The organism is Lentzea sp. NPDC042327, assembly GCF_040647275.1.
In the GTDB taxonomy this organism is placed as follows: Bacteria; Actinomycetota; Actinomycetes; order Mycobacteriales; family Pseudonocardiaceae; genus Lentzea.
The window spans coordinates 316,052-370,942 of sequence record NZ_JBEZBX010000006.1; the positions used below are offsets into that span (position 1 = coordinate 316,052).

General features: G+C 70.4%; 60 protein-coding genes and 1 riboswitch (2 of these 61 only partly in view). Of the genes, 26 read left to right on the forward strand and 34 right to left on the reverse strand.

Annotated elements, in window-relative coordinates:
- Positions 1-212 carry the 5' end (the start) of a TetR family transcriptional regulator gene (locus AB0A63_RS18310; protein ID WP_360392285.1) on the reverse strand. 370 nt of this gene lie to the left of the window's left edge, so 212 of the gene's 582 nt are visible here — the first part of the coding sequence; its start codon is at positions 210-212; its stop codon lies beyond the left edge, outside the window.
- A gap of 261 nt (positions 213-473) precedes the next feature.
- Between AB0A63_RS18310 and AB0A63_RS18315 the strand changes: the two genes are divergently transcribed.
- Entirely contained in the window at positions 474-821 is a 348-nt protein-coding gene (locus AB0A63_RS18315; protein WP_360392288.1) for a nuclear transport factor 2 family protein, read from the forward strand.
- Positions 822-1,005: 184 nt separating this feature from the next.
- Here the strand turns inward: AB0A63_RS18315 and AB0A63_RS18320 are convergent, their stop codons facing one another.
- Positions 1,006-3,000 (reverse strand): intein-containing Rv2578c family radical SAM protein, encoded by a 1,995-nt coding sequence (locus AB0A63_RS18320; protein ID WP_360392290.1) that lies wholly within the window; start codon positions 2,998-3,000, stop codon positions 1,006-1,008.
- A gap of 26 nt (positions 3,001-3,026) precedes the next feature.
- Here AB0A63_RS18320 and pnuC point away from each other — a divergent pair, with 26 nt between their 5' ends.
- From pnuC to AB0A63_RS18335, 3 genes are read left to right on the forward strand one after another with little or no spacing between them, the layout of a single operon-like run.
- A complete protein-coding gene (gene pnuC, locus AB0A63_RS18325) occupies positions 3,027-3,596 on the forward strand; it encodes a nicotinamide riboside transporter PnuC (protein ID WP_360392293.1) in 570 nt (189 codons plus the stop codon).
- The gene (locus AB0A63_RS18330) at positions 3,593-4,654 is read left to right on the forward strand and encodes an AAA family ATPase (RefSeq protein ID WP_360392295.1); all 1,062 of its coding nucleotides are present in this window, start codon (positions 3,593-3,595) and stop codon (positions 4,652-4,654) included. Before pnuC ends, AB0A63_RS18330 begins: the two co-directional genes overlap by 4 nt.
- 28 nt (positions 4,655-4,682) lie before the next feature.
- Complete coding sequence (locus AB0A63_RS18335) at positions 4,683-6,035, forward strand: YibE/F family protein (RefSeq protein WP_360392298.1); 1,353 nt, start codon at positions 4,683-4,685, stop codon at positions 6,033-6,035.
- On the opposite strand, the gene AB0A63_RS18340 is transcribed toward AB0A63_RS18335, so the two are convergent.
- Positions 5,956-6,309 (reverse strand): DUF1304 domain-containing protein, encoded by a 354-nt coding sequence (locus tag AB0A63_RS18340; protein WP_360392301.1) that lies wholly within the window; start codon positions 6,307-6,309, stop codon positions 5,956-5,958. The two genes, AB0A63_RS18335 and AB0A63_RS18340, sit on opposite strands and share 80 nt — an antisense overlap.
- A gap of 45 nt (positions 6,310-6,354) precedes the next feature.
- Here AB0A63_RS18340 and AB0A63_RS18345 point away from each other — a divergent pair, with 45 nt between their 5' ends.
- Complete coding sequence (locus AB0A63_RS18345) at positions 6,355-7,191, forward strand: fused MFS/spermidine synthase (RefSeq protein ID WP_360392303.1); 837 nt, start codon at positions 6,355-6,357, stop codon at positions 7,189-7,191.
- Positions 7,192-7,342: 151 nt separating this feature from the next.
- On the opposite strand, the gene AB0A63_RS18350 is transcribed toward AB0A63_RS18345, so the two are convergent.
- From AB0A63_RS18350 to AB0A63_RS18360, 3 genes are read right to left on the reverse strand one after another with little or no spacing between them, the layout of a single operon-like run.
- Positions 7,343-7,972, reverse strand: coding sequence for a hypothetical protein (locus AB0A63_RS18350; protein WP_360392305.1), 630 nt, complete (start codon positions 7,970-7,972; stop codon positions 7,343-7,345).
- Complete coding sequence (gene hisS / locus AB0A63_RS18355; protein WP_360392684.1) at positions 7,969-9,225, reverse strand: histidine--tRNA ligase; 1,257 nt, start codon at positions 9,223-9,225, stop codon at positions 7,969-7,971. Before hisS ends, AB0A63_RS18350 begins: the two co-directional genes overlap by 4 nt.
- Positions 9,222-9,917: an MBL fold metallo-hydrolase gene (locus tag AB0A63_RS18360; RefSeq protein ID WP_360392307.1), complete on the reverse strand. Its 696-nt coding sequence runs from the start codon at positions 9,915-9,917 to the stop codon at positions 9,222-9,224. The genes hisS and AB0A63_RS18360 overlap by 4 nt, the downstream gene beginning before the upstream one ends.
- A gap of 114 nt (positions 9,918-10,031) precedes the next feature.
- Here AB0A63_RS18360 and AB0A63_RS18365 point away from each other — a divergent pair, with 114 nt between their 5' ends.
- Positions 10,032-10,886 carry a peptidylprolyl isomerase gene (locus tag AB0A63_RS18365; protein WP_360392310.1) on the forward strand — a complete coding sequence of 285 codons (855 nt, stop codon included), beginning with the start codon at positions 10,032-10,034 and terminating at the stop codon, positions 10,884-10,886.
- 154 nt (positions 10,887-11,040) lie between these two features.
- Here AB0A63_RS18365 and AB0A63_RS18370 read toward each other — a convergent pair whose 3' ends face one another.
- Complete coding sequence (locus tag AB0A63_RS18370) at positions 11,041-13,332, reverse strand: bifunctional (p)ppGpp synthetase/guanosine-3',5'-bis(diphosphate) 3'-pyrophosphohydrolase (RefSeq protein ID WP_360392313.1); 2,292 nt, start codon at positions 13,330-13,332, stop codon at positions 11,041-11,043.
- A gap of 116 nt (positions 13,333-13,448) precedes the next feature.
- A complete protein-coding gene (locus AB0A63_RS18375; RefSeq protein WP_360392316.1) occupies positions 13,449-13,874 on the reverse strand; it encodes a Scr1 family TA system antitoxin-like transcriptional regulator in 426 nt (141 codons plus the stop codon).
- Between the two features lie 173 nt (positions 13,875-14,047).
- Between AB0A63_RS18375 and AB0A63_RS18380 the strand changes: the two genes are divergently transcribed.
- Complete coding sequence (locus AB0A63_RS18380; RefSeq protein ID WP_360392319.1) at positions 14,048-14,338, forward strand: hypothetical protein; 291 nt, start codon at positions 14,048-14,050, stop codon at positions 14,336-14,338.
- Between the two features lie 58 nt (positions 14,339-14,396).
- Here the strand turns inward: AB0A63_RS18380 and AB0A63_RS18385 are convergent, their stop codons facing one another.
- The 7 genes from AB0A63_RS18385 to ruvC all read right to left on the reverse strand — a co-directional run bounded on the left by AB0A63_RS18385 (position 14,397) and on the right by ruvC (position 21,329).
- Positions 14,397-14,915 carry an adenine phosphoribosyltransferase gene (locus AB0A63_RS18385; RefSeq protein ID WP_360392321.1) on the reverse strand — a complete coding sequence of 173 codons (519 nt, stop codon included), beginning with the start codon at positions 14,913-14,915 and terminating at the stop codon, positions 14,397-14,399.
- Entirely contained in the window at positions 14,912-16,078 is a 1,167-nt protein-coding gene (secF, locus tag AB0A63_RS18390; RefSeq protein WP_360392323.1) for a protein translocase subunit SecF, read from the reverse strand. Before secF ends, AB0A63_RS18385 begins: the two co-directional genes overlap by 4 nt.
- 1 nt (position 16,079) lies before the next feature.
- Entirely contained in the window at positions 16,080-17,867 is a 1,788-nt protein-coding gene (gene secD, locus AB0A63_RS18395; protein ID WP_360392326.1) for a protein translocase subunit SecD, read from the reverse strand.
- 297 nt (positions 17,868-18,164) lie between these two features.
- The gene (gene yajC, locus AB0A63_RS18400; RefSeq protein WP_360392687.1) at positions 18,165-18,548 is read right to left on the reverse strand and encodes a preprotein translocase subunit YajC; all 384 of its coding nucleotides are present in this window, start codon (positions 18,546-18,548) and stop codon (positions 18,165-18,167) included.
- A gap of 93 nt (positions 18,549-18,641) precedes the next feature.
- Positions 18,642-19,655, reverse strand: a complete 1,014-nt coding sequence (ruvB, locus tag AB0A63_RS18405) for a Holliday junction branch migration DNA helicase RuvB (RefSeq protein ID WP_360392329.1) — start codon at positions 19,653-19,655, stop codon at positions 18,642-18,644.
- On the reverse strand, positions 19,652-20,236 hold the full coding sequence (gene ruvA / locus AB0A63_RS18410) for a Holliday junction branch migration protein RuvA (protein ID WP_360392332.1): 585 nt from the start codon (positions 20,234-20,236) through the stop codon (positions 19,652-19,654). Before ruvA ends, ruvB begins: the two co-directional genes overlap by 4 nt.
- 523 nt (positions 20,237-20,759) lie before the next feature.
- Positions 20,760-21,329, reverse strand: coding sequence for a crossover junction endodeoxyribonuclease RuvC (gene ruvC, locus AB0A63_RS18415; protein ID WP_360392335.1), 570 nt, complete (start codon positions 21,327-21,329; stop codon positions 20,760-20,762).
- A 175-nt stretch (positions 21,330-21,504) separates the two neighbouring features.
- Between ruvC and AB0A63_RS18420 the strand changes: the two genes are divergently transcribed.
- Genes AB0A63_RS18420 through AB0A63_RS18430 form a run of 3 tightly spaced genes read left to right on the forward strand, consistent with a single transcriptional unit; the run spans position 21,505 to position 24,234 of the window.
- Positions 21,505-22,992 (forward strand): GGDEF domain-containing protein, encoded by a 1,488-nt coding sequence (locus AB0A63_RS18420; protein WP_360392337.1) that lies wholly within the window; start codon positions 21,505-21,507, stop codon positions 22,990-22,992.
- The gene (locus AB0A63_RS18425; protein ID WP_360392340.1) at positions 22,989-23,420 is read left to right on the forward strand and encodes a cupin domain-containing protein; all 432 of its coding nucleotides are present in this window, start codon (positions 22,989-22,991) and stop codon (positions 23,418-23,420) included. Before AB0A63_RS18420 ends, AB0A63_RS18425 begins: the two co-directional genes overlap by 4 nt.
- A gap of 10 nt (positions 23,421-23,430) precedes the next feature.
- A complete protein-coding gene (locus tag AB0A63_RS18430; RefSeq protein WP_360392343.1) occupies positions 23,431-24,234 on the forward strand; it encodes an alpha/beta fold hydrolase in 804 nt (267 codons plus the stop codon).
- A 22-nt stretch (positions 24,235-24,256) separates the two neighbouring features.
- Here the strand turns inward: AB0A63_RS18430 and AB0A63_RS18435 are convergent, their stop codons facing one another.
- Complete coding sequence (locus AB0A63_RS18435; protein ID WP_360392690.1) at positions 24,257-24,940, reverse strand: SDR family NAD(P)-dependent oxidoreductase; 684 nt, start codon at positions 24,938-24,940, stop codon at positions 24,257-24,259.
- 50 nt (positions 24,941-24,990) lie between these two features.
- Here AB0A63_RS18435 and AB0A63_RS18440 point away from each other — a divergent pair, with 50 nt between their 5' ends.
- Positions 24,991-26,025: a serine hydrolase gene (locus tag AB0A63_RS18440; RefSeq protein ID WP_360392345.1), complete on the forward strand. Its 1,035-nt coding sequence runs from the start codon at positions 24,991-24,993 to the stop codon at positions 26,023-26,025.
- 214 nt (positions 26,026-26,239) lie between these two features.
- Here AB0A63_RS18440 and AB0A63_RS18445 read toward each other — a convergent pair whose 3' ends face one another.
- From AB0A63_RS18445 to AB0A63_RS18455, 3 genes are read right to left on the reverse strand one after another with little or no spacing between them, the layout of a single operon-like run.
- Positions 26,240-27,046, reverse strand: a complete 807-nt coding sequence (locus tag AB0A63_RS18445; RefSeq protein ID WP_360392348.1) for a sugar phosphate isomerase/epimerase — start codon at positions 27,044-27,046, stop codon at positions 26,240-26,242.
- On the reverse strand, positions 27,028-28,047 hold the full coding sequence (locus AB0A63_RS18450; RefSeq protein ID WP_360392351.1) for a dihydrodipicolinate synthase family protein: 1,020 nt from the start codon (positions 28,045-28,047) through the stop codon (positions 27,028-27,030). The genes AB0A63_RS18445 and AB0A63_RS18450 overlap by 19 nt, the downstream gene beginning before the upstream one ends.
- Positions 28,040-29,182: a Gfo/Idh/MocA family oxidoreductase gene (locus tag AB0A63_RS18455; RefSeq protein WP_360392354.1), complete on the reverse strand. Its 1,143-nt coding sequence runs from the start codon at positions 29,180-29,182 to the stop codon at positions 28,040-28,042. The genes AB0A63_RS18450 and AB0A63_RS18455 overlap by 8 nt, the downstream gene beginning before the upstream one ends.
- Positions 29,183-29,304: 122 nt before the next feature.
- Between AB0A63_RS18455 and AB0A63_RS18460 the strand changes: the two genes are divergently transcribed.
- From AB0A63_RS18460 to AB0A63_RS18470, 3 genes are all read left to right on the forward strand, one after another.
- Positions 29,305-30,327, forward strand: a complete 1,023-nt coding sequence (locus AB0A63_RS18460) for a LacI family DNA-binding transcriptional regulator (RefSeq protein ID WP_360392357.1) — start codon at positions 29,305-29,307, stop codon at positions 30,325-30,327.
- A gap of 108 nt (positions 30,328-30,435) precedes the next feature.
- Positions 30,436-31,743 carry a hemolysin family protein gene (locus AB0A63_RS18465; RefSeq protein ID WP_360392359.1) on the forward strand — a complete coding sequence of 436 codons (1,308 nt, stop codon included), beginning with the start codon at positions 30,436-30,438 and terminating at the stop codon, positions 31,741-31,743.
- Positions 31,740-32,765: a hemolysin family protein gene (locus tag AB0A63_RS18470; protein ID WP_360392362.1), complete on the forward strand. Its 1,026-nt coding sequence runs from the start codon at positions 31,740-31,742 to the stop codon at positions 32,763-32,765. Before AB0A63_RS18465 ends, AB0A63_RS18470 begins: the two co-directional genes overlap by 4 nt.
- Positions 32,766-33,128: 363 nt before the next feature.
- Here AB0A63_RS18470 and AB0A63_RS18475 read toward each other — a convergent pair whose 3' ends face one another.
- Positions 33,129-33,473, reverse strand: coding sequence for a cupin domain-containing protein (locus tag AB0A63_RS18475; RefSeq protein ID WP_360392365.1), 345 nt, complete (start codon positions 33,471-33,473; stop codon positions 33,129-33,131).
- On the reverse strand, positions 33,473-34,249 hold the full coding sequence (locus AB0A63_RS18480) for a carbon-nitrogen hydrolase family protein (RefSeq protein ID WP_360392368.1): 777 nt from the start codon (positions 34,247-34,249) through the stop codon (positions 33,473-33,475). Before AB0A63_RS18480 ends, AB0A63_RS18475 begins: the two co-directional genes overlap by 1 nt.
- A gap of 25 nt (positions 34,250-34,274) precedes the next feature.
- Between AB0A63_RS18480 and AB0A63_RS18485 the strand changes: the two genes are divergently transcribed.
- Positions 34,275-34,910, forward strand: coding sequence for a GntR family transcriptional regulator (locus AB0A63_RS18485; RefSeq protein ID WP_360392371.1), 636 nt, complete (start codon positions 34,275-34,277; stop codon positions 34,908-34,910).
- Here the strand turns inward: AB0A63_RS18485 and AB0A63_RS18490 are convergent.
- Positions 34,871-36,202, reverse strand: a complete 1,332-nt coding sequence (locus AB0A63_RS18490) for an MFS transporter (protein ID WP_360392374.1) — start codon at positions 36,200-36,202, stop codon at positions 34,871-34,873. The genes AB0A63_RS18485 and AB0A63_RS18490 overlap by 40 nt on opposite strands.
- A gap of 46 nt (positions 36,203-36,248) precedes the next feature.
- On the opposite strand from AB0A63_RS18490, the gene AB0A63_RS18495 reads away from it, so the two are divergent.
- Both AB0A63_RS18495 and AB0A63_RS18500 read left to right on the forward strand, forming a co-directional pair.
- A complete protein-coding gene (locus AB0A63_RS18495; RefSeq protein WP_360392376.1) occupies positions 36,249-36,929 on the forward strand; it encodes a DUF2848 domain-containing protein in 681 nt (226 codons plus the stop codon).
- 96 nt (positions 36,930-37,025) lie between these two features.
- On the forward strand, positions 37,026-37,616 hold the full coding sequence (locus tag AB0A63_RS18500; RefSeq protein WP_360392378.1) for a dihydrofolate reductase family protein: 591 nt from the start codon (positions 37,026-37,028) through the stop codon (positions 37,614-37,616).
- An 82-nt stretch (positions 37,617-37,698) separates the two neighbouring features.
- On the opposite strand, the gene AB0A63_RS18505 is transcribed toward AB0A63_RS18500, so the two are convergent.
- Positions 37,699-38,355: an SDR family oxidoreductase gene (locus AB0A63_RS18505; protein ID WP_360392381.1), complete on the reverse strand. Its 657-nt coding sequence runs from the start codon at positions 38,353-38,355 to the stop codon at positions 37,699-37,701.
- Between the two features lie 79 nt (positions 38,356-38,434).
- On the opposite strand from AB0A63_RS18505, the gene AB0A63_RS18510 reads away from it, so the two are divergent.
- Both AB0A63_RS18510 and AB0A63_RS18515 read left to right on the forward strand, forming a co-directional pair.
- On the forward strand, positions 38,435-38,881 hold the full coding sequence (locus tag AB0A63_RS18510) for a helix-turn-helix domain-containing protein (RefSeq protein ID WP_360392383.1): 447 nt from the start codon (positions 38,435-38,437) through the stop codon (positions 38,879-38,881).
- 57 nt (positions 38,882-38,938) lie between these two features.
- Positions 38,939-39,184: a hypothetical protein gene (locus AB0A63_RS18515; RefSeq protein ID WP_360392385.1), complete on the forward strand. Its 246-nt coding sequence runs from the start codon at positions 38,939-38,941 to the stop codon at positions 39,182-39,184.
- Here the strand turns inward: AB0A63_RS18515 and AB0A63_RS18520 are convergent.
- Positions 39,181-39,621 carry a DUF1801 domain-containing protein gene (locus AB0A63_RS18520; RefSeq protein ID WP_360392388.1) on the reverse strand — a complete coding sequence of 147 codons (441 nt, stop codon included), beginning with the start codon at positions 39,619-39,621 and terminating at the stop codon, positions 39,181-39,183. The genes AB0A63_RS18515 and AB0A63_RS18520 overlap by 4 nt on opposite strands.
- A 76-nt stretch (positions 39,622-39,697) precedes the next feature.
- Here AB0A63_RS18520 and AB0A63_RS18525 point away from each other — a divergent pair, with 76 nt between their 5' ends.
- Positions 39,698-40,513 carry a 3-methyladenine DNA glycosylase gene (locus tag AB0A63_RS18525; RefSeq protein ID WP_360392693.1) on the forward strand — a complete coding sequence of 272 codons (816 nt, stop codon included), beginning with the start codon at positions 39,698-39,700 and terminating at the stop codon, positions 40,511-40,513.
- Between the two features lie 65 nt (positions 40,514-40,578).
- On the forward strand, positions 40,579-42,285 hold the full coding sequence (locus tag AB0A63_RS18530; protein WP_360392391.1) for a substrate-binding domain-containing protein: 1,707 nt from the start codon (positions 40,579-40,581) through the stop codon (positions 42,283-42,285).
- Positions 42,286-43,005: 720 nt separating this feature from the next.
- Here the strand turns inward: AB0A63_RS18530 and AB0A63_RS18535 are convergent.
- A complete protein-coding gene (locus AB0A63_RS18535) occupies positions 43,006-43,707 on the reverse strand; it encodes an SDR family NAD(P)-dependent oxidoreductase (RefSeq protein WP_360392393.1) in 702 nt (233 codons plus the stop codon).
- A 107-nt stretch (positions 43,708-43,814) separates the two neighbouring features.
- On the opposite strand from AB0A63_RS18535, the gene AB0A63_RS18540 reads away from it, so the two are divergent.
- Positions 43,815-44,381, forward strand: a complete 567-nt coding sequence (locus tag AB0A63_RS18540; protein ID WP_360392395.1) for a helix-turn-helix domain-containing protein — start codon at positions 43,815-43,817, stop codon at positions 44,379-44,381.
- Between the two features lie 39 nt (positions 44,382-44,420).
- Here the strand turns inward: AB0A63_RS18540 and AB0A63_RS18545 are convergent, their stop codons facing one another.
- The gene (locus tag AB0A63_RS18545; protein ID WP_360392398.1) at positions 44,421-45,233 is read right to left on the reverse strand and encodes an aldo/keto reductase; all 813 of its coding nucleotides are present in this window, start codon (positions 45,231-45,233) and stop codon (positions 44,421-44,423) included.
- Positions 45,221-46,192 (reverse strand): YafY family protein, encoded by a 972-nt coding sequence (locus AB0A63_RS18550; RefSeq protein ID WP_360392401.1) that lies wholly within the window; start codon positions 46,190-46,192, stop codon positions 45,221-45,223. Before AB0A63_RS18550 ends, AB0A63_RS18545 begins: the two co-directional genes overlap by 13 nt.
- A gap of 49 nt (positions 46,193-46,241) precedes the next feature.
- Between AB0A63_RS18550 and AB0A63_RS18555 the strand changes: the two genes are divergently transcribed.
- From AB0A63_RS18555 to AB0A63_RS18570, 4 genes are read left to right on the forward strand one after another with little or no spacing between them, the layout of a single operon-like run.
- Positions 46,242-46,619 (forward strand): DUF3224 domain-containing protein, encoded by a 378-nt coding sequence (locus AB0A63_RS18555; RefSeq protein WP_360392403.1) that lies wholly within the window; start codon positions 46,242-46,244, stop codon positions 46,617-46,619.
- Positions 46,620-46,623: 4 nt separating this feature from the next.
- Positions 46,624-47,283, forward strand: a complete 660-nt coding sequence (locus tag AB0A63_RS18560) for a maleylpyruvate isomerase family mycothiol-dependent enzyme (protein WP_360392406.1) — start codon at positions 46,624-46,626, stop codon at positions 47,281-47,283.
- A 9-nt stretch (positions 47,284-47,292) separates the two neighbouring features.
- A complete protein-coding gene (locus tag AB0A63_RS18565) occupies positions 47,293-47,898 on the forward strand; it encodes a class I SAM-dependent methyltransferase (protein WP_360392409.1) in 606 nt (201 codons plus the stop codon).
- Between the two features lie 12 nt (positions 47,899-47,910).
- The gene (locus AB0A63_RS18570; RefSeq protein ID WP_360392411.1) at positions 47,911-48,093 is read left to right on the forward strand and encodes a hypothetical protein; all 183 of its coding nucleotides are present in this window, start codon (positions 47,911-47,913) and stop codon (positions 48,091-48,093) included.
- A gap of 45 nt (positions 48,094-48,138) precedes the next feature.
- On the opposite strand, the gene gcvP is transcribed toward AB0A63_RS18570, so the two are convergent.
- The 7 genes from gcvP to AB0A63_RS18605 all read right to left on the reverse strand — a co-directional run.
- Positions 48,139-51,030 carry an aminomethyl-transferring glycine dehydrogenase gene (gcvP, locus tag AB0A63_RS18575; protein WP_360392414.1) on the reverse strand — a complete coding sequence of 964 codons (2,892 nt, stop codon included), beginning with the start codon at positions 51,028-51,030 and terminating at the stop codon, positions 48,139-48,141.
- Between the two features lie 150 nt (positions 51,031-51,180).
- A riboswitch (glycine riboswitch) is annotated at positions 51,181-51,276 on the reverse strand.
- A 98-nt stretch (positions 51,277-51,374) separates the two neighbouring features.
- Positions 51,375-51,941 (reverse strand): MerR family transcriptional regulator, encoded by a 567-nt coding sequence (locus AB0A63_RS18580; RefSeq protein WP_360392417.1) that lies wholly within the window; start codon positions 51,939-51,941, stop codon positions 51,375-51,377.
- Between the two features lie 306 nt (positions 51,942-52,247).
- Entirely contained in the window at positions 52,248-52,721 is a 474-nt protein-coding gene (locus tag AB0A63_RS18585) for a bifunctional nuclease family protein (RefSeq protein WP_030468959.1), read from the reverse strand.
- Positions 52,722-53,145: 424 nt separating this feature from the next.
- Positions 53,146-53,604, reverse strand: coding sequence for a glycogen accumulation regulator GarA (gene garA / locus AB0A63_RS18590; RefSeq protein ID WP_360392419.1), 459 nt, complete (start codon positions 53,602-53,604; stop codon positions 53,146-53,148).
- Between the two features lie 113 nt (positions 53,605-53,717).
- Complete coding sequence (gcvH, locus tag AB0A63_RS18595) at positions 53,718-54,101, reverse strand: glycine cleavage system protein GcvH (RefSeq protein WP_360392422.1); 384 nt, start codon at positions 54,099-54,101, stop codon at positions 53,718-53,720.
- Positions 54,102-54,143: 42 nt separating this feature from the next.
- A complete protein-coding gene (locus tag AB0A63_RS18600) occupies positions 54,144-54,725 on the reverse strand; it encodes a CDP-alcohol phosphatidyltransferase family protein (RefSeq protein ID WP_360392425.1) in 582 nt (193 codons plus the stop codon).
- Positions 54,726-54,846: 121 nt separating this feature from the next.
- Positions 54,847-54,891 carry the end of a hypothetical protein gene (locus AB0A63_RS18605; protein ID WP_360392427.1) on the reverse strand. The gene runs 159 nt beyond the window's last position, so only the last 45 of its 204 coding nucleotides appear in the window; the start codon falls outside the window, past its right edge — the gene reads right to left on this strand; it ends in the stop codon at positions 54,847-54,849.

Here is a 54,891-nt window from a genome sequence, read left to right on the forward strand (position 1 = left end):
TCCGCGCCCACGTGCTCGACCGCCGCCGCCACCAGCTCGCCGCGGGTGCGGAAGTGGTGCAGCTGGGCGCCGCGGGACACGCCGGCGCGTTCGGCGACCACCGTGGTCGTGGTGCCGGACCAGCCGTGCTCGACCAGGCACTCGACGGTGGCCTCCATCAGCTTCCGCTTGGTCTCGCGGGTGCGGTCGGCTTGCCGCTGCCTCGTCTCCACGGGTCCGAGTGTTCCGGGCCACAAACAAACAGTCAAGCCTGCTTGTAAATGTCCTCACCCCACCTCCGTTCTTCCACAACTGCCGCCCCCACCCGCGTTTCCTCCTTGCGGGGGAGGGCGGGGAGCAGATCCGGACATGAAGAAGACGGGCGCAGGCGTGAATCCGGACAAGCTTCACCCGTCGGAGTGACGAGACCACACATGAGCAGCGGAAATGCGAGGCGTTCGACGAACGCGGAAACAGTCCGTACAATGTACGGTATGTCGTACGAAGAGGTGCAGGACTGGTTCACGCGGTGGGACGCGCTCGCCGTCGCGGGTGAGGTCGAGAAGATGGCCGACATGGCCCTGTTCCCCATCAACACGGTCACCGACGGGTCCGCGGTGACGTGGGACCGCGAGCGGTTCATCCAGGAGATGGGCGCGCAGGTCGGGGGCGGTGAGGTGCAGATGGAGTCGACCAGGACGCCGCACTTCATCAACGACAACCTGGTGTTCGTGATCACCGACGGCACGATCAACGGGGCCGTGGTGCGGTACGGCGACCTGCTGGTGAAGGTCGGCGACGAGTGGAAGTTCCAGACCATGGTCCAGGGCGGGTGGGCCTAGCCACCGGCCGGAGCAACGGTCGGGGGAACGGCGTGGCGGGCGACATCGGCGCCCGCCACGCAGTACATCTGCGGGAACCTTGGGGCGTCCGAACGGTCGAGCCGGCCTGAGCCGGAGCGAGGAGAGGACCACCCTGGGGAAGAGGGTGCGTCCACAAAGCTGTCAAACAGAGGTCAAAACAGGATCAGAGCAGGGTGAGCTGGTCCTGGTCCACGCGCGGCACCGGCACACCCACCGGCAGGCTGCCGTCGGGCCACACGCCGTCGTCGTCACCGGGCACCCCGGTGACGGCGTCCGCGGCACGACCGCGGGGCGCCAGGCCGTGCTTCTCGATCAACGGCGTCACGCGCGCGGTCAGCCGCCTGCGGTAGCCGCGGTCCACATAGGACCCGTTGCCGTACAGGTGCCGGTACGTCTCGATCAGGTCCGGGTGTTCGCGCCGCAACCAGGCCGCGAACCACTCGCGAGCGCCCGGACGCAGGTGCAGCGGCAGCACGGTCACGCCGGTGGCGCCGGCGTCGGCGATCTGCTCCAGCAGGAAGTCCAGCTGTTCCACCGAGTCCGTCAGCTCCGGCAGCACCGGGGCCACGAACACACCGCACGGCAGCCCGGCCTCCCGCACCTTGCGCACGAGGTCGAGGCGCGCGGCCGGCGTCGGCGTGCCGGGTTCGAGGGACCGGTGCAGGTCGCGGTCCAGCAACGCGAGCGACACGCCGATGCCGACCGGCACCACCTCCGATGCCGCGACCAGCAGGGGGAGGTCGCGGGCCAGGAGGGTGCCCTTCGTCAGGATCGAGAAGGGCGTGCGGGACGCGGTCAGCGCCTCGATGATCCCTGGCATCAAGGCGTACCGGCCCTCCGCGCGCTGGTACGGGTCGGTGTTGGTGCCCAGTGCGACGTGCTCCTGCTTCCACTTCGGGGACCGCAGCTGCCGGGACAGCACCTCGGGGGCGTTGACCTTCACGACCAGCTGGCTGTCGAAGTCGGTGCCGCTGTCTAGGTCGAGGTAGGAGTGCGTCTTGCGGGCGAAGCAGTTGTGCGACACGACGCCGTTGGCGATGAAGTCACCGGTGCCGGTGGTGATGTCGTAGAGCGGCATCTCGCCGAGCTCCTCGACGGCCACGACGCCGAGTGGTTGCTGCGACTTGATCGCGACGCCGTCGATGTCGCGCTTGCGGGTGATCGCCGGGTCGACGAGGTGGAAGAACCGCAGGTTCTCGCGCAGGCCGCCGCGCAGGCGCACGACCCGCACGCCGCGGCGGCGGCGCAGCTCCTCGATCGCGAAGTCGAAGTGGAAGTGCTTGAGCGCCAGGCAGATCGCCTCGACGACGGTGGCGTTGCGGGTGGACATGCGCAAGATGCTGCGCGAGCAGGTGCCGAGGTAGTCGAACGCACCCGCGAGGAATCCCTTGAGCCAGTCGGGGTTCGGCGCTATCTGCCAGTGCGCTAGTTCGCGCACCTGGTGCAGAAATCCCCTCCCTTCTCGCACACCGAAGTAGTCGAGGTACTCGCGGGTGCGGTCCATGGCCTCGATGTCGGCCAGGGGGATGCGGAACTCGTGCTCGTCCTCGACCATGCCGCGCAGGTAGCCGCGGCGGTAGTCGTCGGTCACGGTGGGCTGCTCGACGAAGGCCCCCGTGCCCATGAGCTTGTTGCCGGTGGTGAGGTGCGGGCGGCGCCCGGTGCCGGCGGTCTCGCCGGTCACGTGCTTCCAGCCGCGGTCGGTCAGGAACCGGTGGTCGCCCGAGGCGACGACCGACGTGCCGTCCTCCAGCGTCAGGCGGTACGCGACCTTCTCGGTCTCCCAGTGCGCCAGCACGGTCGTGAGCTTGTAGCGCCGGTAGTTGCCGACGAGCTCGGTGCCGTAGATCTGGTCGCCCTCGCGCAGCTCGGACAACGGCCTGGTGCGCCCGTCCGCCATGAGGATCGGCGTGTCACCGGCCATGCAGTAGGTGCAAGCGTGCGAACACCCCCGGTACGGGTTGACGGTCCACGAGAAGGGCAACGACGAACCCGGTATCCCGTTCAGCACGGATTTGGCGCGGACCTCGTGGAACACCACGTCCGCGAACTCAGGAGTTCGTACGCTGCGCACCAGTCCCGGTAGCCCCGGTAGTGCCTGTTGCGGCTCTGCCTCGAGTTTCTGCCCGTCCCATCGCACACCTCGATTCGAACACATGTTCGAACAGCGGTCAAGGAGAGCACGTGTCACCCATTGAGGTTGCAGGCTTCGTCACCGGAGCACTGTGCGTGTGGCTGGTCGCCCGCCAGAACCCGTGGAACTGGCCCATCGGGATCGCCAACAACATCGCGTTCTTGGTGCTGTTCTGGGGAAGCGGGCTCTACGCGGACTCCGGGCTGCAGGTCGTCTTCATGGCGCTGGCGGTCTACGGGTGGTGGGCGTGGGTGCGCGGCGGGGAGCGGCACAGCACGTTGGAAGTCAGCCGCACGACCATGAACCAGTGGATCGCCCTCGCAGTCACAGGAGTCGCAGGAACCGCTCTGCTGCACTGGGTTCTCATCAGTTTCACGCAGTCGACGGTGCCGTTCTGGGACGCCGTCACGACCGTCCTGTCGTTGCTCGCCACCTGGGGGCAGGCGCGCAAGAAGGTCGAGAGCTGGTGGCTGTGGATCGCGGCCGACGTCGTCTACGTGCCGCTGTACGCGTACAAGGAGCTGTACCTGACGGCGGTGTTGTACGTGGGGTTCATGGTGCTGTGCGTGCTGGGGTTGCGGAGCTGGTCGAAGGACCTGAAGAGCGAGGTGCCCGCGTGAAGGAGTTCCGCCACGCGCTCGTGCTGGGCAAGTTCTACCCACCGCACAACGGCCACCACCACCTGGTCGAGACGGCGGCGGCCCGCAGCGAGCGCACCACGGTCACGGTGCTCGCGGCGTCCACAGAGGCCATACCGCTCGCACACCGGGTGGAGTGGATGACCGAACGCCACCGGTATACCGACGGTGTACGCGTTGTCGGCGACCTGGACGACCACCCCATGGACTTCGACGACGACCACGTCTGGTCGCTGCACGTCGAGCTCGCCAAGGCGGTGCTGGCCAGACGCGCCATCGCCGACGGGGAACCCGGCGGGGCTCCGGTCGACGTCGTGTTCTCCAGCGAGAAGTACGGCGAGGAGCTGGCGCGCCGGCTCGGTGCCGAGCACGTCCTGGTGGACCTCGACCGCACCACGCACGCCGTGTCGGGCACCGCGGTGCGCGCGGACCCGCTCGGCAACTGGCACCACCTCTCCCCCGCCACCCAGCGCGGCCTGGCCCGCCGCGTCGTCGTCCTGGGCGCGGAGAGCACCGGCACGACCACCCTGTCGAGGCAGCTGGCCGAGCACTTCGGGGCGCCCTGGGTGCCCGAGTACGGCCGCGAGCACACCGAGCACAAGCTCAGCGCCGCACGGGCGTTCAACCCTGCGGCCACTGTGGACGACCTGGTGTGGACGCTGGGCGACTTCGACGACGTGGCGCGCGAGCAGGAACGCCGCATCCGGGCCGAGACGGCGCCGCTGGTGATCGCGGACAACGACGCGTTCGCCGCGACCGTCTGGGGAGAGCGCTACCTCGGTTTCCGGCCGGAGGTCCACCAGGGCGCCCGGCCGCACCTGTACCTGCTGACCGACCACGTCGGTGTTCCGTTCGAACAAGACGGCTGGCGCGACGGCGAGCACCTGCGGGAGTGGATGACGGGCGTGTTCGAACGCGAGCTGGCGCAGCGCGGCGTCGAGTGGCTGAAGGTGACCGAGGACCGGTTCGCCACGGCCGTCACGGTGGTCGAACGGCTGATGCGGCAGGATGTCACGCGTGGGTCACGGTCACGGGCATAGTCATTCAGCGGAACCGGCCTCGCGGCGCGTGCGGACGTTGCTGACGTGGCTGCTGGTGCCGTTGGTGCTGGCGACCGCGGTCGGCGCCCTGCTGCTCTACCCGTTCGGGCACGAACAGCGCACCGGCGCGCAGATCGGCCTGCACCAGAAGCCGGTGGACGCGGTCGTCACGGGCGTGCAGGACGGCGTGTGCGGGGAGAACTGCACCGCGGTGACCGTGCGGATGTCCGACGGGGACGCGAGCGGGCAGAGCGTCACGATCCCGAACCTGCGCGGGGCGGGTGCGCCGCGCTACCAGACCGGCGACGAGGTGGTGCTGTCCTATTCGGGCAGTCGGCCGCAGGCGGCGGAGTCGTACCAGATCGTCGACTTCCAGCGCGGCTGGTCGCTCGTGCTGCTGGCGGTGCTGTTCGCGGCCGCCGTGCTGCTGCTGGGCCGGTGGAAGGGGCTCGCGGCGCTCGGTGCGCTGCTGCTGAGCTTTGTGGTGCTGGTGCTGTTCGTGCTGCCGGCGATCCTGGCAGGCGAGAACCCGCTGATGGTGGCGGTCGTCGGCGCCGGGCTGATCATGTTCGTGGTGCTGTACCTGTCGCACGGCGTCTCCGCGAGAACGTCCACGGCGGTCCTCGGCACGCTCGTGAGCCTGGTGCTGATCGGCGTGCTGGGCGCGGTGTTCTCGTGGGCGGCGCAGCTGACCGGCCTCGACGAGGACACGATCAACCTCGTCACGGTGCTGGGCACCGACATCGACACGCGCGGGCTGCTGCTCGCGGGCACGATCATCGGCGCGCTGGGCGTGCTCGACGACGTGACCGTGACGCAGACCAGCGCGGTGTGGGAGCTGCGGCGTGCCAACGACCGGCTGACCTGGCGCGAGCTGTTCGCCGCCGGGTCGCGGATCGGCCGCGACCACATGTCGTCGGTCGTGAACACGCTCGTCATGGCCTACGCGGGTGCGGCGCTGCCATTGCTGCTCGCGATCTCGCTGGCTGGGCGGTCGATGGGCGAGATCCTCACGGCGCAGCAGATCGCCCAGGAGATCGTGCGGACGCTCGTCGGCAGCATCGGCCTGGTCGCGGCGGTGCCGGTGACGACGGCGCTGGCCGCGCTCGTCGCGGTGCGCCAGGAGGTCGCCCCCGCCGCGGCCCCGGACCCCGAACCCGAGCCGGAACCCGAACCCGAGCCTGTGAAGCGCGCGAAGCCCGCGACGGAACCGGCTCCGGAACGAGCGGTGCGGCCCGCGCGCGCCCGGATCGAGGGCGACCTCTACGGCTACGACCCCGACAAGGGGCCGTGGGTGCGCCCTAGTGGGCGAGCAGCACGAAGAGCAGCGTCAGAACGCCCGGTACCACCTGCACGAAGAAGATCTTCCGGCTCGCCGTGAACGTGCCGTAGACGCCGGCGACGATCACGAACACGGTGAACAGCACGGACGCGCCGAAGTCCTGCCGGACGAGCGCGTAGATGAGACCGGCGGCCAGGAAGCCGTTGTAGAGGCCCTGGTTCGCCGCGAGCGACTTCGACGCCTCGGCGAACTCCGGCGTGAGACCGAAGGCCTTGCGGCCGCGCGGTGTTGTCCAGAGGAACATCTCCAGCACCACGATGTAGATGTGGATCAGCGCCACGAGGGCCATCAAGATGTTCGCGATAACCTGCACTTACGTCCTCCTCTGGAGCGGCATGCCCGGTGAGAGGATAGAGCAGTGGGAAGACAGCGGCCCGAGGCAGAAGCGATCACCGAGTCGATCGACTCCGGAGTGGCCGAGCTGGTGCCCGAGGTGGGGAGCCGGAGCTCGTGGACGTTGCGCGTCAACGGAACTCCGCAGTCCCATGTGGACCTCGACGACCCGACGTACCTGGAGTTCGAGTACGTCCGCCGGCTGGGCCACGTGGTCGACCTCATCGCACCCGCCCGCGTGCTGCACCTCGGTGGTGGCGCCCTCACGCTCGCCCGCTACGTCGCGGCGACGGTGCCGCGCTCGACCCAGCAGGTCGCGGAGATCGACGCGGGCCTGATCGCGTTCATCCGCCGCGAGCTGCCGCCACCGCCGCGGGTGAAGATCACCACGGGGGACGCGCGGGCGGTGCTGGCCCGGTCCCGGCCCGGTTCGTTCGACCTGATCGTGTCGGACTGCTTCGCGGGGGCGCGCACACCGGCGCACCTGACGTCGGTCGAGTACGTGCGGCAGGCGTCGGCGGCGCTGGCCGATGACGGCGTCTACGCGGCGAACATCGGTGACGGCAACGGCCTGCAGTTCGCACGGGCGCAGTGCGCGACCGTGCGCGCGGTGTTCGAACATGTCTGCGTGCTCGCCGAACCGGGTGTGTTCCGGGGCCGGCGGTTCGGGAACTTCGTGATCTTCGCGTCGCACACCGGTCTGCCGATGCAGCAGCTGACCCGTGCGACGGCGAGCGACCCGTTCCAGGGCCGGGTGGAGCACGGGACGGGGCTGACGAAGTTCATCGGCGGCGCACCCGTGACGACAGACGCGACGGCGACGCTGTCACCAGCGCCGCCGTCCGGCCTCTGGGGCACCTGACCCTTCCAGCCCTGCCGTGAAGCGGTCCGCCAAGCAACCGCTCACCCACAGGAGCCCCACCAGCCTCACTTCAACGCACGCGGGGAGCTTTCGTGCACCAGAAGCGCACGAAAGGGCCCCGCGTGCGACGAACAAGGCGGCGGCAACGGGGCTAGTCGAGCGAGGTCACGAACTTCGACACGGCGTCCGGGTGCAGCTTCTGCGCCATCCGCCCCGCCGGGGCGAGCGACCCGAGCCGGTACAGCGGCCGGTCGGCCGGCGCCACCCCACGGGCTTCAGCGCGCAGCTGGGCGACCAGCAGCTCCGAGAACACCAGCCCCGGGGTGTCGCCGCGGCCCGCCAGCGTGTCCGCGAGCCGCCGCAGCTGGTAGATGCCCAGCTCACGGCCGCCGACACCGGAGTACATCGACAGGGCGACGTTGATCGCCTTCTTGCCGCCGCGCACGAACAGGCCGACGGTGCGGGCGCCGCGCAGGTCGGTGACCAGCAGGTCGAGCCCGTCGGCGGTGGTCAGGTCGACGGTGCGGGTGCCGAACGCACGGACGTGCACCGAGCTGCCCTCCAGCCACACCGTGCGGCGGGCCTCGGACATGGCCAGCAGCACGACCGGCAGCGACACGACCAGGAACGTGATCACGCCGGCCCAGCGACCGCCGATGAAACCGACGATCGCGCCGAAGGCCAGCGCCACCATGAAACCGCCGATCGCGACCATGCGGGCGCGTTTGCGGACGGTCACCTTGTCGAGCAGGTCCAGGGAGAGCTTGTCGTCGGCGCTCACAGGGCGGTCCGCACCGCCTCGACCACGTCGGTCAGCGCCACGGACACCTGCTCGCCCGTCGCCAGCGTCTTCACGCCGATGGTGCCCGCCTCCAGGTCGCGTTCGCCCAGCACGAGCGCGAGCCGCGCACCGGACCTGTCGGCGGCCTTGAACCCCGCCTTCATCGACTTGCCGCCGTAGACGAGGTCCGTGCGGATGCCGGCTGCGCGCAGCTCACCGGCGACCGCGACCAGGCGGGCCCGCGCGGGCTCGCCCAGCGGAACGCCGATCACGTCGACGCGGCTGAGCTCCGGCAGCACGCCCTCGGCCTGCGCCGCCAGCAGCGCCCGGTCGACGCCCAGGCCGAAGCCGACGCCGGAGAGCTCCTGACCACCGAGCTGCGCCATCAGGCCGTCGTAGCGGCCACCGCCGCCGATGCCCGACTGCGCGCCCAGCCCGTCGTGCACGAACTCGAACGTCGTCTTCGTGTAGTAGTCGAGGCCGCGGACCATGCGCGGGTTCTCGACGAACTTCACGCCCAGCTCGGTCAGGTAGCCCTTCACGAGCTCGTAGTGCTCACGGCACGCGTCGCACAGGTGGTCCACCATCAGCGGTGCCTCGGCGACCAGGGCGCGCACCTCCGGCCGCTTGTCGTCGAGCACGCGCAGCGGGTTCAGCTCGGCCCGCTGACGGGTCGGTTCGTCCAGCGGCAGCGTCGCCAGGAACCGCTGCAGCAGCTCGCGGTACGCCGGGCGGCAGTGCGCGTCGCCCAGCGACGTCAGCTCCAGCCGGTAGCCGGTGAGGCCGAGCGCGCGGAAGCCCGCGTCGCCGACGGCGATGACCTCGGCGTCGAGCGCCGGGTCGTCCACGCCGACCGCCTCGATGCCGACCTGGTGGAACTGCCGGTACCGGCCTGCCTGCGGAGCTTCGGCGCGGAAGAACTGGCCCGCGTAGTAGAGCTTCACCGGCAGCGGGCCGCGGTCGAGGCTGTGCTCGATCACGGCCCGCATCACGCCCGCGGTGCCCTCGGGGCGCAGCGTGATGGAGCGGTCGCCGCGGTCGGTGAAGGTGTACATCTCCTTCGTGACCACGTCGGTCGACTCGCCGACGCCGCGCGCGAACAGCGCGGTGTCCTCGAAGACGGGCAGCTCGACGTAGCCGTAGCCCGCGAGCTCGGCCGCGCGGGTGAGCGTCGACCGGACGTGCGTGAACGCGGCGGACGTCGGCGGGATGTAGTCGGGAACGCCTTTGGGAGCGGAAAACACGTGTCTCAGAGTCCTCGGTGCGGGGCGGCCGGAGCGTCTCGCAGCTGAACCAGGTAGGGGTTCGTCGCGCGCTCGCGGCCAATGGTCGTCGTCGGTCCGTGGCCGGGCAGCACCACCGTGTCGTCGGGCAAGGTCAGGACCTTGTCCTGCAGGGACGACAGCATGCGGGAGTGGTTGCCGCCAGGCAGGTCGGTGCGTCCGATGGAGCCGGCGAAGAGCGTGTCACCCGAGATCACGAGGCGACCGCCCTCCTGCGCGCCGGACCGGAACATCACCGACCCGCCGGTATGGCCAGGGGTGTGGTCGACGGTGATCTTCAGCCCGGCCAGGTCGAGCTCGGCTCCGTCGTCGAGGGTGCGCACCTCGGAGGGTTCGCGCATCTCCAGGTTGCCGCCGAAGAACGCGGCCGACTCGCGGCTGATGCCCTTCAGCGGGTCGGAGAGCATGGCGACGTCGTCCGGGTGGATGTAGGCCGGGACGTCGTTGCCGTCGCAGACCGGCGTCACGGAGAACGTGTGGTCGAAGTGACCGTGCGTGAGCAGCACGGCGACCGGTGCGAGCCGGTGCTCGCGCAGTGCCTGCTCGATCGGCTCGACCGCGTCCTGACCGGGATCGATGATCACGCAGGGCTCACCCTCACCGGTCGCCAGGACGTAGCAGTTCGCCTGGAGCGCACCGGTCGGGAACCCGATCACGAGCACGAGAATGACCTCCCTAGTCCCCGACAGCGTAACCACTACACAAAGGTCATATGCCCAGGCCCTAGACTCCCGAGCCGACCGCCCTATTCGCATGAGTCCCTGGGGAGGGAGCACGTGCCCACCAACGAGCAGCGACGCGCGAACGCCAAGCGCAAGCTTGAGCGTCAGATGGTGTACCGCCAGGAGCGGGCCAAGAAGCGTCGCATCATCGCCGTCATCTCGACGGTCGTCGTTGTTGCGCTCGTCGGAGCCGGCGTGTGGTTCCTCTCCACGCACGACTTCGGCAACGGTGACGCGGAGGCGTCGGAGACCCCGCAGCAGGAGTCGGTGGACAAGGCGGAGAACATCCCCACCGCGCTGCACGCCGTCCCGAAGCGCCCCACCCCGCTGCCGGAGAAGGTGAGCTGCGAGTACACCAAGGGCACCGAGCCGGCGGCCAAGGAGAACACGATCCCGGCGAACGGCGAGCAGCCCGCCACCGGCACCGTCGGCGTCACGCTGGGCACGTCGATCGGCGACCTGAAGTTCAACCTGGACCGGTCGATGGCGCCGTGCACGGTGAACAACTTCGTGACCCTGGCGAAGCAGAAGTACTTCGACAACACCACCTGCCACCGGCTCGTGGTGACCGGCATCCAGGTGCTGCAGTGCGGTGACCCGGCCGGTACCGGCACGGGCGGCCCCGGGTACACGTTCAAGGACGAGGTCTACCCGGAGATGACCTACGGCCGCGGCGTGCTGGCCATGGCGAACGCGGGCCCGGACACCAACGGTTCGCAGTTCTTCATCGTCTACGGCGACGGTTCGAACCTGCAGGCGAAGTACACGATCTTCGGCACGGTCGACGAGGAGTCGCTGAAGAAGATCGACGAGGTCGCGAAGACCGGTACGGTCTCGCAGACCCCCGGCCAGGGCGACGGCAAGCCGAAGACGCCGGTCGACATCAAGTCGGCGACGGTCGCGAACTAGTCCGCTCAGGTGCATTTCGCGCACTAACTCTTCACACGCAGAAGCCCCCGGCCGATTCGGCCGGGGGCTTCTGCGTCTTCCCCGTGGTGCAACGATCTCAGGTGCCGCTGTCGTTTCGCTGACGCCCGATTTCACGGGCTCCCGGTGGTCAGGATCAGGACGCCGACGTGACGCGGTAGACGTCGTAGACGCCCTCCACGCTGCGGACGGCCTTCAGGACGTGCCCGAGGTGCTTCGGGTCGCCCATCTCGAACGAGAACCGGCTGACCGCCACCCGGTCGCGTGACGTGGTGACCGACGCCGACAGGATGTTCACCCGCTCGTCCGCGAGCACCTTCGTGACGTCGGAGAGCAACCGGTGCCGGTCGAGCGCCTCGACCTGGATGGCCACCAGGAACACCGACGAGGCCGACGGGGCCCACTCGACGTCCAGCAGCCGTTCCGGCGACTTCAGCAGCTCGTCGGCGTTCGTGCAGTCGGTCCGGTGCACGGACACGCCACCGCCGCGCGTGACGAACCCGAGGATGTCGTCGCCGGGCACCGGGGTGCAGCAGCGGGCGAGCTTCACCCACACGTCGCCCGCGTCCTTGACGATCACACCGGCGTCGCCGGTGGGGCGGCGGCGGGTGACCGTGGACGGGGTGGCGCGGTCGGCGAGCTCCTCCTCGGCGTGCTCGACACCGCCGAGCTGCGCGACGAGCCGTTGCACGACGTGGCGGGCCGAGGTGTGGCCCTCCCCCACCGCCGCGTACAGCGCGCTCATGTCCGGGTAGTGCAGCTCCTTGGCCAGGGCCTGCATGGAGTCGACGGAGACGAGCCGCTGGATCGGCAGGCCGACGCGGCGCACCTCCTTGGTGATCGCCTCCTTGCCCTGCTCGATCGCCTCTTCCTTGCGCTCCTTGGCGAACCACTGCTTGATCTTCGCCTTGGCCCGCGGGGAGGCCACGAAGCTCAGCCAGTCGCGCGACGGGCCCGCTCCCTCGGCCTTGGACGTGAAGATCTCGACGACCTCGCCGTTCTCGAGCTTGCGCTCCAGTGCGACGAGGCGGCCGTTCACGCGGGCGCCGATGCAGCGGTGGCCCACCTCGGTGTGGACGGCGTAGGCGAAGTCGACCGGGCAGGACCCGACCGGCAGCGTCTGCACGTCCCCCTTGGGGGTGAACACGAAGATCTCGCGGGCGGCGAGGTCCCAGCGCAGCCCTTCGAGGAACTCGCCGGGGTCGGCGGCCTCCCGCTGCCAGTCGAGGAGCTGGCGCATCCAGGCCATCTCGTCGATCTCGACGGACTTGCCGTTGTGCGTGCCCTTGGTCTCCTTGTACCGCCAGTGCGCCGCGATGCCGTACTCGGCGCGCTGGTGCATCTCGTGCGTGCGGATCTGCACTTCGAGGGGCTTGCCGTCGGGACCGATGACGGTCGTGTGCAGCGACTGGTAGACGCCGAACCGCGGCTGCGCGATGTAGTCCTTGAACCGGCCGGGCATCGGCTGCCACGCGGCGTGCACGACACCCATGGCGGCGTAGCAGTCGCGCACCTCGTCGACCAGGATGCGCACGCCCACCAGGTCGTGGATGTCGTCGAAGTCGCGGCCGCGGACGATCATCTTCTGGTTGATCGAGTAGTAGTGCTTGGGCCGGCCCTCGACCTTCGCGACGATCCGCGCCGTGTCGAGCTGCCCGTTGAGCTCCGCGACGACGGTCCGCAGGTACGTGTCGCGACTCGGCGCGCGCTTGGCGACCAGCCGCACGATCTCGTCGTACTTCTTCGGCTGCAGGATCGCGAACGCGAGGTCCTCCAGCTCCCACTTCACGGTCGCCATGCCCAGCCGGTGGGCCAGCGGCGCGAGCACCTCGAGGGTCTCGCGGGCCTTGCGGGCCTGCTTCTCCGGCGGCAGGAACCGCATGGTGCGCATGTTGTGCAGCCGGTCGGCGAGCTTGATGACCAGGACCCGCGGGTCCTTCGCCATCGCGATCACCATCTTGCGGATCGTCTCCGCTTCGGCCGCTGCCCCCAGCTTGACCTTGTCGAGCTTCGTGACGCCGTCGACCAGCCGGGCGACCTCCTCGCCGAAGTCCTCTTTCAGCTGGTTGAGCGAGTAGTCGGTGTCTTCCACCGTGTCGTGCAGCAGCGCGGCCACCAGCGTCGTGGTGTCCATGCCCAGCTCGGCGAGGATCGTCGCCACGGCGAGCGGGTGCGTGATGTACGGGTCGCCGGACTTGCGGCGCTGCGGGCGGTGCTTCTCCTCGGCGACGTCGTACGCGTGCTGCAGAAGCGCCAGGTCGGCCTTGGGATGGAGGTCACGGTGCACGGCGGCGAGAGGTTCGAGGACCTGCTTCACCGGGGCCGCACGTTGGGCGGTGATGCGCCGCGCCAGGCGGGCGCGCACACGCCGGGTAGCCGACGGTTGAACAACCGTCGCAGCGGGTTCGGTGTCTTGACTCAACCCCACGCTCCTCGGGTCTCGCGAGTACCGAGGATAACGCGTTCGCGCTGACAGAACTTCCGGTGGCGCGCTGAGCGGCACAGCTCACACGGTGAACGCTCGGGAAACTTCCGCTGGGCCGATCAGGCGACGCGGGCCAGGAAGGCGCGCCAGGCGTGGATCGTGAACACGAGCCGGTCACCGTTCGCGTTCTTCGAGTCGCGCACGAGGACATCGTCGGCGAGCGAAACCTCGACGCACTCGTCGCCGTCCTGGCCGCCGCTGTGGGTGCTCTTACGCCAACTCCGTCCGGAAGTCATCAGCGTCCTCTCGCGGTCCGCTGACGTACTTCGCCAGCATGTTCCGCGATTGTTCCGCATCCAAAGCGTGCGTCTCAGCCACGCGAAGAACCTCTTGCCCTCTCTCACGACGGCAGGGTTCTGCGAGAACACCATCGCAACCTCGTTCTCGGTGTAGACCACGGGGTCTGCCTTGGCGAAGCTGAACAGCGTGCGCGCCGACCGCATCGCCAGGGTCACGCCCGCCGAGATCGGCACGATCCGCAGCACGTGCGTGTTGAAGAGCGCCTGCAGGTACTGGTCCTCCATGAGTGCTCGCGCAGCCGGCGCAGCTCGTCACCGAGGTCTCTGCTGCAAGCGGTGGAGGTAAGCGCAGCCATGTCTGGGGAAAGTACGGATTGCAGGCCCTCCACGGACTTGCTCGTAAGGGTGAAAATGGTCCGGTGAGGACTTTCCTGTGGTGCGGTGCGATGAACGTCGTCTGGTTGCTCGCCATGGCGTACGGGGCCCTGCAGGAGGTCGGCCACTTCGACCAGCGCGCCCTGCTCGGCACGGGCACGGCGTGGGTGCTGGCGACGGTGGCGAGCTGGTCGTTGCTGCGGCGGTCGACGCGCAGGCACGCGGTGTGGGAGTACGCGGTGGTGACGGCGCCGGCCGCGCTGGTGGCGCTGGTGCTGGTCACGACCGGGGCGTGGTTCGTGTCGCCGCCGGGGCCGGGCAAGCCGCTCGCCTGATCCGCGCAACGTGAAAGGGCCCGGTGACCGACGGTCACCGGGCCCTCGGCACGAGAGCTCAGACGGCGAGCAGGGCGCTCACTTCGCGGCCCGCCAGCCTGGAGCGGCCACCCAGGGCCGGGATCTCCAGGACCACCGACACACCCGTCACGATGCCGCCGGCGCGCTCCACGAGCGTGCAGGCGGCCTCCGCGGTGCCTCCGGTGGCGAGGACGTCGTCCACGACCACCACGCGCTGACCGGGCTGGATGGCGTCCGCGGGCAGTTCCAGCGACGCTTCGCCGTACTCCAGCGCGTACGACACGCGGTCGGCGACGGCGGGGAGCTTGCCGGGCTTGCGCAGCGGCACGACGCCGTAGCGCCAGCCGTACCCGAGCGCGGCGCCCAGGAGGAAGCCGCGCGACTCGATGGCGGCGATCACCTGAGTGCTGTCGTCGATCTTGTCCTGCAGGGCGTCGACCACGGCGCGCAGGGCGTCCGGGTCGGCGAGGACGGGCGTGAAGTCCCGGAAGACGACCCCCGGCCGGGGGAAGTCCGGGACCTCACGCAGCAGTCCCAGTGCACGATCTAGCTTCAACGCTGGCGCTTTCCGGTCGGGCGGCCGCGACGGGTGTCGGCGACCTTGGCGGTGCGGTGCGGAACCGACGCGGCGGCGGCCATCGCCTCTTCCTTGCGCAGGTCGGCGGCGAGGGACTCCTCGTCGGCCGACTCGATGCCCTCGGCGTCGGGCGCCACACCGACCGACGCGGCCTTGGCGCGACGAGCGGTCACGCGCTTGGCCTGCGCCACGTACTTCGGGTCGCGCAGCTTCAGGTCCACGAGGACCGGGGTGGCGATGAAGATCGACGACAGGGCGCCGATGAACATGCCGACGAGCTGCACCAGCGCGAGGTCCTGCAGGGTGCCGACGCCCAGGATGCCGACGCCGACGACCAGCAGGCCGATGACCGGCAGCAGCGCGATCAGCGAGGTGTTGATCGAACGCATCAGCGTCTGGTTGAGCGCCAGGTTCGCTGCCTCGGCGTAGGTGCGGCGGGTCAGGCCCAGCAGGCCGCGGGTGTTCTCCTTGACCTTGTCGAACACGACGACCGTGTCGTACAGGGAGAAGCCGAGGATCGTGAGCAGACCGACGATCGTCGCCGGCGTCACCTCGAAGCCGATCAGCGAGTACACGCCCGCGGTGATGACGACGTCGTGGAACACCGCGACGAGCGCCGCGACCGCCATCCGCCATTCGAAGTAGAACGCCAGGAACAGCGTCACCACCACGAAGAACCAGAACAGCGCCCACAGCGCCTTGCCGCTGATCTCACCGCCCCAGGACGCGGAGACGGCGCTGTCGGAGATCGCCGACGGGCCGCCGCGCGGGCTGGTGTCGGTGGCCAGCGCCGACTTGAGCGCCGAGACCTCCTGCACGTTCAGCGCGGGCGACTTGACCTGGATGGTCGCGCTGTCGCCGGTGCCGACGGCCTGCACGGCGTTCGGCTTCTTGCCCGGCAGTGCCTTCGCGAACACGTCCTCGACGGTGGTCGTCGTGATCGTCTGGCCGGACTGGGAGATCGACGGCATCGAGATCTTGGTGCCACCGAGGAAGTCGATGCCCAGGTTGAAGCCGTTGAACACCATCGAGCCGATGCAGACCAGCAGGATGATGGCCGACGTGATGTACCAGCGGACGCGCTTGCCGACGATGTCGAAAGCGCCGTTGCCGACGTAGAGGCGCGTGAACACGTTGCCCATGTCAGGCCTCCTTCACGGCGGTCTTGCCGGACCCGGCGCGGTGCGACGCGCCCTCGCGGGCGGCACCGCCCAGGCCGGACAGGCTCGGGTTGGACAGGAACTTGGACTTCGAGGCGATCGCGACCAGCGGGTGCGTCACGAGGAACACGACCACGAGGTCGAGGACCGTCGACATGCCCAGGGTGAACGCGAAGCCCTTCACCTGGCCGACGGCGATCACGTACAGCACGGCGGCGGCGATGAAGCTGACCGCGTCGGCCGACAGGATCGTGCGGCGGGAGCGGACCCAGGCGCGCGGGACGGCCGAGCGGAACGACCGGCCCTCGCGCACCTCGTCCTTCAGGCGTTCGAAGAAGACGATGAACGAGTCCGCGGTGATGCCGATGGCGACGATGAACCCGGCGATGCCGGCGAGGTCGAGGGTGAACCCGATCCAGCGGCCGAGCAGCACCAGCACGCCGTAGACGATCACACCGGACAGCGCCAGCGACAGGATCGTCAGGATGCCCAGGAGGCGGTAGTAGAACATGCAGTAGACGAAGACCAGCGCGAGGCCGATGCCGCCCGCGATGAGACCGGCCTTGAGCGACTGCAGGCCGAGCGTCGGCGAGATCGTCTGCGCCTCGGAGGAGTCGAACGACAGCGGCAGCGCGCCGTACTTCAGGGTGTCGGCGAGCGACTGCGCCTGCTTCAGCGTGAACTTGCCGCTGATCTCGGTCGAACCGCCGGAGATGGCCGCCTGGATGGTCGGCGCGGACATGACCTCACCGTCGAGGACGACGGCGACGGCCTGCTGCACGTTCGCGGCGGTGAACTTCGACCACTTGTCGCCGCCCTCGCTCTTGAAGTCGAGGTTGACGACGTAGCCGGTGCCGTTCGGGTTCGCGTTCGCGGCGGCGTTGCTGATGTCCTCGCCGGACAGGCGCGAGTACGTGGTGTAGTCGTCCGGCTTGACCGTGGTGTCGCCGGCGGCCGGGTGCACCGGCGCGAGGATGTACTTGAACTCGCCGGCCTCGTCACAGGTGACGAGCGGCTTGTCCAGGTCGTCGTTGCCGCGCAGCGGGTCGGCCTTGGAGCAGTCGAGCAGGAGCGCGGCCTGCTGGAGGGTCTGCTGGTCGCTGCTCTGGCGCAGCGCCTTGGCCTCCTGGATCTCCTTGGCGATCTTCGGGTCCACGTTGCCCGGCACGGACGGCTGCGAGCTGCCGGGAGCCGACGAGGACGGCGGGGTGCCGGCCGACGGCGGCGCGCTCGACGGCTGCGCTGCCAGGTTCGGAGCGGGACGGCCCTGCGGCGCGTTGCTCGACGACGGCTGGCCCGCTGACGCGCTCGGGGGCGCGGGCGTGCTGGTGGCCGGGGCGTTGCTGCCCGACGGCGGAGCGGACGTCTCGGACGGCATCGCGGTGCCCGCCGGGATCGGCTGGCCGACGACCTTGCGGAACGCGAGGCGGGCGGTCTGGCCCAGACCCTTCGCGCCCTCGCTGTCCGCGCCGGGCACGGTGATCGTCAGGTTGTTGCCGTCGCGGACGACCTCGGCGCCGGAGACGCCCAGACCGTTGACGCGCACCTCGATGAGGTCACGCGCGCGGTTCAGCGCTTCCTCGCTGGGCTGCGCGCCGTCTTCCTGACGCGCTGTCAGCGTGACGATCGTGCCGCCCTGCAGGTCGATGCCGAGCTTCGGTTTGGCGGAGCCGTTGCCCGTGAAGAACACAAGGGCGTAAAGCGCGACGACGACGACGGCGAAACTCGCCAGATACTTCGCGGGGCGAATTTGCCCGGCCGGAGGTGCCACGGTCCGTCCGTCTCCTCAGTTGACATGTCTCAGCGGAGGCGCAGATTACCCTGCGGGTTGTGAGCTGCGCGTCACTCCCCGGCACCGGTTTGCGCCGTTCACACTTGCCAGCACCGTCACCAGTGCTTCGTTGACGCCGCTGAGCGGAGACTGACACAATTGCGGACCGGGGGGCAAGCTGGGGGTTATTCCCGCTGAGCGCCTGCGCCCGAATTCGTCCTGGGGACACGGCTGACCGCCGCGTCCGTGCGCGGTCTCGGCGACCGGGCACGGACGTTGCGCGTCTGAACGCCTGAACTACTTCTTGGCGTTGTGGTCGAGCGGCTCGGCGACCTGAGCGGCGGCCGGGGCCGTGGTCGGCGCGGTGGTCGCCGTGGTGGCCGGCTCGATGACCTGCTCGTCGTCCGCCGTGTCGACGACCGCGGTCTCCTCGACGTCGACGACCTTCTCGCGGATCGCGGCGCGCAGCCACCGGGTGACGACACCCTCGGAGATCTCGATGTCGATGGTGGTGTCGTGGCTCGAGTCGGCGACGGTGCCGTAGAGACCCGACGTCGTCATGACCTTGTCGCCCGGCTGGAGCTCGTTCTGCAGCTTCTGCTGCTCGGCCATCGCGCGCTTCTGCTTGCGCGCGCTGAGGAACAGCGGCACGGCCAGCAGCACCAGCAGCAACGGGAACATCAAAGACGAAAGGTTGCCCATCATTCTCCGATCAGGTGGACATGCCTTCTCGCACGTCCGATATGTCCAGGTGCTCTCACCGATTGTGCCAGGTCACCACAGTTGATCTCCGGCGGGCGGCTCCAGCCCCAGGTGTTGCCACGCGGCGGGCGTCGCCACTCGTCCGCGCGGTGTCCGGGCCAGCATGCCAGCCCGCACCAAATACGGTTCGCACACCTCTTCCACCGTGGTCGGCTCCTCCCCCACGGCGACCGCGAGCGTGGACACCCCGACCGGTCCCCCGCCGAAGCTCCTGACCAGCGCGTTCAGCACGGCCCGGTCGAGCCGGTCGAGGCCGAGGTGGTCGACGTCGTAGACCTCCAGGGCCTGCTTGGCGATCTCCTCCGTGACCCGGCCGTCCGCCCTGACCTCGGCGAAGTCGCGGACGCGGCGCAGCAGCCGGTTGGCGATGCGGGGCGTGCCCCTGGAGCGGCCGGCGATCTCCCTGGCGCCGTCGTCGTGCAGGTCGACGCCGAGGATCTTGGCGCTGCGCTTCACGATCTGGTCGAGGTCGTCGGGGTGGTAGAACTCCATGTGGGCGGTGAAGCCGAACCGGTCGCGCAGCGGCCCGGTCAGCGCCCCGGACCGGGTGGTGGCCCCGACCAGCGTGAACGGGGCGATGTCGAGCGGGATGCTGGTGGCGCCGGGGCCCTTGCCGACGACCACGTCGACGCGGAAGTCCTCCATCGCGAGGTAGAGCATCTCCTCGGCGGGGCGGGCCATGCGGTGGATCTCGTCGATGAACAGGACGTCGCCCTCGACGAGGTTGCTGAGCATGGCGGCGAGGTCGCCGGCCCGTTCGAGCGCGGGGCCGCTGGTGATGCGGATCTGGCTGCCCAGCTCCTTGGCGATGATCATGGCGAGGCTGGTCTTGCCGAGCCCGGGGGGTCCGCTGAGCAGCACGTGGTCGGGTGCGGTGCCGCGGCGCATGGCGCCGTGCAGGACCAGTTCGAGCTGCTCGCGGACCCGGTGCTGGCCGACGAACTCGCTGAGGTCGCTGGGCCGCAGGCTCGTCTCGAGGTCGCGCTCGGCGGGGACGGCGTAGGGGCTGAGCTCGTCGTCGGTCACTTGCGCCCCAGCGTGGAGAGCGCGCGGCGCAGGACTGCGCTGGTGGACTGGTCGGGGTTGTCGGCGAGGACCTTGTCGACGGTCGCCTCCGCCGACTTGGCCGGGAAGCCGAGCCCGAGCAGCGCCTCGACGACGTGGTCGCGGGTCTGGTTGTGCTGAGCGGGCGCGGCGGCGCTGGGCAGCTGGCCGACCTTGTCGCGCAGCTCGATGATGAGCCGCTCGGCGCCCTTCTTGCCGATGCCGGGCACCTGGGTCAGGACCATGATGTTGCCCTCGGCGATCGCGTGGCGCAGCTTGTCCGGCTCCAGCACCGCCAGCGTGGCGAGCGCGAGCCGCGGCCCGATGCCGCTGACCGTCTGCAGCAGCGTGAACAGCTCGCGGGCCTCGGCGTCGGCGAACCCGAACAGGGTGAGGCTGTCCTCGCGGACCACGAGGGTCGTCGCGAGGCTCGCCTCCTCACCGCGGCGCAGCGTGGCGAGCGTCGTGGGGGTGGCCTGGACGGCGAACCCGACGCCGCCCACCTCGACGACGGCGTGGTCGAGGCCGACGTGCTGCACCTGGCCGCGCAGTGACGAGATCACCTGTGTCCTCCGATCGCGGCCTGCACGCTCGCGCAGGCGTCCCCTCGCAAGGGGGACCCCTTGCTTTCATTCTTCCAGCCGGCACCGACAGTTTCGGTGCGCGCTGAAGCCATCATGATCCGCCTCGCCGTGCCGGGTCGGTCAACCGGCCCCGATGCGCGCCGCCGCGCCGCACTCGGCACAACCGCACGAAAGCTCCCCGCGCGCACTCCCAGCGCACTAAAGCTCCCCGCGTGCGGTTGCAGTGCACGAAAGCTCCCCGCGTGCGTGAAAGACGAACGCCGGGCTCCCATGTGCTCCGACAGGGAACGCGGGACTCCCGCGTGCCCCGGTGGGGAACACGGGACTCCCGCGTGACACCGGAGCGCACGAAAGCGCCGCGCATACGACGGGAGTGCACGAAAGCTCCCCGCGTGCACTTGCAGTGCACGAAAGCGCCCCGCGTGCGATGTGAGTGCACGGAAGGGCCCCGCGTGCGTCTCGAACGGGCGGAAGAGCGGGGTTCGACGTGCGGTGCGCGGGGTCACGAACCGCCCCGGCGGGCGGCTTCGGCCAGCCGGGCCTTGTGCACGCGGGCCAGTTCGGCGGCTTTCGCCTGCGCTTCCTCCATGCGCGAGCGCATCGGCGCGCGCCAGTGGTGGCAGATGGCGATGGCGAGCGCGTCGGCGGCGTCGGCGGGTTTGGGGGCGACCTTCAGGCCGAGCAGTTTGGTGATCATGAGCGTGACCTGGGCCTTGTCGGCGCGGCCGGAGCCGGTCACGGCAGCCTTCACCTCTGACGGCGTGTGGAACTCGACGGGCAGGTTCCGCTGGGCCGCGGCCAGGGCGATGACGCCCGACGCCTGCGCGACGCCCATGGCGGTGCTGACGTTGTGCTGGGCGAAGACGCGTTCGATGGCGACGACGTTGGGTTCGTGGCGGTCCATCCATTCGCACACGCCGGTGTACAGCTCGTGGAGGCGCACGGCCAGAGGGGCGTCCACGGGAGTGCGCAGGACGTCGACGGCCACGGCACGCACGGTCCGGCCGGGTCCGCCGTCCACGACGCCGAGGCCGCACCTGGTCAGACCGGGGTCGACCCCGAACACCCGCACGACAGCCCCACTCCCGCCGACCGACCCGGACGAACGACCGACCCGGACGAAACACTTTGACGAACACTCGTTCGAACCATATCCGGTGCGCGGCGGGGGGACGTGCACCGACACGGTTCGACAAGCGCACGCCGCGTTACTACGGTGGTCAGGTTTCTGATCACGGGGGTTGCCGGTGAAGCGGTTCTGGCTCGTCGCGGGGTGCGTCGGCACCTTCATGGCGGTCACCGTCCTCGCCGCGCTGACCGCGCCGCGCGACATCGGTGTCGCGATCGACAAGGTCGTGCAGCTCATGTTCGCCGTGGCGGCGTTGCTGGCCTACGCGCGTGCGGGAAACCGTTGGATGACGGCGGCGATGACCAGTCTCACGGTGGGGTTGTCGGCGTGGATCTGGGGTCAGCAGATCCTGGGTGTGCAGCTGCCGACGTCCACCATCGCGCCGTTGGGGTTCACGATGGTGCCGGTGTTGTGCCTGGCCGCGGTGATCACACGGGCACATGCCGCGCGACGGGCCGATGACCTGCTGCCGAACTACCGCAGCCGCACGGTCGTGGTGCTCGACGGGTTGATCGTGATCGGGTCGCTGTTCGTGCTGACGTGGGTGTCGGCGCTGGAGTCGCTGACCCGGCCGTGGGCGCAGCAGGGGCCGGGGTTCATCACGGTGGTCGCGCATCCGGCCGCGTACCTCGTGCTGCTCGTGACGATCGTGGTGATGTCGTGGACCCATCAGTCCGTGCGGCAGTGGTCGATGGTGTTCGTGGCGTTGGCCGGTGTCGCGCAGTCGTCGTCGGGGTGGGTCTTCGCGTTCCACATCTCGAAGGGCATCACGGCGATCCCGGCGTCGGCGGACATCGGGTTCATGTTGTGCCCGGCGCTGTTCTTCCTGAGCGCGCTGGCACCGGCGCGCGACGCCCCGGCGACGCCCGGCCGCATCCGGATGGCCGACATGCTGCACCTGCTGGTGCCGTACCTGCCGCTGGCGGTCACCGGGCTCTTCGTGCTGTGGAACACCGCGACCGGCGGGCGGCTCAACCCGGTCGAGATCTACGTCGGGCTCGCGGTCGTGTGCCTCGTGATCGTGCGGCAGCTGTTGACGATGATGGACAACGTCAGGCTGATGGACCAGCTTCGGCTCAGCAGAGAGCAGCTGCGGCACGAGGCGTCGCACGACCCGTTGACCGGTGTTGCGAACCGTTCGCTGTTCCGTGAGCGATTGGAACGCGCGTTGGCCGTGCGCGACCGGTCGACGCCGTTGATCCTGCTGTTCATCGACGTCGACGGGTTCAAGTCGGTCAACGACAACTACGGCCACGCCGAGGGCGATGTCGTGCTGCGCAACGTCGCGGCGCGGCTGGAGCACAGCGTGCGGCCGGAGGACACGGTGGCGCGGCTCGGCGGCGACGAGTTCGGCGTGCTGGTCGACGGCGGCGACCCGGAGGAGCTCGGTGAACGGCTGCTCGCGGCGCTGACCCACCCGCACGAGGTGCACGGCCGCGTCCACCGGGTGCGTGCCAGCATCGGTGTGGCACAACGGCGTTCCCACGACCCCTCGGTGACCGCCGACGACGTGCTCGGAGCCGCGGACGCCGCGATGTACACGGCGAAGCGGCTCGGCAAGGGCATGGTCGTCGTGCACGGCGCCCCTCTTCCGGAGATGACGTGACCCCAGAGCAGTTGATCGAGGACCTCGGCATGCAGGAGCTGCCGGTCGAGGGCGGCCACTTCGCGCAGACGCACCGCTCGGAGGAGGTGTCTGCCATCGCGTACCTGTTGCGACGGCCGGACTTCTCGGGGATGCACGTGCTGGAGCACGTGGAAATCTACAGCTTCCACGCCGGGTCTCCGTTGCGGATGCTGCTGCTGCACCCCGACGGCACCGTGTCGCAGCCGTTGCTGTCGGAGTCGAACCCGCAGGTCGTGGTGCCCGCGGGCGTGTGGCAGGGCAGCGCGCCCGCCGGCGAGTGGTCGCTGGTCGGCACGGTGGTCGTGCCGCCGTACACCGACGACATCGTGTCGTTCGGCCACGCGGACGACCTGTGCGCGCGTTACCCGTCTCACGCTTCGGAGATCAGGGGCTTGTGCCGCTTCTAAGATCTCCGGAATGGCGCTTGTCCCGCTCAACGGCATCGAGCTGAACGTCCAGACCGAGGGCACCGGTGACCTCGTCGTCCTGGTGATGGGCACCGGCAGCCCCGGCCGGGTGTGGCGCACCTACCAGGTGCCCGCGCTGGTGAAGGCCGGCTACCGGGTCGCCTACTTCGACAACCGCGGGATCAAGCCGTCGTCGGAGTGCGCGGACGGCTTCACGATCACCGACATGGTCGCCGACACGGCGGCGCTGATCACGCACCTGGGCGGTCCCGCGCACGTCGTCGGCACCTCGCTCGGTGCGCGCGTCGTGCAGGAGCTGGCACTGGCGCGTCCCGAGCTGGTGCGCAGCGCGGTGCTGATGGCGACCACCGGGCGGCCCGACCCGGTGCAGCAGCTGTGGTCGCGCGGCCTGCGGGAGCTGCACGACAAGGGCATCGAGCTGCCGGCGTCGTTCTACGCGGCGGCTTCGGTCACGCGGAACCTGGCGCCGGCCACGCTGGCGGACCCGGTGATCGCGCGTGACTGGCTGCAGATGTACGAGTTCGCGGCCACGATGCCCACCGCGGGTGAACGGGCGCAGCTGGCGCTGGGCGAGTTCACGCCGCGGGTCGAGGCCTACCGCGACATCACCGTCCGGTCGCTCGTGATCGGGTTCGCGGACGACCGCGTCCTGCCGGCCCGGCTCTCGCGCGAGGTGGCGGACGCGATCCCCGGCGCGCGGTACGCCGAGGTGGCCGACTGCGGGCACATCGGGTACCTGGAGCGGCCCGACGAGGTGAACCGGCTGCTGGTCGAGTTCCTCGGTGGCGCGTGAGGCGACCGGAGTCCGGACGGCTTCAGCGGTGCGCGGCCTGGCCGGTCGGCCGGAGCAGGATCTCGTTGACGTCCACAGTGGATGGCTGTGACACCGCGTAGAGCACCGCGCGCCCCACGTCGGCGGGCTCCAGCTTCGGGTCGTCCACACGCGACGCCGGGATCGCCTCCGTGTCGACGAGTCCCGGCTGCACCACGGTCACCCGCACGCCGGTCCCGACCGCCTCCGCGCGGATCGCCTGCGCCAGACCCGTGGTCGCCCACTTCGTCGCCGAGTACAGGCTCCCCGGCCGCACGCCGCGCCCCGCCGCCGACCCGGTCAGCACCAGGTGGCCGCCGGACCGCAGCAGGGCGGGCATCGCGGCGCGCGCGGTGAAGGCCGGACCGCAGACGTTCGTCACCACCATGGCCGTCCATTCGGCTGGTTCCGCACCACCCGAAGTGGTGAACGAGGTGTCGACCGAGGCGCCGGCGTTCGCGAACACCACGTCGATGCGGCCCCAGCGGGACTCCACCCGGGACATGAGGTCCTGCACGGATTCCCACGAAGACACGTCGCATTTGGCGTCCCAGCCGCGATCGCCGACAGATTCTTCGGCAGAACGGGAGGCGCGCACGACGCGATAGCCCGCTTCCGAAGCCAAGGAGGCGGTGGCCGCGCCGATGCCGCGGGACGCGCCGGTCACCACGAAGACCTGTTCCATGATCGGCAACCCTAGTCAGGGAGATGTCAGCGGCGCCTGTTTTGATGAGCCGCATGACTTTGAACCGCAGGTCCGTGTTCGGGCTGGGCACCGTCGCGGCCGCGACGGCCGTGCTCGGGCCCACCGGCACAGCACAGGCGCAGGAGGAGGCGGAGGTCGAGATCGAACGCTTCCCGACCACCGCCGAACGGTCGCGCAAGCGCGTCGCGCAGGTCTACCGCAGGCAGGTGAAGAAGGCGCGCGGCACGTGGTCGTCGTACATCACGGTCGCGGACCTGGACGGCAACACCCGGCCCGCGGTCGACGAGAACGCGGACGCCGTGGTCGAGGCCTACAGCGTCAACAAGGTCGCCGTCGCCGTGGCGGTGCTGGACAAGGTGGACCGCGGGCTGGTCAGGCTCGACCAGACGGTCACCGTGTCGGCCGCGATCGTCATCCAGGACACCGACGGCATCTTCGCGCTCGACGGGGCGTACCCGAGCGAGGTCACCGTCGGGCACGCGCTCGCGAACCTGCTGACGGTCTCGGACAACACCGCGGTCCGGCTGTGCGGGCTGGTCGTCCCGGCGCTGGAGCTCAACGAGATCCTGCGTTCCAAGGGCTTCGTGCACACCCAGGTCGTGCCGGTCGCCAACCCGAACCGGTTCTTCCTCGGCACGACGACGGCGCGGGAGACGCACGCGCTGCTGCAGAAGCTGGTCGACGGCGAGCTGCTCTCGCCAGCGTCGACGGCGTACCTGCTCAACATCCTGCGGGCGACGGCGAGCTTCACCGACGGCGTGCGGCTGAACCTCACCACCAACGAGCGGTTGCGCGTCGCGACGAAGGCCGGCTGGTACGAGGACGGCCGCAACGAGGCCGGGATCATGTTCAGCGAGGACAACCGGGCGATCCTGGTGTACTCGATGTTCGCCTCCGGCGCGTTCAGCGGCGACAAGGCGCAGAACGACCAGGACTTCAGCACCACGCACCCGGCCGTCGCGGCCCGCGCGGAGCTCGGCCGGTCCATGTTCGACGCGGTCATCAAGATCACGACCAGCAAGCCGAAACACCGCGCAAAGGTTTACAGGTTCTTCAACGGCGGCTGATTCCTGAATTTTGTTCGAAAACCGGGTCACCGGGTAGTGCTTCTCGGCTATACACGTACCAGCGCCGGGGTCGGTCGTCGCCGCCGTCGACGACCGGCTTCCCCGCGTCGCTGAGCAGGTCGCCAGATGTCAGCGGCGATTTGATCACGTGTTGGTGGTACTCGCAGACGCCTGGGCGGCAACGAGGGGGCGGGCAAGGCTTCTGGCCAGGTGCTCAGAGGGCCGGTTCCACAATGGAGTGGTACCGCCGCGACACCTCCCCGATCACCTCGTCGAAGTCCGCGGCCCAGATCTCGGCGTTGAAGATCTCCACCTCGACGTCCCCCGCGTACCCGGTCGCGGCGACCTGCCTGGTCAGCCGGTCGAGGTCGATCACGCCGTCGCCGGGGTAGCCGCGGCCGAGCAGCACGTCGGCGGGCACCGGCGTGAGCCAGTCGCAGACCTGGTACGAGGCGATGAGCGGGCCCGCGCGGGCGATCTGCGCGTCGACGTCGGGGTCCCACCAGACGTGCAGCGCGTCGACGACGACTCCTGCGGACACGTGCTGCTCGGCGAGGTCGAGGGCCTGCGCCAGCGTCGACAGCACGCCGCGGTCGGCGCAGAACACCGGGTGCATCGGCTCCAGTGCCAGCGTCACGCCCGCCTCGGCCGCGTACCAGGACAGCTCCGCGACCGCGTCCGCGACCCGGTGACGTGCGCCGGTCAGGTCCTTGTCGGCGGCGACTCCCCCGACGACCACCACCAGGGTGTCCGTGCGCAGCGCCGCCGCTTCGTCGATCGCGCGGCGGTTGTCGTCCAGCGCGGCGCGGTTGTCCACGGCGGTGAGGAACCCGCCGCGGCACAACGACGACACGCGCAGCCCCGCGTCCGCGACGAGCTTCGCGGTGCGGTCGAGGCCGTGGTCGGCGACCGGTTCGCGCCACAGCCCGATCGAGGTGATGCCGTGCCGCGCACAGCCCTCGACGGCCTCCACGACGGTCGCTCGCTTGATCGTGGCCTGGTTCAGCGAGAGGCGAGCCACTGCTGCCACCGCCGTTCCGCGAGTTCGGGCTCGACCACGCCGGCGACCTCGGCGAGCCGTTTGGCCTCGGTCAGGTGCTCGACGCTGCGGGCGGTCTGCAGGCCGTCGAGCAGCAGGAACCGGTCCTGGTGCCCGGCCAGCCACGCCAGGAACACCACACCGGTCTTGTAGTAGTAGGTCGGTGCGCTGAACAGATGGCGTGACAACGGGACCGTGGGCGCCATGATCCGGTGGAACTCCGCGGTGTCGCCCTCGTCGAGCTTGCGCAGCGCCTTGGCTGCCACCGGTGCGATCGGGTCGAAGATGCCGAGCAGTGCGTCGCTGTGGCCGTGCTCGTCGCCCGCGATCAGGTCCGGGTAGTGGAAGTCGTCGCCGGTGTAGCAGCGCACGCCGGGTGGGAGCGCCCGCCGCAGCCCGATCTCGTGGCCGGCGTCGAGCAGCGAGACCTTCACGCCGTCGACCTTGTCCGGCCGGGAGTGGACGACCTCCAGGAAGTTGCGGGTGGCCTGCGCGACGTCGGCGGCACCCCAGTAGCCGGCCAGCGCCGGGTCGAACGCGGTGCCGAGCCAGTGCAGGACCACCGGCTCGCTGACGTTGTCGAGCAGCGTGCCGTAGACCTTCGCGTAGTCCTCCGGCCCGCGGGCGCACGCGGCGAGCTGCCGTGAGCACATGAGCACCGGCTGCGCGCCCGCCCCCTGCACGACCTCCAGCTGCTCCAGGTAGGCGCGGAGCACGTCGTCGAGGCCGGCCGCGCCGGTGAGGTGGTCGGTGGCGACGCCCGCGCAGATCCGCCCGGCCTTCTCGGCGGCGCTGCGGCGGACCAGCTCGGCGGCGGCCGGCCAGTCGAGGCCCATGCCGCGCTGGGCGGTGTCCATGGCCTCGGCGACGCCCAGGCCGTGCGACCACAGGTGGTGCCGGAACGCGAGCGTCGCGTCCCAGTCCACCGTGCGCTCGTCCCGCGCGACGACGTGCGCGGCGGCGAAGACCACCCGGCTAGACATCGGCGAGCTCGATCCTGCGACCCTCCGAAGAGGACCGCAGCCCCGCGGCCGCCAGCGCGACACCGCGTGCGCCAGCGCGGAAGTCGTGCGGGAACGGCGTGCCCACGCAGACGTGCCGCAGGAACTCCGCCCACTGCACCTTGAAGCCGTTGTCGAACTCCTCGTTGTCCGGCACCGCCTGCCACTGCTCGCGGAACGGGTGGGTGACCGGCAGGTCCGGGTTCCACACCGGTTTCGGCGTGACCGCGCGGGGTTGCACGAAGCACTCGCGCAGCCCGGCGACCGCGCTGCCCTCCGTGCCGTCCACTTGGAACTCGACGAGCTCGTCGCGGCGCACCCGCACGCACCAGGACGAGTTGATCTGGGCGATGATCCCGTTCTCGATCTCGAAGATGCCGTACGCGGCGTCGTCGGCGGTCGCGGCGTACTCGGTGCCCTGCTCGTCCCAGCGCGTCGGCACGTGCGTGACGGCGCGCGCGGTCACGGCCTCCACCCGGCCGAACAGGTTGTGCAGCAGGTAGCTCCAGTGGCAGAACATGTCCGAGACGATGCCGCCGCCGTCCTCGGCGCGGTAGTTCCAGCTCGGGCGCTGCGCGGGCTGCCAGTCGCCCTCGAAGACCCAGTAGCCGAACTCGCCGCGCACGCTGAGGACGCGGCCGAAGAACCCGCCGTCGACCAGCCGCTTGAGCTTGCGGATGCCCGGCAGGTAGAGCTTGTCGGCCACGACGCCGTGCTTGACGCCCTTCTCGTCGGCGAGCGCGGCCAGCCGCAGCGCCTGCTCGACGGTCTCGCTGACCGGCTTCTCCGTGTAGACGTGCTTGCCGGCCTCGATCGCCTTGGTGATCGACTCGACGTGCTTCGACGTGACCTGCGAGTCGAAGTAGACCTGCACGTCCGGGTCCGCGAGCGCGCCGTCGAGGTCCGTGGTCCAGCGCGCGAGGTCGTGCCGTTCGGCGATCTCCTTGAGCTTGTCGGCGTTGCGGCCGACGAGCACCGGCTCGACCTTGAGCACGGTGCCGTCCGGCAGCCGCACGCCCTCGTCGCGCAGCGGGAGCAGGGACCTGACCAGGTGCTGGCGATATCCCATCCTCCCGGTGACGCCGTTGACCGCCACTCCGATGGTCCGAACCGCCATCGCACCTCCCTGGTAGCAGCGCTGGAAAGCGCTTTCCCGCCACGCTAATAGCGGTACTTCGCGGCCGTCAACCTCCGTGGGAGCTAGTCTCCCGTCCACACACGCACTAGACGGAGGTGGTCGTGTCCGCCCGACAGGTGACGCTCGCCGAGGTGGCGAAGCAGGCGGGTGTGTCGCTGGCGACCGCCTCGCGCGTGCTCAACGGCAGCACGCGGCAGGTGAGCGAGGAGCTGAGCGACCGGGTCCTGCGCACTGCGGAGGAGCTCGGGTACGTGCCGAACGCGTCCGCGCAGGCGCTGGCCCGCAACTCGAGCTCCCTGGTCGGGCTGGTCGTGCACGACATCACCGACCCGTACTTCTCCTGCATCGCGGCCGGGGTGACGCGGGTGGCGGAGGAGAACGGCCTGGTCGTGGTCCTCGGCACGACCAACCGGTCACCGGACCGCGAGGTGGAGCTGCTCTCGACGCTGCGCGCGCACCGGGCCCGCGCGGTGGTGCTGGCGGGCTCGCGGACCACGGACCGGGCCGCGCAGGCCAGGCTGGCGGCGGAGATCGACGCGTTCACCGAGCAGGGCGGCCGGGTGGCGTGCGTGTCGCAGGCGAAGCTCGGGACGGACACGGTCGTGCCGGGCAACCGGGCCGGCGGTCGCGCGCTGGCCCGTGAGCTGGCTGCGCTCGGGCACCGCAGGTTCGCCGTTCTGGGTGGTCCTTCCGACCTCGTGGTGGCCCGCGACCGGCTCGCCGGGTTCAAGGCGGGACTGGCCGACGCCGGGGTCGCCCCGCCGGTCGTGGTCAACGGCCCGCTGACCCGTGACGGCGGTTACGAGGCCGCGCTGGAACTGCTCGCCACCCGCAGGCAGGCCCGTGCGACCTGCGTGTTCGCCGTCACCGACGTGATGGCGATGGGCGCGATGGCCGCGTTGCGCGAGCGGGGCGTGCGGGTGCCGGAGGACATGTCGATCGCCGGGTTCGACGACATCCCGACGCTGCGCGACACGGTTCCGGCGCTGTCGACCGTGCGGCTGCCGTTGGAGCGGATGGGTGAGATCGCCGCAGGTCTCGTGCTGGACGCCGGGGGTGACGAGGCCCGCACCGTCCGCGTCGCCGGTGAGGTGGTGCTGCGGGCCTCGACTGCCCACAATTAGACTCGTCTGGCTGTTCACGTACTTAGTCATGAGGAGTTGAGCCGTCCCCGTGGGTACTGGCCCCGGCTGGCATACCAACCCGGTCCCCCGTCGCTCGGGAGCACGCAGGTGACCGGAACCCTGTTGAGCCTGCTCGGTCTGCTCGCCGTCGTGGCGCTGACAGCGGGCACCTTCATCGCGGTGGCGGCGGAGTTCTCGCTGACCGCGCTGGAACGCAGCACCGTCGAGCGGCACCTCGCCGAGGTCGGTGACGCCAAGGCGCGCACCATCGACCGCGCGCACCGCACGTTGTCGTTCCAGCTCTCCGGCGCACAGCTCGCCATCACGCTGACCACGCTGATCACCGGGTACATCGCGGAGCCCGCGATCGCCTCGCTGATCCAGCCGGGCCTGAACGCGCTCGGCGTGCCGCCGACGGTCGCGGGCGGGTTGTCGCTGGCCCTCGCGCTGGCCATCGCCACGGCGTTGTCGATGGTGTTCGGCGAGCTCGTGCCGAAGAACCTGGCGATCGCGAAGCCGCTGGAGACCGCGCGGGCGGTGGCGGGCCTGCAGGCCGGCTTCTCGACCGTGTTCCGGTGGCTGATCACGGCGATGAACGGCTCCGCGAACTGGCTCGTGCGCCGTTTCGGCGTGGAGCCGGTCGAGGAGCTGGCGTCCGCCCGGTCACCGGAGGAGCTGGGCGCGCTGGTCCGCACGTCCGCCGAGCACGGCACGCTGGACGAGGGCACCGCGGTGCTGCTCGACCGCTCGCTGCGCTTCGGCGACCGGACAGCCGGCGAGCTGATGACCCCTCGCATGCGCGTGGAGGCCCTTCGCGCCGACGCGACCGTGCACGACCTCGTGCAGAAGGCGCGTGACACCGGCTTTTCGCGTTTTCCGGTGCATGACGGCTCTCTGGACGAGGTGCGCGGCATGGTGCACGTGAAGCAGGCGTTCGCCGTGCCCGCCGCTCTGCGCGGGACGACTCCTCTGTCGGCGTTGACCCGCCCGGTGACATCGGTGCCGGAGACGCTGGAGGGTGACGCGCTGCTGGACCGCCTGCGCGCTTCGGGCCTGCAGACGGCGCTGGTGGTCGACGAGTACGGCGGCACGGCCGGCATGGTGACGCTGGAGGACGTGGTCGAGGAGATCGTCGGCGACGTCCGCGACGAGCACGACCGCGGCGAGGCACCACCGGTCCGGTCGCTGGGCAAGGACAGCTGGCTGGTGTCGGGCCTGCTGCGCGACGACGAGGTGGCCGAGGCGACGGGTTTCCGCATGCCGGACGGCGACTACGAGACGCTGGCCGGCCTGGTGCTGACGCGCCTGGGCCGGATTCCGGACGTCGGTGACGAGATCAGGGTCGACGGCTGGCGGGTGACGGTGATGCGGATGGACCGCCACCGCGTGGCCGAACTGCGGGTGGTGTCGGCGTGAACTTCCTGGTTGTCGTCCTTCTGCTGGCGGGCAACGCCTTCTTCGTCGGCGCCGAGTTCGCGGTCATCACCGCGCGGCGCGACCGTTTGGAGGCGTTGGCCGACAAGGGTTCCTCGCGCGCACGCACGGCCATCAAGGCGTCGCAGGAACTGCCGTTGCTGATCGCCGGCGCACAGCTCGGCATCACACTGTGCTCCCTCGGCCTGGGTGCCATCGCCGAGCCGGCGCTGGCCACAGTGCTGGAGGGCCCCCTCGGCGCCGTTGGCCTGCCCGCTGCTGTGGTGCACGGCGTGGCGTTCGCGGTGGCGTTGGTCATTGTCGTCGCCCTGCACACGATCCTCGGCGAGATGGTGCCGAAGAACCTCGCCATCGCCGGCCCCGAACGCGCCGCCCTGTGGCTGGTGCCGGTGCACTACGGGTTCAGCCGCATGATCGCGCCGGTGCTGGCCCTGTTCAACGCGGTCGGCCGCTGGGTGCTGCGCCGCTTCGACGTGGAACCCGTCGACGAGCTCGAGTCCGCCTACACCCCCGACGAGCTGGCCCTGCTGATCGGCCAGTCCCGCTCGGAGGGCCTGCTGGAGGTCTCCGAACACCGGCGTCTGACCCAGACGCTGACCTCGGTCTCCCGCACGGTCGCCGACGTCCTCGTGCCGCTGGACCGCGTGACGACCGTGTCCGCCGCCCCCACCGTCGGCGAGATCGAGGCGGCGGTGGCGGCCACCGGCTTCTCCCGCTTCCCGGTCAAGTCCGACGCGCGCCTGGTCGGCTACCTGCACGTCAAGGACATCCTCGACCTGGAGGGCGCGGCCACCCCGGTGCCCCGCGCCCGCGTGCGCGGCCTGCCCGAGGTGCCGGTGGACGCACGCCTGGACGAGGCCCTGACGGCCCTTCGCCGGGCCCAGTCGCACCTCGCTCGCGCTGTTGGGGCCGATGGTGGGGTGCGCGGGGTGGTGGCGTTGGAGGACCTGGTGGAGGAGTACGTCGGGACTGTGCGGGATGGGACGCACGTGCGGTGGGTGTAGCTGGGGTTCGGCGCTGGGGTTCGGGTCGTGTGGATTCACCCGATCGTGATGTCCTGATTTGCCGGTTCGGCCGCCCTGCGTAGGGAGGAAGCGCGGGGGGCGGAGGTGAGTCGGGAGGGAGTGGCGGGGTTCGGCTTGGTTCGGCCGGGGCTGGCTCGGGTGGGGTGAAGGTCGGGCGAGATCGGGGTCCGATGCGGACGGGTCGCGCCGGGCGCGGTGGGTCGGGCGCGGGTGGACCAGCCGCGGGTGGACCGGGCGCGGCTGGTCGGGCGCGGCTGGACCGGGCGCGGTGGGCGCGGGTAAGTCGGGCGCAGGTGAGCAGCCTCGACGAGCGCAAGGCGCGCCACTGTTCGACGCCCCAGCTCAGTGCCCCGGCTCAACCCCCGCCGCCGTGCGGATCTCCAGCATCAGGCAGCCGCCGTCGGTTCGGTAGGGCCCGTGCGGCATCCCCGGCCGGCGGCTCGCGAAGTGGCCCGCGGTGAACGTCTCGCCGAGGGTCAGGTCGGTGAGGTCGCCCTCCAGCAGGTACACCTCCTCGTGGTGGTCGTGGCGGATCACGCCGGACGTCTCCAGGCCCGGTTGCCAGCGGGCCAGGCGGGTGAGGGTCGGGGTGGCCGGGTCGTGGCTGAGGACGCGTTCGGTGACGCCCGGTTCGGCCGGGTGCCACGGGAGGTCGGCGACCGGGAAGAACTCGTGTTGTGTGCGCATCACAGCCGCCGGTTCGCCAGCACGGGCAGGGTGCGGCGGGCCTCGTCGACCGAGGAGGCGTCCACATCGGACACGAGTGTGCCGGGGGCGTCGGCCAGGCTGGCGGCGACTGCGCCGAGTGGGGTCACGACGGTGCTGCGGCCGATGCCGGTCGGGGCCGGCCCGTGGTCGGTGGTGGGCAGGGCCTGGCCGCAGGCGAGGAGCCATGCGGTGGAGTCCAGGGCGCGGGCGCGGACCAGGAGGTCCCACTGGTCGGCCTTGCCGGGGCCGGCGCCCCAGGAGGCGCCGAGCAGGATGGCCTGCGCGGTGTTGGCGAGGGTGCGGAAGAGTTCCGGGAAGCGGACGTCGTAGCAGGTGGCGAGGCCGAAGGTGAGGTCGTCGACGGTGAAGGTCACCGGCTTGTCGCCGGGGGTCACGGTGTCGGACTCGCGGAAGCCGAAGGCGTCGAACAGGTGGATCTTGTCGTAGCCGAGGTGCAGGTCGGCGCCGGTGACGAGGGTCGTGTTGGCGACGCGGCCGCCGGTGCCGGGGGTGAACATGCCGGCGACCACGACGACGCCCGCCTCGGTGGCGATGTCGTGGACCGCGGTCGCCCAGGGGCCGTCGAGGGGTTCGGCGACCGGGGCGAGGGGGACGCCGAAGCGGCAGTGGGTGGCTTCCGGGAACTGGACGATGCGCGCGCCCGCCTCGGCGGCGCGGGTGACCTCGGTGCGGACGGTCGCGAGGTTGGTCGCGGGGTCGGCGGTCGAGCTGATCTGGCACAGGGCGATGCGCATGATCCTCCTCTGGTATACATGTTGTATGCAGGTCGCGGACAGCTTGTCAGGCCGGGAGAAGGCCTACGAGTTCATCAAGGACACGATCCTCGCCGCCCCGGAGATGCAGGGGCGGTTCATCAGCGAGCAGGACGTGGCCAACCAGATCGGTGTGTCGCGCACGCCGATTCGTGAGGCTCTTCTTCTTCTGGCGGCCGAAGACCTGGTGCAGCTCGTGCCGAAGAAGGGTGCGTATGTCGCGCCGTTGTCGTCGCGGCAGATCACGGAGCTCATGGAGCTGAGGGGCGTTATCGAGCGGTATGCCGCGGAGCGCACGATGACCGAGGGCACTGTTCCGTTGGAGACCATGCGCGCGTATATCGAGGAACAGCGCGTGCAGCAGCACGACCCGCGTGAGTTCATCGACGTCGACCGGCAGTTCCACGCCGTTCTCGTGGCGGCGACCGGCAACGACCTGCTGACGAAGACCTACGAGGGGTTGCGCGCACGGCAGGTGCGCGCGGGTGTGGTGGCGTTGTTCCGTGCGAACAACCGGCAGCAGGCCGTGATCGACGAGCACAACGCGATCGTGGCCGCGCTTGAGTCCGGGGACGTCGGCGCGGCCACCGCGGCGATCACCGCTCACCTGGACACCACGCTGAAGGTGCTGCTCAACGGCTGAGCGTCGGCGTCCTCCGGGTCGCGGCCCAGGCGCAGGCCGATCAGCGTCACCACGCACGCCACGGAGACGTAGATGCCGACGACGACCCACGTGCCGAACTCCGCCAACAGCCAGGTGAACAGCAACGGCGCCACGGCACCGCCGATCACGCCGGCCAGCGTGTAGGCCAGTGAGCTGCCGGTGTAGCGCAGGCGTTCGGTGAACTGCTCGGCGATGAACGCCGCCTGCGGGCCGTACATGAACGCGTGGAACGCGAGGCCGACGACCACGCCGACGACGATCAGCGGGACGGAACCGGTGTCCACCAACGGGAACAGCACGAACGGCCACACCGCGCCGCAGACCGCGGCCACCGCGTAGAGGCCGCGCCGGTTGACCCGGTCGGACAGCCAGCCCGCGAGCGGCATCAGGAACAGCTGGAAGCCGGAGGCGATCAGCACGGCGATGAGGCCGACGTTGCGCGACATGCCCAGCTGCGTCGTGATGTAGGTGAGGACGAAGACGGTGTGCAGCGCGTACAGCACGTCCGGGCCGACGCGGGAGAGGACGGCGGCGACCAGCGGGCGGGTCTGCGTGCGGAAGACCTCGCTCACGGGTGCGGACGGGCGTTCGCCGCGTTCCTGGATCGCCTTGAAGACCGGGGTCTCCTCCAGCTTCACCCGGATCCACAGGCCGAACACGACCAGCACCGCGGACAGCAGGAACGCCACGCGCCAGCCCCACGACATGAACGCCGCATCGGACAGCGCCACGCCGAGCAGCGCGAGCACGCCGTTGGCCATCAGGTTGCCGGCGGGCGGCCCGATCTGCGCGGCCGACGCCCAGAAGCCGCGTTTCGCCGGGTCGCCGTACTCGCTGGACAGCAGCACCGCGCCGCCCCACTCACCGCCGAGGCCGACGCCCTGGGCGAAGCGCAGCAGCACGAGCAGCACACCGGCCGCGGGGCCGATCGCGGAGTGCGTGGGCAGCAGGCCGATGAGCAGCGTGGCGATGCCGGTGATCAGCAACGTGGTCACCAGCACGCGTTTGCGGCCGATCTTGTCGCCGAGCCGGCCGAACAGGAACCCGCCGAGCGGCCGCGACAGGTAGCCGACCGCGTACGTGGAGAACGCGAGCAGCGTCGCCGTCAGCGGCTCGGAGCTCGGGAAGAACAACGGGCCGAGCACCACGGCGGCGGCCACGTTGTAGATGGCGAAGTCGTACCACTCGAGCGCGGTACCGGAAAGCGAGGCCACGAACGCGCGGACCAGCGCGGAACGCGGTACGTCTGTCGTTGCTGAAGCAGGCGGCATGCGGTAATACTGCCTGTATACAACTCGTATGCGCAAGGAGTACCGCATGTCCACCGCTTGCACACTGTCCTTCGAACTCCCCGACGGCACCGTCACCGAGGTCGCGGTGACGACCCTGCTCAACGGCGGGTACGCGGGCCGCAGCCAGGAAGACGTGGCCGCTCACGTGCGTGAACTCGCCGAACTGGGCGTTCCGGCGCCGTCGGTCACGCCGAGTCTCTACCCCGTTTCGCCCTACCTCGCGCAGCAGACCGCGGTGGTGCCCGTGCAGCACGCACGCACCTCCGGCGAGGCCGAGTGGGCGTTGGTCGTGACCGATGACGACGTGCTGCTGACCGTCGCGTGCGACCACACGGACCGCGCGCTGGAGGTGCACGGCGTCGCGTGGAGCAAGAACGCGAGCCCGGACGTGCTGGGCCGCAGGGCGTGGCGGTTGTCCGAGGTCGCCGACCGGATCGACGCGATCGAGCTCACGGCGTGGGCCGACGGCGTGGAGATCCAGCGCGGCACGCTCGCCGAGCTGCTGACGCCGGCCTACTGGGTGGACCGGCTGCGCGAGCTGGGACTGCTGCGGCCCGGCACGGTGCTGCTGTCCGGCACGATCCCGATGCACCACGGCGTGCAGCAGTTCGCGTCGAAGTGGCGCGTCGAGCTGCGCGACCCGGCGACCGGTGACGTGCTGGACTGCGACTACGAGGTGGCGCCGCTGCCGGAACCGATCGGCTGAGCCGCGCGCGCCGGTATGCGTCCCCGGAACCAGGTCGAAATCCCCGGCGCGCAGTCGACGCAGGGGTGACTGACCGACACAGGGGAGGCACCCGCCATGGGCAAGGTCTGCACCGGCGCCAGCACCTCGATCGACGGCTACGTCTCAGGCCCGGACTTCTCCGGTTTCGACCGGCTGTTCCGCTGGTACGAGTCCGGCGACGTGGCGTACACGATGCCGACCGGCGCGATGACCGTCCACCTGACCCCCGCCAGCGCCGCGCACTTCGACGGCCTCATCCGGGCGACCGGCGCGTTGGTGGTGGGCCGCAAGCTCTACGACCACACGAACGCATGGGGCGGCCGGCACCCGATGGGCGCGCACACCGTCGTGCTCACCCATCGGCCGTTGGAGGACACCGAGCACTTCACGTTCTGTGGCGACGGCATCGAGAAGGCCGTCGAGATCGCCCGGTCGCACGCGGGCGACAAGGCCGTCGGCCTGAACTCCGGCGAGGTCGCCCGGCAGGCGATCGACGCCGGGCTGGTCGACGAGATCTGGCTCGACCTGGTGCCCGTGCTGCTCGGCGGTGGCACGCCGTTCTTCGCACCGGGCCAGGGTTACCAGCTCGAAGGGCCGCTCTCGGTCGTCGAAGGCGTCGAGGTCACGCACCTGCGCTACAAAGTGCACTACGCGGAAGCCGGGTGAGGACGACGCGGTGGGGCGCTGCGGCGGCCTGAGTTCACCGAGGCCGCCGCTGCACTCCCCCGCGCGCCGGGACTGACGTCCCTCAGGCGGACAGCGCGGCCTTCACGGCGCGGGTGCGCTCGTCGGCCAGCACCTCGTCGTCACCGTTCTCAAGCGCCCGCAGCACCTGCGCGACGACGTCCTGCGGGGTGATCTTGGGCGCGTCGATGCCGGTGGTCAGGTCGGTGTCGATGAACCCGGCGTGCACGCCGATCACGCGCGTGCCCTGTTCCCGCAGCGCCTCACGGGAGGACTTGGTGAACGACCAGCCCGCTGCCTTGGAGGCCGCGTAGCCGCGCCACTCCGCCCTGCCGACGAACGACAGGATGCTCAGCACGTTGACGATCGCGCCGCCGCCGTTGGCCTTCAGGACCGGCGCGAACGCGTCCGTCGTGCGGACGAGGCCGTAGAAGTTGACCTCGAACTCCGCCTTGATGCTGTCGACGTCGTCACCCGCGACGAGGACGCCGGCGTTGTTGACCACGATCGTGGTGTCACCGAGTTCCTTAGCGGCCGCCGCGACCGACACGTCGTCGGTGACGTCGAGCCGCACCGGGACCACGCCCTCGTCGGTGATGGTCTCGACCTTGCGCGCGCCGCCGTAGACCTTCGCGCCCGCCTTGACGAGCTCCTGGGCGAACGCACGGCCCAGTCCGCGGTTCGCGCCGGTCACGAGCACCGTCTGACCCTTGAAGTCCATGACAACCTCCTAAGTTGGTATTTCAAACCAACTGTGGCAGGTTGAGTTTGATTTCCCAACTGACTGATACCGTGGTCACATGGCTCCGCGAACCTGCTCCGTTGCGAACGCGCTGGAGGTCGTCGGCGAGCGCTGGTCGCTGCTGGCGCTGCGCGAGGTCTTCTTCGGCAACCACCGCTTCGACCAGATCGCCGCGAACACCGGCGCCTCCCGCGACGTGCTGACCGCGCGCCTGAAGAAGCTCGTCGCGTGCGGCGTGCTGGAGCGGCGGCAGTACTCCGAGCACCCGCCGCGCCACGAGTACGTGCTGACCGAGTCGGGCCGTGCGCTGAACAACGTGTTGCTGATGCTCAAGGAGTGGGGCGACACCTACGTGACCAAGGGGCCCCTCCCGCTCGTGTGGGAGCACTCGTGCGGCAACGTGCTGGAACCACTGGTCGTGTGCGCGCACTGCGGCCGTGAGGCGACGCCGGAGTCGTTGACGCGGGCCGCCACGACACCGGGCGATCCGATCTCGGCGACCTGATCCGGAACCCGTGGTCGCGCACCGGTCGCCAGTCGCTGTCCGTGTAGGTTGACGACCATGAGTGAGGACGACGAGGACGAGTTCGCCGAGGACGACGAGTTCGAGGACGAGGAAGACCCGGACGACCTCTTCGCCGTCACGCCGGAGCCGCGCACGGTGTGCCACCTGTGCGGGGGCGCGAGCTACATCGCGGCGCCGACGCTGGCAATCATCGGTGGTGCGCCGCGGACCGTCGACAACGGGCGCGAGTGCCCGCACTGCAACGGCGCGCGGACGTTCACCGGGCTGGTGCCGCCGCTTTAGCGCTTGGCCGTCACGCGCTGGACGTGGTCGACGAACTCCGCCACCGGGTAGCGGGCGATCTCGTCGCCGATGACGTCGAGGGCCAGGTCGGCGGCGCGGGTGAAGCGCACGCAGGACTTGCCCATGTCGAGCTTCTTGCCGGTGGCGAGGTAGCGCTCGCGGAACGACTCCCCCGGCGCCATGGCCGTGGTCAGGTAGAGCGAGCAGTGGCGTTTCTGGGCGGCCAGCGCGACGTAGCTCAGCGGCTGCCCGTTGTAGGTGGGGCCGCTGACCTCGATCGGCACGTACCAGGTGATCATCCCCCAGAGCACGCCCTCGGCGTAGCCGGCGGGGAGGTGCGCGACGACGACGTCGCGCACGGCGGTGATCTCGGCGCGCTGCTCCGCGGTCAGCTCGTCGAGGTACTCGGCGACCGTGGCGGCCTTGCTCTGCACCATGCGCGTACGGTAGCCGCTCGTGGAGGTCCTGACCCGAGCCGAATGGCATGAGCTGCGCGACCGGCACGTCGCGCGCATGAGGCGCTTCACCGGCCCGCACCTGGAGCGGAAGGCCGGCAAGGAGAAGCACCCCGTCATGGACTTCCTCTTCACCTACTACAGCCATCGGCCCGTGCGGCTCGAACGGTGGCATCCGGGGCCGGGGATCGTCCTGGAGGACGCCGACGAGTACCTGGAGTTCCCGCACTACCGGGCCACGAGCGGCGGCGTGACGCTCGACGTCGGCAGTTTCGCCGCTCAGCGGGCCAAGACCATCGACTTCGTGCGCGAGCTGCTCACGGCGACGATGCGGCGGCCGGCGCGGCTGGGGTGCTTCGGGCTGCACGAGTGGGCCATGGTCTACCGGCAGCAGCCGGAGGAGGTGCGGCACAACGCGTGGCCGTTGCGCCTGGGCAGTGACGGCACCGACCAGGTGGTCGAGGCCAGCAAGATCCAGTGCGGGCACTTCGACGCCTTCCGGTTCTTCACCGGGCCCGCGCGGCCGCTCAACACCCTGCTGCCCACGCGCGAGGGGCAGGTCGAGAACGAGCAGCCGGGTTGCCTGCACGCCAACATGGACCTGTTCAAGTGGTCCTACAAGCTGGAGCCCGCGACACCGTCCGACCTGGTCGCCGACTGCTTCGAGCTGGCCGTCGACGTGCGGGAGCTCGACATGCGGGCCTCGCCCTACGACCTGGCGGGACTCGGGTACGAGCCGGTCAGGATCGAGACGCCGGAGGGCCGCGCGGAGTACGTGCGCAGGCAGGCGGAGTTCGCCGCGAGGTCGCAACCGCTGCGGGAACGACTCGTCACCGTGTGCCAGTCGGTACTGGGAGTGACTTCACATCGCTGACCGTTCTCTCCTGTTAGCGTGGCTGCCGGTCGTCGGGGGCCGCTGAGTAGTTGTGAGAGGGATCGATGTCTCGACACCGCTCGCTGCGCGCGAAGGTGCGGCGCGGGATCGCCAAGTGGCCCGTCGCCATCGTGGCCGTCGTCGTGCTGATCGCGCTCGGCTGGGGCGCCTGGTCGTGGATCGGCGGTGTGCTCGACAAGCGGGCGCAAGCGCAGGCCCAGGACTGCAACGAGGGTGACGCGGTGCTGCGGGTGTCCGCGACACCGAGCGTGGCCGAGGCCGTCGCGGAGGTCGCGCGGGCCTGGAGCGCCACGCGGCCCGTCGTCTACGACCACTGCATCGCGGTCGAGGTCACCTCCGCCGACTCCTCCGCCGTGCTCGACGGTCTGACCGGGACCTGGGACGCCGAGAAGCTCGGCCAGCGACCGCACGCCTGGGTGCCGGACTCGGTGTTGTGGGCGAACCGGTTGTCCGCGCTCAACGCCAAGCTGGTCGGTGGCACGCCGAAGTCCATCGGCACGTCGCCGGTGCTGCTCGCCGCACCCGAGGCGGGTGCGCCGGTGCTGAAGGACTTCCGCTGGACGGACATGCCCGAGGTCACCGACTGGCAGAGGTTCGGCCCGAACTGGGGCCGGTTCAGCGTCGCCATGCCCGACCCGGCCGCGAACACGGCCTCCGCGCTCGCGATCCAGTCCGCACTGGCCGGCGGCAAGGGCCCGGTCACCGCGGACACGCTGAACTCCGACGCCGCCAAGACGACCCTGACCAAGCTCGCGGCCACCGTGCCACCCGAGGTGCCCACCACGACGCGCGAGGCGTTGCGGCGGCTCGGGGACAGCGCGACGGTGAACGCGGCGGGCTTCAGCGTGACGCCGGTGTCCGAAGTGGACCTCTACAAGCACAACACCGGCAAGGAGGCACCGTCCAAACCGCTCGTCGGCGTGCTGCCGGTCGGCCCGACACCGGTGGCGGACTTCCCGTACGTGGCGCTGTCGGGCCCCGAGGTCGGTGAGGCGGAGGAACGCGCGGCGCAGGCGTTCCGCGAGTTCATGACCGAGCCAGACCAGCAGAAGATCTTGGCGCACGGCGGTTTGCGTGTCGAGTCCACTCAGGACCGACCGTCCCCCTCTCCTGGTGTGTCGTGGGCGGCGGTGACCGAGAACCTGGTCGCCGCTGACGCGACGACCACGCAGCAGCTGTCGGCGGCGTGGGCGTCGGCGGACCGCGGCGGCCAGGTCGTGACCGTGCTCGCGGACGTGTCCACCTCGATGAAACCGAGGCTGGACAAGGTGAAGGCCGCCCTGCGCGGGCAGGTGGACAGGTCGGTGTCCGGGTCGTTCGGGTTGTGGGAGTTCGCGCGGTCCGTCGACGGCGCCAAGCCCTACAAGCAGCTCGTGGGCACCGGTCCGGTCGTGGAGAAGCGCGAGGCGTTGCGCAGGGCGATCGACGGGCTCAAGACTGTCGACGGCTCCCAGCTCTACACCGCGCTGGGGGCCTGTTACGAGGCGGCGCACGACGGTTTCGTGGCCGGGCGGGTCAACCGGGTCGTGGTCGTCACCGACAGCACCTCGGACGGCGGCATCGACCTGGCGGCGTTGAAGTCCCGGCTCAAGGGCAAGGACCTGCCGGTCAGCTTCATCGCGATCGGCGGTGAGGTGGACAAGGCGGCGCTGACCGACATCGCGGAGAGCACCGGGGGCAGCGTGTCCGTGGTGGAGGACGAGAACGGTGTGGAGGCCGCGCTCGGGCAGGTGCTGTCGACCACCGCCTGAGTGGTTGGTTCGGGTTGTGGATGAGGGCGTCGGGGCTGGCGTGGGCGTCAGGGCGGGTCGTGGACGAGGGCATCGGGGCGGGCGCGGGCGGGCGCGGACGGGGGCGTCGGGGTGGACGCGGGCGTCGGTCCAGGTTGTGGGCAAGAGCGTTGGTCCGGGTCGTGGATGAGGGCGTCGGGGTTGGCGCGGACGGGGACGTCGGCGCGCACGTCGGTCCAGGTCGTGGACAAGCGCGTTGGGGCGGGTCGCGGGCAAGGGCATCGCGGTAGTGCGGACAGGAACGTCGGTCCAGGTCGTGGACGAGGGCATCGGAGTGGCGCGAGCGACGGTGGTCGTCGCGCGGTTGGGTGCGGTGGCGGCTTGCCACGCGGGCCCGGCGGGGCCGGGATTCGGCGTCGGGATGGGCGCGGGCGACGGTGAGTCGTTGCGTGGTTCGGGTGCGGTGGCCAGGTGGTGCGGGGTTGCGTGCGGTGGCGGGTTGCCCGCAGGTCCGGCGAGAGCCGGGGTTCAGCGTCCGGGTGGATGCGGGCGACGGTGAGTCGTTGCGCGGTTCGGGTGCGGTGGCGGGTTGCTGCGCAGGTCCGGCGGGGCCGGGGTTGGGTGTCGGGCTGGGTGCGGTGGCGGGTTGCCGCGCGGGCTTGGCGGGGCCGGGGTTCAGCGCCGGAGCCGGAGTTTGGCGGCGAGGCGGCTTGGCAGGCGCGGCGAACAGTGTCTGAGTGGTCAGGCCAGGACGTTGAAGACGGCCTCCGCGCGGTTCCGTTCGGCGGTCAGCTGCCACGCCGTCTCGGCGATGTCGTCGGGGTTCAGCGTGGGGATCTCGCCGTACTGGCCGGGGTTTGCGGTGATCATGCGGTGGATGTCGCCGCGCTCGATCAGACCGCCGATGGTGAGCGTGCCCGCGTAGATGCCTTTGTCGGCCAGTGCCGCGTTGAGCGTCACCGCGTAGTTGCGCAGGGCTGCGGCGTTGATCGTGAGCGCGCCTAAGCCGGGCATGGGCACGACTGAGCTGAGGCCGCCTGCGAACAGCAGCGCTCCGCTGCCGCGGTCGAGCATGCCCGGCAGGACGCGGCCCACGACGTCGAGGGCCGGGTACAGCCAGGTCAGCGCCTTCTGGGCGTCTGCGGCGGTGATCTCGGTGATCGGCTTCATCGGCAGGCCTGGGTCGGCCGCGCCAGGGCCGTAGTAGAGCACCTCGACCTCGCCGCCGATGCGGTCCAGGGTGGACAGGAGCTGGTCGCGGTCGCGCACGTCAGCGGTGAACGCCTCTGCCTTCACGCCGGCCTGCGCCAGCTCGGCGAGGTAGCGGCTGTGCCGGGTGTCGGTGCGGGACACCAGGGCCACGTCGTGGCCCTCTCGTCCAAACCGGTGCGCGATGGACATGCCGAGACCGGGGCCGACGCCGATGACTGCTGCGAGGGACATGAGCTGCACCTTCCGGCTAATTCGAGGGTGTCCTCGACTTGTGGGAGTGACGGTATCACAGAAGTCGAGGGGAGGCTCGACTTAGAGGGCGTTTGTAGAATGCCGCCATGGCAACCAGGCCCCTGCGCGCGGACGCCGCCCGCAACCGCGCCAAGCTGCTCGCGGCGGCCGTCGACGTGTTCGGTGAGCAAGGGCTCGATGCGGCGCTGGAGCACATCGCCCGCAGGGCCCAGGTCAGCATCGGCACCCTCTACGCGCACTTCCCCACGCGCCAGGTGCTCATCGACTCGATCTTCCCGAGCCGGCTGGCGGTGCTCGACGACATCGGCGCGGCCGCGCTGGCCGCGCCCGACCCGTGGCGGGGTTTCGCGGACTTCGTCGAGGGCACGGTGGCGTTGCAGGCGCAGGACCACGGGCTGAACGACGCGATCGCCCGGCGGCTGGTGCCGTCCGAGGAGGCCACCAGCGCGTGCGGGCGCGGCATGGGGCACGCGGAGCGGATCATCCAGCGCGCCAAGGACGCCGGGGTGTTGCGCGCGGACTTCGAGCTCGCGGACCTCGTGACGCTGACGTGGGCGATGTCGCAGGTGATCAGGGAGTCGGTCGACACCGAACCGGACCGGTGGCGGCGGTTCCTGCGGTTCTACCTCGACGGGCTGCGCACGGCCGGGTGAACCGCGCCACCGGGGACACCGGTGGCGCGGCCGGTGCGGTCACGCGACGTTGAAGCGGTCCGGGTCGGGGCCGGTGCGGGTGCCGTTGTCGAGCTCGGCGATCACGGTCATGTCGTCCTGGGCCAGCTCGAAGTCGAAGATGTCGATGTTCTCCCTGATCCGGTAGGGCGTGACGGACTTGGGGATCGCGACGTTGCCGAGCTGGACGTGCCAGCGCAGCACGATCTGGGCCGGGGTCTTCGCGTACTTCTCGGCCAGGCCGGTGATCTCCGGGCGGCCCAGCAGCGCACCCTGGGCGAGCGGTGACCAGGCCTCGGTGACGATGCGGTGGGTCACGTGGACCTTGCGCATCTCCTCCTGCTGCAGCAACGGGTGCAGCTCGATCTGGTTCACCGCCGGGGTGGTCGGGAACTCGTCGAAGAGGCGCTGCAGGTGGCGGGTGTGGAAGTTGGAGACGCCGATGGCCCGCACCCGGCCGTCGGCGTAGAGCTGCTCCAGCGCGCGCCACGTCTCCGGGTACAGCTCGCGCCGCGGGGTCGGCCAGTGGATGAGGTAGAGGTCCAGCACGTCGCGCCGCAGGCGGCGCGTGCTCGCGTCGAACGCGCGCAACGTCGAGTCGTAGCCCTGGTCGGAGTTCCACAGCTTGGTCGTGACGAACAGGTCCGGCACGCCCGCGATCGCGTCGCCGACACCGGACTCGTTGCGGTAGGCGGCGGCCGTGTCGATGCTGCGGTAGCCGGCCTCGATGGCGGTCGTGACCGCACCGGCCACCTGGTCCTCCGGCACCTGGAAGACGCCGAAGCCGAGTTGGGGGATCCGTACTCCGTTGTTCAGCGAGATCAGCGGAACCATGCGGGTAGCTTCGCACCGTTGTAGAGCCGGTGCATCGCCTCGATCGCGGCCACGACCTCGCGGCGCAGCTCGTCGGGTGCCACGACCTCCACGTCGGGGCCGAACTTGAGCAGGTCGGGCAGGGCGTGCCGGAGCGACTCGGTCGGGAAGCCGAACTCCTCCCCCGGCTGCGGTGCGAGCTGTGCGACGACCTGGGCCTGGTGGCCGCTGAGCAGGTACCGCGCCTTGTCGAGACCGGCACTGGTCATGCGCACGGTGACGCGTTCGCCGTACATGCGGGCCTCGAACTCCTCGGACCACCCGGCCCAGAAGGCGGCGAGGTCGAAGTCGTCCGGCCGGTCGAACGTCTCGTCCAGGACCTCCAGCTCCAGCACCCGCGACACCCGGTAGGTGCGCAGGCTGCCGACGAAGTACCAGGTGCCCGCCTTGAGGACGAGACCGAGCGGGTCGACCTCGCGGGTGACGGTCTGCTGCCCCCACCGCCGGTAGGTCATGCGGACGCGGCGCTGCTCCCAGACGGCGTCGGCGATGGTGGCGAGGTGCGCGGTCGGTTCGTCGCCGCGGAACCACGTCGGGGTGTCCAGGTGGAACCGCTGCCGGATCTGCTCGGCCCTGGCGCGCAGCTCGGTGGGCAGCGCGGCGAGGAGCTTGAGCTGGGCCGCGGCGGCGAACTCCTGGAGGCCCAGCTCCTGGGCGGGACCGGGCAGGCCGGTGAGGAACAGCGACCGCGCCTCACCGGAGGTCAGTCCCGTGAGCCGGGTGCGGTAGCCGTCGACGAGCCGGTAGCCGCCGGCCGGGCCGCGGTCGGCGTAGATGGGGACGCCGGCGGCGCCGAGGGCCTCGACGTCGCGGTAGATGGTCCGGGGCGAGACCTCCAGCCGGGCCGCCAGCTCGTCGGCGGTCATCCGGCCGCGGGACTGGAGCAGCAGGAGCACCTGGATGAGCCGGCTCGACTTCATGCCACAAACCTGACATGAACTGTCAGGTTCTGCCAGCAGGGTGGGGTCCATGAAGGCAACCGGAACCATCGAAGTGAAGAGCTGGGACGAGAAGACCTGGGACGGCCGGTCCTACCGGGACGTCGAGGGCCGCAAGCTCACCGAGGCGCACGTCCAGTTCGGGTACGCGGGCGACATCAGCGGTACGGGCAGCTGCCGGTACCTCATGTACTACGGCGACGACGTGGCGTGGACGACCGCGATCGAGGAGGTCACCACGGACGAGGGCACGCTGGTGCTGCGGCACGTCGGCGCCTACCGGTCCGCTGTGGAGGGGTCGATCGAGGTCGTCGACGGCACCGGGCGGTTCCTCGGCGCGAAAGGTGCGGTGACCGTGGACTGGGCGGAGGATGGCAGCGGCACCTACGCGCTGGAGTACGAGGTCTGAGCCCATGACCAACGCCCCCGTCTACGACGCCGCCCAGCAGCGCATCACCGAGCTGGTGCGCGGCCGGGACCCGCAGACGCCCGTCGCGGCGACTCCCGGCTGGTCGGTCAAGGACGTGGTGGCGCACCTGGCCGGCGGTCTGCGCGACTTCGCGGACCGCCGGTTCGACGGTGTCGAGTCCGGCGAGTGGGGTGAACGGCAGGTGCGCGACCGCCGCGGCAACTCGCTCGACGACGCCTTCGCCGAGTGGGACGCGAACCGGGAGCTGGCCGCTCCGCTCTTCGACACGCCCATGGGCTCGGTGCTGATCGCCGAGGTCGTGGCGCACGAACACGACCTGCGCGCCGCGCTGGGCGTGCCCGGCGACCGGGACCCGCAGGTGGTGCGTGCGGCGTTGACCCGGCCGTTGCAGCAGCTCGACCAGCGGATGCGGGAGAACGACGTGCCCGCGCTGCGGGTGGTGCTGGAGCACGGCGACCGCGTGCTCGGGCACGGCGAGCCGGAGGGGACGCTGCGCACGACGTCGTTCGAGCTGATGCGGGCCATCGGCGGGCGGCGGTCGGTGGACCAGATCAGGGCGATGGACTGGGACGGTGACCCGGACACGTGGATCTCGTCGCTGGCGTTGTCCGGAAGGCACCGCGCGGAGCCGTTCGAGGAGTAGGTTCCCGGCGTGACCGACTGGCTGGCAGACACCCGCGAGTCCTACGACACGGTCGCCGCCAGTTACGCCGACTACACGCGCGGCCTGCTGGACGGGATGCCGCACCTGCGGGCGGCGTTGCGGCTGTTCGCCGAGGAGGTGGACGGTCCCGTCGCCGACGTCGGCTGCGGCCCCGGCGACGTCACGGCACTGCTGCACGGGCTCGGCGCGGACGCGTTCGGGATCGACCTCTCCCCCGCCATGGTCGCGCTCGCCCGGCGGAACCACCCCGGGTTGCGGTTCGAGGTCGGGTCGATGACCGACCCGCTCGGCGACCGGGTCGGCGGGGTGCTGGCCTGGTGGTCGCTGATCCACGTGCCGGACGAGCTGGTCCCGGTGGTGCTCGGGCACTTCCGGGACGCGCTGCGGCCGGGCGGGCTGCTGCAGCTGGGTTTCCACGTCGGCGACCGGACCAACTTGAAGACGCGGGGCTACGGCGGGCACCCGATGCGCGTGCACGTCCACCTGCGCCGGCCGGAGCGGGTGGCGGCGTGGCTGCGGAACGCCGGGTTCGCGGTCGAGGCGCAGTGGCTGCTCGGCGAGGACGGCGCGGTGCTGTTCGCCCGGCGCGGGTGAGACCATTCCACCGTGGCAGAGGAACAGACGTGCCAGCGGTGCGGTGAGGCCGTGGAGCTGGCCCCGGAGGACTTCGAGCTGTTCGAGCGGATGCACCCGGACTGCTTCCACTTCGCGTTCGAGCACGACCTCACCAGGCCGGGCATCACCGAGCAGGAGAACTGCGGCGACGAGACCTGTCCGGTCGGAGCATGAGAGGAGGGGCGCACCCCTGGGTGCGCCCCTCCTCCGCGGTGTGGATCAGCTGCTGTAGGCCTCGAGGGGCGGGCAGGAGCAGACCAGGTTGCGGTCACCCTTCGCGCCGTCGATGCGGCGGACCGGCGGCCAGATCTTCGGAGCACCGGTACCGGCCGGGTACACGGCCTCCTCGCGGGTGTACGGGTGGTCCCACTCGCCGACGGTCACGCAGGCCGCGGTGTGCGGTGCGTTGCGCAGCGGGTTGTCCTCGACGGGCCACTCGCCGGCGCCGACGCGGTCGATCTCGCGCTTGATGGCGATCATGGCGTCGATGAACCGGTCGATCTCGGCCAGGTCCTCGGACTCGGTGGGCTCGACCATCAGGGTGCCGGCGACCGGGAACGACATGGTCGGGGCGTGCAGGCCGTAGTCGGCCAGGCGCTTCGCCACGTCGTCGACCGTCACGCCGGTGGCCTTGGTGATCGGGCGCAGGTCGAGGATGCACTCGTGGGCCACGAAGCCGCCCTCGCCGGTGTAGAGGACCGGGTAGTGCTCGTCCAGGCGGCGCGCCACGTAGTTCGCCGCGGCCACGGCGGTCAGGGTCGCGCGGCGCAGGCCGTCGCCGCCCATCATGCGCGCGTACGCCCACGAGATCGGCAGGATCGACGCGGAACCCCACGGGGCCGCGGAGATCGGGCCCACGCCCGTCTCGGGGCCCGCGGTGGGCTGCAGCGGGTGGTTCGGCAGGAACGGGGCGAGGTGGGACTTCACGCCGATCGGGCCGACGCCGGGGCCGCCGCCGCCGTGCGGGATGCAGAACGTCTTGTGCAGGTTCAGGTGCGAGACGTCCGAGCCGAACTTGCCGTAGCGGGCCAGGCCGATCAGCGCGTTGAGGTTCGCGCCGTCGACGTACACCTGGCCGCCCGCGTCGTGGACCAGGCCGCAGACCTCGCGGACGGTGTCCTCGTACACGCCGTGGGTCGACGGGTAGGTGATCATGATCGCGGCCAGGTCGTCGGCGTGCTCGGCGACCGTGGTGCGCAGGTGGCCCATGTCGATGTTGCCCTTGTCGTCGCACTTCACGACGACGACGCGCATGCCGGCCATGACGGCGGACGCGGCGTTCGTGCCGTGCGCGGACGACGGGATCAGGCAGACGTCACGGGCGGAGTTGCCGTTGGCGCGGTGGTAGGCGCGGATCGCCAGCAGGCCGGCGAACTCGCCCTGCGAGCCGGCGTTCGGCTGCAGCGACACGGCGTCGTAGCCGGTGACCTCGGCCAGCCACGCCTCCAGGTCCGACACGATCGTCAGCAGGCCCTTCGCGTCCTCGACCGGCGCGAACGGGTGCAGCGTCGAGAACTCGGGCCAGGTGATGGACTCCATCTCCGCGGTCGCGTTCAGCTTCATCGTGCAGGAGCCGAGCGGGATCATGCTGCGGTCCAGCGCGACGTCCTTGTCGGACAGTGCGCGCAGGTAGCGCAGCAGCGCGGTCTCGGAGCGGTGCGCGTGGAACACAGGGTGGGTCAGGTAGTCCGAGGTGCGGCGCAGGTCCGACGGGATGCCGTCGGCGGTGTCGGTGTCGATCGCGTCCACATCGGACCCGGTCACGCCGAACGCCTCCCACACGGCGACGACGTGCGCACGCGTGGTCTTCTCGTCGCAAGCGACCGCCACGACGTCGGCGTCCACGAGGCGCAGGTTGATGCCGAGCTCGCGGGCCTTCGCGACGACCTCGGCGGCACGGCCCTCGACGCGCACCTGCACGGTGTCGAAGAACTCGCCGTGCACGACGTCGAGACCGGCCTCGCACAGGCCCGTCGCGAGGACGGTGGCCAGGCGGTGCACGCGGGTCGCGATGGCGCGCAGGCCCTCGGGGCCGTGGTAGACCGCGTACATCGAGGCGATCACGGCGAGCAGCACCTGCGCGGTGCAGATGTTCGAGGTCGCCTTCTCGCGGCGGATGTGCTGCTCGCGGGTCTGCAGCGCCAGGCGGTAGGCCAGCGAGCCGTCAGCGTCGACGGAGACGCCGACGAGGCGGCCGGGCAGCTGGCGCTCCAGGCCGGAGCGGACGGCCATGTAGCCGGCGTGCGGGCCGCCGAAGCCGATCGGCACGCCGAAGCGCTGGGTGGTGCCGACGACGACGTCCGCGCCGATCTCACCGGGCGGGCGCAGCAGCGTCAGCGCCAGCAGGTCGGCGACGACGACGGCCTGCGCGCCGGCGGCGTGGATCTCCTCCACCAGCGCGGCCTGGTCGCGGACCACACCGGACGCACCGGGGTAGGACAGCAGCACGCCGAAGAAGTCACCGCCCAGGCCCAGGCCCTCGATGCCCTGCGACAGGTCGGCGACGACGACCTCGATGCCCAGCGGCTCGGCGCGGGTCTCGATCACGGCCAGCGTCTGCGGCAGCGTGTCGGCGTCCACGACGAACTTGTTCGACTTCGCCCTGCCCGCGCGGCGCACCAGGGTCATGGCCTCGGCGGCGGCGGTCGACTCGTCCAGCATGGACGCGTTGGCCATCGGCAGGCCGGTCAGGTCGCCGACCATCGTCTGGAAGTTCAGCAGCGCCTCCAGGCGGCCCTGCGAGATCTCCGGCTGGTACGGCGTGTACGCGGTGTACCAGGCGGGCGACTCCAGGACGTTGCGCAGGATCACGCCCGGCGTCACGGTGTCGTAGTAGCCCAGGCCGATCATCTGGGTCATCGGCCGGTTCTGGGAGGCGAGCGCGCGCAGCTCGGCCAGCGCCTCGGTCTCCGTGGCGGGCGCCGGCAGGTCCAGCACCAGGTCGCGCTCGTGGATGGACGAGGGCACCGCGTGCTGCGCCAGCTCCTCCAGCGATCCGACACCGATCACGTCGAGGATGCGGGCGAGCTCGGCGGGGCGCGGGCCGACGTGCCGGTCCGCGAACGGGGTGCCGTGCTCGAGAGCGGCGAGCGGAATGCGGTCCTGCGTCATCTAACGCCTCCGGGGGGCTGCGGGCACACGTGTCCTGGTGCCCTCCCCGCTCTGTCCGTACCCGGCATCGGGCGCCTGAGAGGTTCACCCGCCACGAGAGCGGGCTTTCACCGTCGGCGGGATCTCGAGAGATCCGCTTTCCAGAGGCGTCTCGCTCACGCGGTCCTGGGTGCCTGAGAGGTTCCCGGGGAGGAACTTGCTCCTTCGGCGCCGGGTGCAGCACCCGGTCTCTCCCGCCTGAGTTCAGCGACTACCCGTGAAGAGTACCCGCAGGCAGGCCCGCCAGTCCCCACCGACGCGACCTACGTCTCAGCGACGGGACCGGCTGAGCCGGCGACAGCGGGTCAGCCGGTCGCGCGCTCCCGGCGGCGGCGGGTCAGCTCGTCCTCGGTCATCGGCGCGATTTCCACGCCGTCCGCACGTTCGGCCGGGAACTCGTGGATGGTCCCGCTGATCTCCCGCATCGCACCGCTCACCGCGATGCCGAACACGCCCTGCCCGCCCTGGAGCAGGTCGACGACCTCCTCGGGGGAGGTGCACTCGTAGACGGTCGTGCCGTCGGAGAAGAGCGTGATCCGCGCCAGGTCCTGCACGCCGCGGCGGCGCAGGTGGTCGACGGCGACCCTGATGTTCTGCAGCGAGACCCCGGTGTCCAGCAGCCGCTTCACGACCTTCAGGACGAGGATGTCCTTGAAGGAGTAGAGCCGCTGGCTGCCGGAGCCGTGCGCCATCCGCACCGTCGGCGCGACCAGGCCGGTCCTGGCCCAGTAGTCGAGCTGCCGGTAGGTGATCCCGGCGATCTGGCACGCCGCGGGTCCCCGGTAGCCGACGAGTTCGTCCGGCAGCGAGGAGTCCGGGAACAGCTCACCCTGCTGCCCGGATTCGGCCCGCAAGGGCGCTTCCTCGACCACGCCTGCCTCCCCTCGCCAACGGCCACGAAAGTCGGGGCCGTCAAGCCGCCTGGTCCACTCGCGCAGACCGGCGACGTCCACTCGAGTTCGACGGTAAGACCGCTCCGAGGGCAGGTCAACGCGACGCGCGGGGAGTGTTGGCCCCCAACCTGAGGCGGGGGTCCGCACCGTCACCCGAACTAGGACGTTCAGGTGACGTTTAGTGATTGTTTAGCGGCCATGATGTGCGGAAAGTAGTCCGATCGAGGGACACCCCACCGATCGGCGCCGGGTCCGAACAAGACGGTCAGCGACAGTCGGGGGAACTCAGGTGTCGGCGCCCCGGAAGTCCTCGGGAGACACGGAGTCGAGGAACTCGCGGAACTTCTCGACCTCGTCCTCCTGCTCGTCCGGGATGATCAGACCGGCCTCCGCCAGCACGGACTCCTCCGCGTGGATCGGCACGCCGACGCGCAGCGCGAGGGCCACCGAGTCGGACGGGCGGGCGGACACGCGCACGTCGCCGTCGAACACGAGCTCGGCGAAGAACGTGCCCTCCTGCAGGTCGGTGATCCGCACCTGTTCGAGGTTGCGGCCCAGCGCCCCGATGACGTCCTTGAGCAGGTCGTGGGTGAGCGGGCGGGCCGGTCGCACGCCCTGCTGCTCCAGCGCGATCGCGGTGGCCTCGACCGAGCCGATCCAGATCGGCAGGTACCGCTCACCCTCGGTTTCGCGCAGCAGGAGGATCGGCTGGTTCTGGGGCAGCTCCACCCGGACGCCCACGACACGCATCTCGCTCATCGGGTCTCGCCTCCCTCTGACTCGTTGGGGAGTACCCGGAACGTCTCCGAGCATCCCCCGGCACACGCGTTCGACGCTACCCGCCAAGCGGGCCGTGTGCTCAATCGTTGCGGGCAGAACGTGATCAAGACGATGGCCGCTCGAACCCGCTCTTCCCCGCACCGGGTACAACGAGCGGAAGAGGCCGGCCGATTCCCGGAAAGCACGGCGAACCGGGAGGAGTTCCGCGCAAAGGCGGTCAGCGCACGAGTGCGTTCGGGCTCGACGCAGGAAAACTCCTGCGGAGCGCGGCGAACTGCTCAATGGCGCAAAACAGTGGAGAAGACGGCAACAGCACTGCACGGTGGAACTCGGGGCGGAGCTGCGTGAGCACCGCCCCGACGCTCGTCATCCCGCAGACCCGGGACCGGCAGGCCCCGGACCGTCAGGCTCCCGCGGAGCCGGGACCGGTCAGGAAGACCAGGCGGAACTTGCCGATCTGGACCTCGTCGCCGTTCGCGAGGACGGCCTGGTCGACCGGCTCGCGGTTGACGTAGGTGCCGTTGAGGCTGCCCACGTCGATCACGACGAACTCGCCGCCCTCCCGGCGGAACTCTGCGTGGCGGCGCGAGACCGTCACGTCGTCGAGGAAGATGTCGCTGTCGGGGTGGCGCCCCGCGCTCGTCGTGTCGCGGTCCAGCAGGAACCGCGAACCGGCGTTCGGGCCGCGCTTCACCACGAGCAGCGCGGAACCGGCGGGAAGGGCGTCGACACCGGCAACGGCCGGCTCCTGTGCGGGCGCCTCGGCGCCGCCTTCCATCTCCTGGAGGAAGTCCGCCCGGAAGACGGAGGTCCGCTCCGGGGACTGCTCCGGCGGAACGCCTGGGCCGTCGTTCGTGCTCACCTGAGCTCTCCTCCTGCTGCTGGGTCCGTCGTTTCCGGTAAAACCTATCGCGTTCGAGTCGCCCCCCGAGGAGCGGCTCCCCTTCCGGCCGAAGATCCGGCGAAAGATCGACGTCACTCCTTCTCCACCAACGCCTTGTACCCGTCGGCGTCCAAGAGCCCCTCGACCGCCTCGGGGTCGTTCAGGCGGAGCTCGACCATCCAGCCCTCGCCGTACGGGTCGGAGTTGATGGACTCCGGCGACTGCACCAGGGCGTCGTTGATCGCGACGACCTCACCGTCGAGCGGCGAGTAGAGGTCCGACACGCTCTTGGTGGACTCGACCTCGCCGAACGTGTCGCCGGCCGAGACGGTGTGGCCGACCTCGGGCAGCTGGACGAAGACCACGTCACCGAGTTGTTCCTGGGCGTAGTCGGTGATGCCGACGCGCACGGTGTTCTCACCTGTTGTGGCGACCCACTCGTGTTCCTCGGTGTAACGAAGCTCCTCGGGAATCAACTGACTGCGCTCCTCGTGCCGAACCTGTATGGGGTGATCTTTTCACGCGGCCTTTCCGGGAGTGACCCGCAGGGCCGAGAAGAACTGGTAGACGTACAAAAGCGCCGACCACAGGTACAGCGCTGCACCCCACGCGGTGAACGCGTAGGCGAACGGGAGTGCGAGCTGCGCCCACGCCGAGTCGCCCTGCGCGAGCAGCAGCAGGGGGAACGCGTACAGCAGGTTGAAGGTCGCGGCCTTGCCCAGGTAGGTGACCTCGAACGGGCCCCAGCCGCGCTGCCGCAGGACCAGCAGGCAGATGCCGACGACGACCTCGCGCCCGACCAGCACGAGTGCGATCCACAGCGGCACGATGTCCCTGACCACGAACGCCAGCAGCGTGCAGAACACGTAGAGGCGGTCGGCGGCCGGGTCGAGCAGCGCGCCCAGCCGGCTCATCTGGTTCAGCCAACGGGCGAGCTTGCCGTCCAGCCAGTCGGACAGGCCCGCGAAGACGAGGACGAGCAGCGCCCAGCCGTCGGCGCGGGGTCCGAGCAACAGGTACAGGAAGAGCGGAACACCGGCCAGCCGCAACACGCTGAGCAGGTTCGGAATCGTCAGCAGGCGATCAGCCGGGTCACGCACACCCGCACTCTAAACGAGTGGCCGCGCACGGGCTGCCGGATGGCGTCACGGCACGCGGTGCGGGTGGTCGCAGGAGCTGCGCGGCCGGTCGGGGGACGGGGCCCGGTGGGGTGGGGGGAGCTCAGGCCGTCCGGGTGAACGTCCAGCCGCGGCGCTGCATCTCGGC

Excerpts from the sequence above, each read along its gene's own strand:
- AB0A63_RS18515 (WP_360392385.1), top strand. The coding sequence starts at position 38,939 with ATGAGTGAGGACGACGAGGACGAGTTCGCCGAGGACGACGAGTTCGAG.
- AB0A63_RS18510 (WP_360392383.1), top strand. The coding sequence starts at position 38,435 with ATGGCTCCGCGAACCTGCTCCGTTGCGAACGCGCTGGAGGTCGTCGGC.
- AB0A63_RS18585 (WP_030468959.1), bottom strand. The coding sequence starts at position 52,721 with ATGAGCGAGATGCGTGTCGTGGGCGTCCGGGTGGAGCTGCCCCAGAAC.
- AB0A63_RS18480 (WP_360392368.1), bottom strand. The coding sequence starts at position 34,249 with ATGCGCATCGCCCTGTGCCAGATCAGCTCGACCGCCGACCCCGCGACC.
- AB0A63_RS18505 (WP_360392381.1), bottom strand. The coding sequence starts at position 38,355 with ATGGACTTCAAGGGTCAGACGGTGCTCGTGACCGGCGCGAACCGCGGA.
- AB0A63_RS18530 (WP_360392391.1), top strand. The coding sequence starts at position 40,579 with ATGTCTCGACACCGCTCGCTGCGCGCGAAGGTGCGGCGCGGGATCGCC.
- AB0A63_RS18520 (WP_360392388.1), bottom strand. The coding sequence starts at position 39,621 with ATGGTGCAGAGCAAGGCCGCCACGGTCGCCGAGTACCTCGACGAGCTG.
- AB0A63_RS18550 (WP_360392401.1), bottom strand. The coding sequence starts at position 46,192 with ATGAAGTCGAGCCGGCTCATCCAGGTGCTCCTGCTGCTCCAGTCCCGC.
- AB0A63_RS18450 (WP_360392351.1), bottom strand. The coding sequence starts at position 28,047 with ATGTCTAGCCGGGTGGTCTTCGCCGCCGCGCACGTCGTCGCGCGGGAC.
- AB0A63_RS18495 (WP_360392376.1), top strand. The coding sequence starts at position 36,249 with ATGTCCACCGCTTGCACACTGTCCTTCGAACTCCCCGACGGCACCGTC.
- AB0A63_RS18440 (WP_360392345.1), top strand. The coding sequence starts at position 24,991 with ATGACTTTGAACCGCAGGTCCGTGTTCGGGCTGGGCACCGTCGCGGCC.
- AB0A63_RS18490 (WP_360392374.1), bottom strand. The coding sequence starts at position 36,202 with ATGCCGCCTGCTTCAGCAACGACAGACGTACCGCGTTCCGCGCTGGTC.
- gcvP (WP_360392414.1), bottom strand. The coding sequence starts at position 51,030 with ATGACGCAGGACCGCATTCCGCTCGCCGCTCTCGAGCACGGCACCCCG.
- AB0A63_RS18315 (WP_360392288.1), top strand. The coding sequence starts at position 474 with ATGTCGTACGAAGAGGTGCAGGACTGGTTCACGCGGTGGGACGCGCTC.
- AB0A63_RS18485 (WP_360392371.1), top strand. The coding sequence starts at position 34,275 with ATGCAGGTCGCGGACAGCTTGTCAGGCCGGGAGAAGGCCTACGAGTTC.
- AB0A63_RS18320 (WP_360392290.1), bottom strand. The coding sequence starts at position 3,000 with ATGTGTTCGAATCGAGGTGTGCGATGGGACGGGCAGAAACTCGAGGCA.
- AB0A63_RS18535 (WP_360392393.1), bottom strand. The coding sequence starts at position 43,707 with ATGTCCCTCGCAGCAGTCATCGGCGTCGGCCCCGGTCTCGGCATGTCC.
- AB0A63_RS18500 (WP_360392378.1), top strand. The coding sequence starts at position 37,026 with ATGGGCAAGGTCTGCACCGGCGCCAGCACCTCGATCGACGGCTACGTC.
- AB0A63_RS18475 (WP_360392365.1), bottom strand. The coding sequence starts at position 33,473 with ATGCGCACACAACACGAGTTCTTCCCGGTCGCCGACCTCCCGTGGCAC.
- AB0A63_RS18455 (WP_360392354.1), bottom strand. The coding sequence starts at position 29,182 with ATGGCGGTTCGGACCATCGGAGTGGCGGTCAACGGCGTCACCGGGAGG.
- AB0A63_RS18540 (WP_360392395.1), top strand. The coding sequence starts at position 43,815 with ATGGCAACCAGGCCCCTGCGCGCGGACGCCGCCCGCAACCGCGCCAAG.
- AB0A63_RS18555 (WP_360392403.1), top strand. The coding sequence starts at position 46,242 with ATGAAGGCAACCGGAACCATCGAAGTGAAGAGCTGGGACGAGAAGACC.
- AB0A63_RS18525 (WP_360392693.1), top strand. The coding sequence starts at position 39,698 with ATGAGGCGCTTCACCGGCCCGCACCTGGAGCGGAAGGCCGGCAAGGAG.
- yajC (WP_360392687.1), bottom strand. The coding sequence starts at position 18,548 with ATGTTCCCGTTGCTGCTGGTGCTGCTGGCCGTGCCGCTGTTCCTCAGC.
- AB0A63_RS18430 (WP_360392343.1), top strand. The coding sequence starts at position 23,431 with ATGGCGCTTGTCCCGCTCAACGGCATCGAGCTGAACGTCCAGACCGAG.
- AB0A63_RS18545 (WP_360392398.1), bottom strand. The coding sequence starts at position 45,233 with ATGGTTCCGCTGATCTCGCTGAACAACGGAGTACGGATCCCCCAACTC.
- AB0A63_RS18560 (WP_360392406.1), top strand. The coding sequence starts at position 46,624 with ATGACCAACGCCCCCGTCTACGACGCCGCCCAGCAGCGCATCACCGAG.
- secF (WP_360392323.1), bottom strand. The coding sequence starts at position 16,078 with ATGGGCAACGTGTTCACGCGCCTCTACGTCGGCAACGGCGCTTTCGAC.